General features: G+C 64.0%; 33 protein-coding genes and 1 pseudogene (1 of these 34 running past the window's edge). 9 read left to right on the top strand and 25 right to left on the bottom strand.

What is annotated here, in order from left to right; translation table 11 throughout:
* Positions 1-311: 311 nt before the first annotated feature.
* From ACCQ16_RS09625 to ACCQ16_RS09745, 25 genes and pseudogenes are all read right to left on the bottom strand, one after another.
* Entirely contained in the window at positions 312-794 is a 483-nt protein-coding gene (locus tag ACCQ16_RS09625) for a chemotaxis protein CheW (RefSeq protein ID WP_003486339.1), read from the bottom strand.
* A 134-nt stretch (positions 795-928) separates the two neighbouring features.
* Positions 929-1,714, bottom strand: coding sequence for a flagellar brake protein (locus tag ACCQ16_RS09630; RefSeq protein ID WP_372380326.1), 786 nt, complete (start codon positions 1,712-1,714; stop codon positions 929-931).
* Positions 1,715-2,337: 623 nt separating this feature from the next.
* A complete protein-coding gene (locus tag ACCQ16_RS09635; RefSeq protein ID WP_277573133.1) occupies positions 2,338-5,007 on the bottom strand; it encodes a methyl-accepting chemotaxis protein in 2,670 nt (889 codons plus the stop codon).
* A 649-nt stretch (positions 5,008-5,656) separates the two neighbouring features.
* Positions 5,657-7,918, bottom strand: a complete 2,262-nt coding sequence (locus tag ACCQ16_RS09640; RefSeq protein ID WP_372380327.1) for a methyl-accepting chemotaxis protein — start codon at positions 7,916-7,918, stop codon at positions 5,657-5,659.
* Between the two features lie 207 nt (positions 7,919-8,125).
* Positions 8,126-10,387 carry a methyl-accepting chemotaxis protein gene (locus ACCQ16_RS09645; protein ID WP_277573131.1) on the bottom strand — a complete coding sequence of 754 codons (2,262 nt, stop codon included), beginning with the start codon at positions 10,385-10,387 and terminating at the stop codon, positions 8,126-8,128.
* A 585-nt stretch (positions 10,388-10,972) separates the two neighbouring features.
* Positions 10,973-13,447 (bottom strand): methyl-accepting chemotaxis protein, encoded by a 2,475-nt coding sequence (locus ACCQ16_RS09650; protein WP_277573130.1) that lies wholly within the window; start codon positions 13,445-13,447, stop codon positions 10,973-10,975.
* A gap of 107 nt (positions 13,448-13,554) precedes the next feature.
* Positions 13,555-15,804 carry a methyl-accepting chemotaxis protein gene (locus tag ACCQ16_RS09655; protein WP_029819317.1) on the bottom strand — a complete coding sequence of 750 codons (2,250 nt, stop codon included), beginning with the start codon at positions 15,802-15,804 and terminating at the stop codon, positions 13,555-13,557.
* Positions 15,805-15,997: 193 nt separating this feature from the next.
* Positions 15,998-16,289: pseudogene (locus ACCQ16_RS09660) on the bottom strand (hypothetical protein).
* A 156-nt stretch (positions 16,290-16,445) separates the two neighbouring features.
* Entirely contained in the window at positions 16,446-18,557 is a 2,112-nt protein-coding gene (locus ACCQ16_RS09665) for a methyl-accepting chemotaxis protein (protein WP_277573129.1), read from the bottom strand.
* Positions 18,558-19,136: 579 nt separating this feature from the next.
* Positions 19,137-21,395, bottom strand: a complete 2,259-nt coding sequence (locus tag ACCQ16_RS09670; RefSeq protein WP_277573128.1) for a methyl-accepting chemotaxis protein — start codon at positions 21,393-21,395, stop codon at positions 19,137-19,139.
* Positions 21,396-21,894: 499 nt separating this feature from the next.
* Entirely contained in the window at positions 21,895-24,153 is a 2,259-nt protein-coding gene (locus ACCQ16_RS09675; protein WP_057680735.1) for a methyl-accepting chemotaxis protein, read from the bottom strand.
* A 221-nt stretch (positions 24,154-24,374) separates the two neighbouring features.
* A complete protein-coding gene (locus ACCQ16_RS09680; protein WP_277573127.1) occupies positions 24,375-26,747 on the bottom strand; it encodes a methyl-accepting chemotaxis protein in 2,373 nt (790 codons plus the stop codon).
* Between the two features lie 13 nt (positions 26,748-26,760).
* Positions 26,761-27,522, bottom strand: a complete 762-nt coding sequence (locus ACCQ16_RS09685; RefSeq protein ID WP_008577050.1) for a transporter — start codon at positions 27,520-27,522, stop codon at positions 26,761-26,763.
* 300 nt (positions 27,523-27,822) lie between these two features.
* Positions 27,823-30,612 carry a methyl-accepting chemotaxis protein gene (locus ACCQ16_RS09690; protein WP_218551228.1) on the bottom strand — a complete coding sequence of 930 codons (2,790 nt, stop codon included), beginning with the start codon at positions 30,610-30,612 and terminating at the stop codon, positions 27,823-27,825.
* A gap of 66 nt (positions 30,613-30,678) precedes the next feature.
* Positions 30,679-32,856 (bottom strand): methyl-accepting chemotaxis protein, encoded by a 2,178-nt coding sequence (locus tag ACCQ16_RS09695; RefSeq protein WP_277573126.1) that lies wholly within the window; start codon positions 32,854-32,856, stop codon positions 30,679-30,681.
* Positions 32,857-33,411: 555 nt separating this feature from the next.
* A complete protein-coding gene (locus ACCQ16_RS09700) occupies positions 33,412-33,945 on the bottom strand; it encodes a hypothetical protein (RefSeq protein WP_008577780.1) in 534 nt (177 codons plus the stop codon).
* 320 nt (positions 33,946-34,265) lie between these two features.
* Positions 34,266-36,539 (bottom strand): methyl-accepting chemotaxis protein, encoded by a 2,274-nt coding sequence (locus ACCQ16_RS09705; protein WP_277573125.1) that lies wholly within the window; start codon positions 36,537-36,539, stop codon positions 34,266-34,268.
* Between the two features lie 309 nt (positions 36,540-36,848).
* Positions 36,849-39,134 carry a methyl-accepting chemotaxis protein gene (locus tag ACCQ16_RS09710; protein WP_031422483.1) on the bottom strand — a complete coding sequence of 762 codons (2,286 nt, stop codon included), beginning with the start codon at positions 39,132-39,134 and terminating at the stop codon, positions 36,849-36,851.
* A gap of 243 nt (positions 39,135-39,377) precedes the next feature.
* Positions 39,378-41,387, bottom strand: a complete 2,010-nt coding sequence (locus tag ACCQ16_RS09715; protein ID WP_008577777.1) for a chemotaxis protein CheA — start codon at positions 41,385-41,387, stop codon at positions 39,378-39,380.
* Between the two features lie 33 nt (positions 41,388-41,420).
* Positions 41,421-41,786, bottom strand: coding sequence for a response regulator (locus ACCQ16_RS09720; RefSeq protein ID WP_002806565.1), 366 nt, complete (start codon positions 41,784-41,786; stop codon positions 41,421-41,423).
* A complete protein-coding gene (locus ACCQ16_RS09725; protein WP_003489692.1) occupies positions 41,783-42,091 on the bottom strand; it encodes an STAS domain-containing protein in 309 nt (102 codons plus the stop codon). Before ACCQ16_RS09725 ends, ACCQ16_RS09720 begins: the two co-directional genes overlap by 4 nt.
* Positions 42,092-42,193: 102 nt before the next feature.
* Positions 42,194-43,468, bottom strand: a complete 1,275-nt coding sequence (locus ACCQ16_RS09730; protein WP_372380328.1) for a chemotaxis protein CheW — start codon at positions 43,466-43,468, stop codon at positions 42,194-42,196.
* Complete coding sequence (locus tag ACCQ16_RS09735; protein WP_003489696.1) at positions 43,465-44,247, bottom strand: ParA family protein; 783 nt, start codon at positions 44,245-44,247, stop codon at positions 43,465-43,467. Before ACCQ16_RS09735 ends, ACCQ16_RS09730 begins: the two co-directional genes overlap by 4 nt.
* 1 nt (position 44,248) lies before the next feature.
* Positions 44,249-45,223: a flagellar motor protein MotD gene (gene motD / locus ACCQ16_RS09740; RefSeq protein ID WP_011347247.1), complete on the bottom strand. Its 975-nt coding sequence runs from the start codon at positions 45,221-45,223 to the stop codon at positions 44,249-44,251.
* Positions 45,224-45,229: 6 nt separating this feature from the next.
* Positions 45,230-45,970, bottom strand: a complete 741-nt coding sequence (locus ACCQ16_RS09745; protein WP_008576379.1) for a flagellar motor protein — start codon at positions 45,968-45,970, stop codon at positions 45,230-45,232.
* Between the two features lie 788 nt (positions 45,971-46,758).
* Here ACCQ16_RS09745 and ACCQ16_RS09750 point away from each other — a divergent pair.
* The 9 genes from ACCQ16_RS09750 to ACCQ16_RS09790 all read left to right on the top strand — a co-directional run.
* Positions 46,759-49,914, top strand: a complete 3,156-nt coding sequence (locus ACCQ16_RS09750; protein ID WP_277573123.1) for a TonB-dependent receptor — start codon at positions 46,759-46,761, stop codon at positions 49,912-49,914.
* A 105-nt stretch (positions 49,915-50,019) separates the two neighbouring features.
* A complete protein-coding gene (locus tag ACCQ16_RS09755) occupies positions 50,020-52,965 on the top strand; it encodes a DEAD/DEAH box helicase (RefSeq protein ID WP_075243704.1) in 2,946 nt (981 codons plus the stop codon).
* 471 nt (positions 52,966-53,436) lie between these two features.
* On the top strand, positions 53,437-53,712 hold the full coding sequence (locus ACCQ16_RS09760; RefSeq protein ID WP_277573122.1) for a hypothetical protein: 276 nt from the start codon (positions 53,437-53,439) through the stop codon (positions 53,710-53,712).
* Complete coding sequence (locus tag ACCQ16_RS09765) at positions 53,709-54,125, top strand: SymE family type I addiction module toxin (RefSeq protein WP_277573121.1); 417 nt, start codon at positions 53,709-53,711, stop codon at positions 54,123-54,125. Before ACCQ16_RS09760 ends, ACCQ16_RS09765 begins: the two co-directional genes overlap by 4 nt.
* A 35-nt stretch (positions 54,126-54,160) precedes the next feature.
* Positions 54,161-54,850: a hypothetical protein gene (locus ACCQ16_RS09770; RefSeq protein ID WP_343237588.1), complete on the top strand. Its 690-nt coding sequence runs from the start codon at positions 54,161-54,163 to the stop codon at positions 54,848-54,850.
* Between the two features lie 20 nt (positions 54,851-54,870).
* Entirely contained in the window at positions 54,871-55,032 is a 162-nt protein-coding gene (locus ACCQ16_RS09775) for a hypothetical protein (protein ID WP_372380329.1), read from the top strand.
* A gap of 14 nt (positions 55,033-55,046) precedes the next feature.
* Positions 55,047-55,550 (top strand): acyltransferase family protein, encoded by a 504-nt coding sequence (locus ACCQ16_RS09780; RefSeq protein WP_277573119.1) that lies wholly within the window; start codon positions 55,047-55,049, stop codon positions 55,548-55,550.
* Between the two features lie 282 nt (positions 55,551-55,832).
* On the top strand, positions 55,833-56,744 hold the full coding sequence (locus tag ACCQ16_RS09785; protein WP_277573118.1) for a CPBP family intramembrane glutamic endopeptidase: 912 nt from the start codon (positions 55,833-55,835) through the stop codon (positions 56,742-56,744).
* A 302-nt stretch (positions 56,745-57,046) separates the two neighbouring features.
* A protein-coding gene (locus ACCQ16_RS09790) for a hypothetical protein (RefSeq protein ID WP_277573117.1) crosses the window boundary here: on the top strand, positions 57,047-57,671 show its 5' portion. It continues 335 nt past the right edge of the window; only the first 625 of its 960 coding nucleotides appear in the window; its start codon is at positions 57,047-57,049; its stop codon lies off the right edge, out of view.

The following is a 57,671-nucleotide window of genomic DNA, read 5'->3' on the forward strand; positions in this document are numbered from 1 at the left end:
CGGGAGCTTCCTGACACGCGATCGTCGTAGATGCGATCGCACAAAAGCGTTGCGGCCGCCGGAGCGGTGCAGTGGGTGCACGGCGCCACCGCATACGCTGAAAAGCGGCTACCGAACGGAGCGAATCAGCCAACAGTGGCAAGGGGGCGCAGAAGCCGGAGTGCACATGTGCGACATCGGGATTCGGAGCGCCGACCACGCGTGTTCTGGCGGCCTGGCAGTCGTTTGGTAGCCGCTTGTCGTACATGGCGGCTCCTGCATTCCTCTACACCTCTCCGGCGACCGCAGGCGAGGCAACGCAGCCGTTTGAATCAGGCGGCTTCTTCCACCAGCTGCTGACCCAGCTCGGTGCTGTCCAGCAGCGTTTCGATATCCAGCAGGATCAACATGCGATCGTCCTGGGTGCCGATACCGGAGATGAAACGAGTGTCGACCGACGCACCGAATTCGGGGGTAGGACGGATCTGGTCGTCGTTGAGCGGAATCACGTCGGACACGCTGTCCACGACGATGCCGACCACGCGGTCCTCGACGTTGAGCACGATCATCACGGTGAAAGCGTCGTAGCGCGCTTCTTTCAGGCGCAGCTTCAGGCGCAGGTCGATCACCGGCACGATGGTGCCGCGCAGGTTGATCACGCCCTTGATGTAGTCCGGCGCGTCGGGCAGACGCGTGACCGAATCGTAGCCGCGGATTTCCTGCACCTTCAGGATATCCACGCCGTAGTGTTCTTCGCCCAAAGCGAAGCTGAGGAATTCACCACCTGTGCCGGTGGCAGTGCTTTTATCGTTCATGGAAACTCCGGGCGTTGCGGCTAAGTGTCGGGTTAGGCAGGACTGCGGCAGCAGAGACGGATGCGGGATGCCCTAGCAACATCGGCGGGGTAGGCGGCAACTTTAGGTGCCGGCCCCGCGTGGTACGCGAGGGTTCAGAACACGCCGCTCTTGCGCGCATTGCGCTGGCGGTCGACACGGAAAATGTAGCGCTGGATGGTTTCGTCGGCGCCGCGCGGCAGGTCGCTGAACTGCATGCCGATCCGGAAGCCTTCGCTGCCGTTGGGCAGGGCCTGCTTGTGCTGGCTGCACACGGTCAGCGGCAGCGTGATCGGGGCGGTGTCGGGCAATTGCAGGATGCAGTTGCGGTAGGTGCGTTGCAATTCGAGCAAGGGCATCCCGTCGGTGAGGGACACCGCCAGGCCGCCGCTGCTGATGTCGATCACGCGCAGCTGCAGGTTGAACTCGTTTCCCTGCGCCGCTTCCTGGCGGATGGTGCAGACGGGCGAATCGGTGATCGGCGTTTCCAGCCGGTACGATTCGCGCCGCTGCATGTGGTACATCGCGGCAGGCAGGTCGACGCGGAAGGCGACGTGGATGTCGCGCTCGATCCGTTCGGCCTTTTCCAGGCGGAAGCGGATGTTCACCCGTTCCAGTTGGGCGTAGCACAGCAGGTATTTGGCGCCTTCGATGGCGCGGTTGGAGGCATCGTTATGGCTGCCGTCCAGGATCACGCAGTCGTCGTCTTCGTCCACTTCCAGCACGGCGGTGGGCACGGCCATGTCGCGGCCAGCCACATGCATGGTCACGATGGCGTGTTGGTCGAGCAGCTGGCGCAGCAATCCACGGATCTGCCGCTTGTTGCGCAGCAGGTAGCGCTCGTCACCTTCGGCGAGGTGATCGGCGTCGTGGTCCAGCTCTGAGGTATCGCCTTGGGACATGGGCACAAGCACAGTAGAAGCGGGAAGGCGCCTGGCGGGTTGTCCCGGCGTCGCCTTGATATCGGCGGCAAAGCCAAATCTTTAAGGCGGCCGACCAAACTCTATGCCGATCGGTGGCCAGGCGCAGCCGCGATGGTCTGTGTGCAGCGCGTTCAGCCAAGCAAGCGTCAACGTCTGGCGCGAGGTCTTCGTTCTTCAATACGCCACCAGCGAACTAGCGGGTTAGGCTCCGCGTCTTCAATGTCTTTGTGCTGGCTGCAGGGTCCTTGCCCGCCCACCATCGCAGGACACGCTGCAAGTACGTCCTTGTAAGCTCCGTGGCGGCATCCATGCCGCCAAGGGTCCCGCGACGGTGGGCGGGCAAGGACCAGTCGCGTTGGTCGATGTGCAGGGTTTCAACACAGCAACCAGCAACCTCAAGCCGCGCGAAGCGGTGTCCTAAGCACTTCAGCAGCGCCAGCAGAAAACTGTCTGGCGCGGTGTCCTTGCCGGTTGCCGGACCGTTGGCGGCATGGATGCCGCCAACGGTCCGCCATGGATGGGTTCACGGCGTGTCCCGCGGGCGGTGAGGGTAGCGCGCCCTCGACGCTGTGATCTGGCTGCAATGAATCGTCGTTGCCGTCTCAGCTGTAGGCATGGCGTGCGTTGGCCAGCAGGGTGCTCAGGCGGTCCTGTGGCTCCAGGCGGAACACTGCCACCGCATCCACCAACTGTGCGGCCTGGTCTTCCATCGAGCGCGCGGCGGCAGTGGCTTCTTCCACCAGCGCGGCGTTCTGCTGGGTGGTTTCGTCCATCTGGGTGACGGTCTGGTTGACCTGGGTGATGCCTGCGGCCTGCTCGCGCGAAGCGCTGGTGATTTCGCCCATGATGTCGGTGACGCGCTGTACCGAGGTCACCACCTGCTGCATGGTGCTGCCGGCTTCGGAAGCCAGTGCCGCGCCGTTGCCGATGCGGGTGACCGAGTCTTCGATCAGGTGCTTGATCTCCTTGGCCGCGCCGGCCGAGCGCTGTGCCAACGTACGGACCTCCGAGGCCACCACAGCAAAGCCACGACCCTGCTCGCCGGCACGCGCCGCTTCCACCGCCGCGTTCAAGGCCAGGATATTGGTCTGGAAGGCGATGCCGTCGATCACGCTGATGATCTCGGCAATCTTTTTCGACGAGGCGTCGATATCGGCCATGGTGGTGACCACGCGGTTCACCACATCGCCGCCCTTTGCCGCCACACCGGCAGCATCCAGCACCAGGCGGTTGGCCTGGTCGGCGTTGTCGGCGTTCTGCTTGACGGTGGCGGTGAGCTCTTCCATGGAGGCTGCGGTTTCTTCCAGCGCGGCCGCTTGCTGTTCGGTGCGACGCGACAGGTCGCCGTTGCCGGTGGCGATTTCGGTGGCGGCCGAATTGATCGTCAGCGACGAGTCCTTGATGCGGCGCACGATACCGGCCAGCTGGTCGGCGGTGGCGTTGGCGTCGTCGCGGATGGTGGCGAAGACGCCCTGCAGCGCGCCGTCCATGCGTGCGGTCAGGTCGCCTTGCGACAGCGACGAGAGCAGGGCGGAGACGCGCGACAGACCGTCGGCGTTGTTGTCCAGCAGCGTGTTGAGCTGTTGGGCCAGCAGCAACAGGAAGCCCTGCTTGCCGCGCACGTCGATCCGCTCGCTGAGGTCGCCGGCCGCGGCGGCTTCCACCACGTGCGCGACTTCCTGTTCCACCTGCACTTCCTGGGTACGGTCGCTCCATTCGACCACATAGCCCATGCGCTCGCCGGTGGCAGCCACGACCGGGCTGACCACTTCCTGCACGATGCGGCCGCCGATTTCGACCTGTGCGGTGTGCGTACTCTTGAGTTGATCCAGCAGGCGTGCCTGCTCGGGATTGCGATGGAACTGGTCGATGCGGGTATTGCCCAGTGCAGCGGCATCGAAGTTGGGAAGATCGTGCCGCAGGACGTCCTGCATCTCCGACAGCATGCGCTGCAGCGGGCGATTGACGTAAATGATGCGGCGCTCGGCGTCGGCGATCATCACATTGGTGCTGACGTCGTCCAAGGCGGTGCGTACGCGCAGTGCTTCGCTGGCGATCAGGTGGTCGCGTTCCAGGCGCGCGCGCAGGTCATCGCGCATGGTGCGCGCGTTGAGCAGCAGGCGACCCAGTTCGTCATGCCGGTCGATGTCAATCGCGTTGTCCAGGCGGCCGGCCGCCACGTCGCCAAGCACGCGTTCCACTGCCAGCAGCGGGCGGGTGACCATCTTGCGCGCGGCAATGAACACCACCGCGATGCACAGTGCCAGCACCACCAGCGAGAACAGCAGCATGCTGCCCATCAGCGCGTCCAGCGGTCCGTCGATGGCACTGCGCGGCTGCGCGCCAATCACTGCCCACTGCCACGGCGCGTAGCGCTGTGCGGTGACTTCGAAGGCCTGGCTGGCGCCCTTGCCATCGCGCAGCTGCAGGTTGGCGCTGGGCTGCTTGCCGTCCAGCACTGCCTGCAACAGGGCCTGCTGTTGGGCCGGCACCAGTGCCGCCAATGTGGCCGGGGTGCCCGGCGGAGCCGCGATGATCTGGCCCTGGTGATCGCCCGGCGCCATGTCGGCAATGACGAAATAGCCGTCCTGGCCCAGTTTGGTGGTGCTGACCTGGGCCTTGAGCGCGGCCAGGCCTTGGCTGTAGTTGCGCCCGACGAACAGCGCGCCAATGACCTCGCCGGCGGCATCGCGCAGCGGCTGGTAATGGGTCATGTACTGCTCGCCGAACAGCTGCGCCTGGCCGGTGAAGCTCTTGCCTTGCGACAGGGCGGCGTAGGCCTTGCCCTTGCGATCGAGCAGGGTGCCGATGACGCGTTCGTTCTGCTTGTTACGCAGCGAGGTGGTGATACGCACGAAGTCGGCGTCGGTACGGGCGAAGATCGTGGCAACGCCGCCGGTTGCCTTGGCAAAGCGGTCCACGGCGTCGAAATTGAGATTCAATGCCTGCTTGCCGGCACGCAGCGAGGGGGTGTTCTGCTCGCCGATGGTGACCGTGCTGGCGCTATCGAGTTCGCGCGCGCCGGTGGGGAGCATGTCGTCGAACACGCTGCCCAGACGCTGGGTGCCTTCGCTGAGCGTGACGTCGTACATCGCCACCGACTGCTGCATCAGTCGGGTGCTGGAGCGCAGCTCGGCCTTGACCTGCGATTCGATATCGCCAGCGGACTGGCGATAGATGGTCAGGGCCAGCAGCCCCAGCGAAATGGCGATGACCAGCGTGAGCAGTGCGGAGAGCCGCGTACCGACCGAGAGGCGGTTGAAGGAATGCATGAGGAATCGACCTTGCCCCGGGGGAGGGCGTTACGAATGCGTGAGCTTGGTAGCGGCCGTTTATGCTCGAAATTGATTGTTCCCGTTGAAATCAGCACAAAATTAGGCATTCCATTCAGCATTCGCTGGCTGAAAGCGGTTTCACATCGTCCACCTTGTCACCGACGATTGTAAATTTTGGGTGAAACCAAAAGTGTCCTTGAGGGAGGCGACGGGCCGCATACGGCGGGCGAAATGGCGCCTTGCGGCCGCCTATCCGAGCAACATCCTGGGCAACCAATGCGATGGTGCGCAGTCGCCAGGCGGTTATGGCCGGAGCCGGAATTGGTTCACATCCTCGGTTGCTACGCACCGCTTCGCCTGAAGAGCGCTGGTGCGGTCTGTCGGTCTTACTCCGGGATGGCAGCAAAAAAAAAGGGCCGCTTCCCCTCGCAAGGGAAGCGGCCCACAAGATCTGCGGAGCGCGGATCAAAGGCTCTCGAAACGTCTGTGTTGCTGGACAACGGTGTTGCGTGAAACGCGCATCGGCAGCTGCGACCGGTTGACGATGAGTACGGCGGCCGAATGCACCACCGCGACTAAAAACGATCCCGCTGGCGGTGCCGGTCGCCCGCCACTGCCGGCGACCGGTGGGCTCCGGCGCCGTCGCTTAAAACTCCTGCCAATTGCCATCGCCAACGGTCGACGTGGTTGCACTCACTGCCACGCGCCGCGGTGTCGCCGCGGCCACGGCGGCACGTGCAGCCGGGCGCGTCGCCGGCCGCTGGTGGCTCACAGCGCTGGCTATGGCTGACAACTTGCGTGCCACCGGTGCGTTCGCATCGACCTTGAAGACCGCCACCGCTTCGGTGAGTTGCTGTGCCTGTTCTTCCATCGCGCGCGCGGCGGCAGTGGCTTCTTCCACCAGGGCAGCGTTCTGTTGGGTGGCCTCATCCATCTGCGTGACGGTGAGGTTGACCTGTTCGATGCCGGCCGATTGCTCCTGCGAGGCAGCGGAAATTTCGCCCATGATGTCGGTGACGCGCTGCACCGATGAGACGATTTCGGCCATGGTGCGCCCAGCCTGGTCCACCAGCTGCGAGCCGTCGGTGACGCGCTGCACCGAGTCGCCGATCAGGTCCTTGATCTCCTTGGCGGCGGCTGAGGAACGCTGCGCCAGCGTACGCACTTCACTGGCCACCACGGCAAAGCCGCGGCCCTGCTCGCCGGCACGTGCCGCTTCCACCGCCGCATTCAAGGCCAGGATATTGGTCTGGAACGCGATGCCGTCGATGACGGAGATGATGTCGGCGATCTTCTTCGACGAGGCCTGGATGCCCGCCATGGTATCGACGACCTTGCCGACGACCTCGCCGCCTTGCGACGCCACGCTGGCCGCACCGATCGCCAGTTGATTGGCCTGGCGTGCGCCTTCGGCATTCTGCTTGACGGTAGAGGTGAGTTCTTCCATCGAGGCAGCGGTTTCTTCCAGGTTGGCGGCCTGCTGTTCGGTACGTTGTGACAGGTCGTTGTTGCCGGCGGCAATTTCGCTGGCCGCCGCATTGATCGAGACCGCCGAGGTCTGGATATGCCCGACGATACCGGCCAGTTGCGTGACCGTGGCATTGGCATCGTCGCGCATCTGCGCAAACACACCCTGGAATTGGCCATCCATGCGCGCAGTGAGATCGCCCGCAGCAATGGCCTGCAACATGCCCGACAACGCTTGCAGGCTGCCATCGGCAGTGGCCATCAGCTGGTTGAGGCTCTCGACCATGATGCGGAAGTCGTACTGGAACCGCGCTGCGTCGCCACGCGCACTGAAGTCGCCGGCCGCAGCGGCTTGCGCCAGCTGCTTGATCTGCCGATTCATCGCGGCCAGGTTGTGTTTGACCTGCGCCATGGTCTCGGTGAGTTTGGCCTGTTCGCCGGGCAGGGCGTCCATGTCGTCGCTGAGGTCGCCGATCGCATAGCGGCCCATGATCTGCGCCAGGCGCGCGGTGACCTGGATGTGGCTGTCGACCAGCGCATTGGTGTCGCCGGCCATGCGGCCGTAGTCGCCGGGGAACACGCCGGCATCCATGCGGAAGCTCACCTGGCCGGCATCGTGGCGCTTGGCCATGTCCAGCTGGGCGGTAATGAGGTTGCGCACCTTCGACTGCATCTTGTCCATGGCCTGGAGCAGACGGCCGATTTCGTCGCTGGCATCGCTATGCACGGCGTTATCGAGCTTGCCCTCGGCGATCGCTTCGGCAGCGCGGGTGGCGCGGCTCAGCGGCCGGGTGAGGCTGCGGGTGATCAGCAAGCCCAGAGTGCCGCTCAGCAATACCACCATCAGCGAACCGCCGATCAGCAACTTGCGCGAATCGTCCATGGACTGCAATGCCACTTCGGCTGCTTCGGAGGCGAGCTTGTCCTGGAGGGCGATGTTCTCGCCGATCTTGTCCTGCCATTTCTGCATCGCCGGTGCGGCCTGGGTAAGCATCAGCGGCAATGCTTGATCGCTGTGGCCAGACATCACCAGGTCGACGACCTGGTTGTTCAAGTCACGCACCGGCTGCCCGAGGCGGTCGATCTCGGTACGGATGCCGATGCCCTGCGGCGAAGACGGGATGGCGTACAGCGCATCGTGCGCCTTCGCGTAGTCGGCGCGCGCCTGCTTGATGGATTCGATGAATTTCAGATTGTCTTCGTTGCTGGTCGGCAACACGACATTGCGTAGCTCCGCGGCGATGACGTAGTTGGCATTCATCATGTCGTTGGAGAGGCGGATCTTGGTCATGTTCTGGTGCACCAGGGCATCCACCAGCGCACGTGCAGAGGTCAGCCCGCGATAGCCGATGAAGGCGATGAACCCGGACAGCAGGATCAGCACGGTGAAGGCGGCAGCCAGGCGCGGCCCGACATTGAAACGCAGCAGAAGAGAGTTCATGGAATCGCTCGGCTCTAAAAGGTGGAATGCGGTTGCGCTGACAGGCTGGAAAAACGCATTGCGCTCACGTTGCTTGTCGCCAAAGCAGCGTTATCGGCGCTGCCTGCAATCGATTGAGTGAGCTCGGACGCTTGATACAGCTGGTTCTCAGGAATAAACACGGCAGTCGTTCGCAACCGACTGCCGTGCGTGACGCTGCCTTTGCGATCAGAACTCCTGCCAATCGCCCAACTCTGCGGCCGATGTGGCGTTGCCCGCAGGAGTGCGACGTGGCGATGCGGCCGCCGGGGTGACGCGTGCTGCCGGGCGCGGCGCGAAGCGGGCATTGGCCGGTGCGCTGGCAATGGCCGACAACCGACGTGCCACCGGTGCATGCGCAGCCACCTTGAAGACCGCCACCGCTTCTGTCAGCTGCTGCGCCTGTTCTTCCATTGCGCGTGCGGCGGCGGTGGCTTCTTCCACCAATGCGGCGTTCTGCTGGGTGGTTTCGTCCATCTGGGTCACGGTCTGGTTGACCTGCTCGATACCTGCATACTGTTCCTGCGAAGCCGAGGAGATCTCGCCCATGATGTTGGTGACGCGCTGCACGCTGGCGACGATCTCGGCCATGGTGGTACCGGCCTGATCGACCAGGGTTGCGCCTTGCGTGACCTTTTCGACCGAGTCGTCGATCAGGTGCTTGATCTCCTTGGCAGCACCGGCCGAACGCTGCGCCAGCGTGCGCACCTCGGAGGCGACCACGGCGAAGCCGCGGCCCTGTTCGCCGGCGCGCGCCGCTTCCACCGCCGCATTCAAGGCCAGGATATTGGTCTGGAATGCGATGCCGTCGATGACGCTGATGATCTCGGCGATCTTCCTGGACGAGCCCTGGATGTCGGACATGGTGGTGACCACCTTGGCCACCACATCGCCGCCTTGCGAGGCCACCGCAGCGGCGCCGATGGCGAGCTGGTTGGCCTGGCTGGCGTGCTCGGCGTTCTGCTTGACGGTGGAGGTGAGCTCTTCCATCGAGGCGGCGGTTTCTTCCAGGTTGGCGGCCTGCTGTTCGGTACGCTGCGACAGATCCTGGTTACCGGAAGCGATTTCGCCCGAGGCCAGGCCGATCGCGTCGGCTGCGATCTGGATGCGGCCGACGATGCTGGCGAGTTGTTCTGCGGTGGCATTGGCATCGTCGCGCATCTGCGCGAACACGCCCTGGTATTGGCCACTCATGCGGGCGGTGAGGTCGCCGGCAGCGATCGACTGCAACAAGCCAGAAAGCGATTGCAGGTTGCCGTCGGCGGTGGCCATCAAGGTGTTGAGGCTTTCCACCATGATGCGGAAATCGAACTGGAACTGCTCGGCATTGCCACGCGCGGTGAAGTCGCCGTTGGCCGCAGCCTGCGCCAGCTGCTTGATTTCGGTGTTCATGGTCGACAGGTTGTGCTTGACCTGGTTCATTGCCGCGGTGATGGCCGCCTTCTCGCCGGGCAACTGCTGCATGTCTTCGGACAGGTCGCCGATGGCATAACGCTCGATCAGGTGGATGGTCTGCATCTTCACCTTGATGTGCGCGGCCACCAATTCGTTGGTGTCATTGGCCATGCGGCCGAAATCGCCCGGGAATGCGCCGGCATCCATGCGGAAGCTGATCTGGCCTTCTTCATGGCGCTTGGCCATGCCCAGCTGTGCGGCAATCAGATTGCGCAGCTGGCCCTGCATGTTGTCCATGGCATGCAACAGGCGACCGGTCTCGTCGTTGGAGTTCGCGCTGACGTCGTTGTCCAGGTTGCCTTGGGCAATGGCTTCGGCCGCGCGCGTGGCGCGCGTCAGCGGAACCACCAGGCTGCGGGTGATCAGCCATGCCAGCAAGCCGCTGATCAGCACCACCGCCAGGCCGCCACCAATCAACATGGCTCGCCCGCGGGCCATCGCCGTGGTGGCCAGCGCATTGGCTTCCTGGGCACGTTGGCGCTGCAGCGCCGAATACTCCAGCAGCGCGTCCTGCCATGCCTGCGTGGCCGGTGCGGCACGCTGCAACAGCAAGGGCATCGCTTCGTCGGTTTTGCCGGCCAGGTCCAGGTCGATCACCTGCTGGTTGAGCGCGCGGGCGGCCTGGTTGTTGGCATCGATCCTCTCACGTAGCGCCTGAGCTACAGGCGTTGCCGAGAAGGTGTAGAGCTTGTCGTGTGCTTGCTTGTAGATGCGGCGCTGCTCTTGGATGATCGCCACGAAGTGTTGATTTTCTTCGTCTGGCGTCGGCAATACGATGTTGCGCAGCTGCACGGCAATGACCGACACCGCGTTGTTCATTTCCTGCAGCCGCTGGACGATCACCATGTTGCGATTAGCGAGCGTATCCAGGCTTTGGCGCGCCTGCGCCAGCGTATACAGGCCAGCGACGACCAGGGCGCAGGACAGCAGGATCAGCGTGCCGAAGGCGAAGCCCAGGCGCTTGCCGACGTTGTAGCGTTGAAGAAGAGCAATCATGTTGGGATCTCGAGGGCGATGGGCAGGAAAGGGGCAGTGCGCAGGGCGGGGAGGCGTACTGGGTACGCTGGTGGCGCCGATGCGGGCATGCGTCGAACCGATCCATCGAGCGTTGCGACATCAAAAGGTCGCAACGCCAGCGATTGCAGGGCAGGTACACGTGCTTGAGGTTGGTAACGGCGCCCTGTCGGTGCTGCTGAACTCGCTAGCCCGGACGCGTATGGGTTGGCGTCACCGAGGTGAGCCTGGTGTGCACAACCGCCTGGAAATGCCTGTCAAACGGGGCATCCCTGGGGCTCTGGAAGATCGCGCCTTCACTTCCTGCTCACAGGCCTGACAGCCCATCAGGTGTCTGGGTCCAGGGCGGTTTGGCATGTGTGGCTTGGATCTGCGCCCGCGCAGGGCCGCTCGACGCCGGCGCGCTGGCAATAGCGCTCTGCCGATCGCACTGGGCGAAGCGCGTGCACGTTGAGGATGTGCGGCCGTTGCGCCGTGCCTGACCGATGCAGGCAGCGGGCAGTGACCAAGGTGGGACGCAGGCGTGCGCGCAGCGTCCCAGGGGCCGATCGACCGCCAGGCGTTGCCTCAGGCAGCGTGGCCCAGGCGGCGATGCGCAGACCCGGCCTGCAACTGGAACACCGAGACCGCATCGCGCAATTGCTGCGCCTGTTCTTCCATCGACCGGGCGGCGGCGGTGGCTTCTTCCACCAGCGCGGCGTTCTGCTGGGTGGCCTGGTCCATCTGCGCGACGGTCTGGCCAACCTGTTCGATGCCTTGCGACTGCTGCTGCGAGGCCTCGCTGATCTCATGCATGATGGTGGTGACGTTCTGCACCGAATCGACGATGTCCTGCATGGTGCGACCGGCCTGGCCCACCAGCTGGCTGCCGTGTTCGACCCGGCTGACCGAGTCCTCGATCAGGTGCTTGATCTCTTTTGCCGCGCCGGCCGAGCGTTGCGCCAGCGTGCGCACTTCACTGGCCACCACGGCAAAGCCACGACCCTGCTCGCCGGCGCGTGCCGCTTCCACCGCCGCGTTCAAGGCCAGGATATTGGTCTGGAAGGCGATGCCGTCGATGACGCTGATGATGTCGGCGATCTTCTTGGATGCAGTCTGGATGCCGGCCATGGTGCCCACCACCTCACCCACCACCGCACCGCCTTGCGAGGCGACCGTGGCCGCACCGACCACCAGCTGGTTTGCGCGGCGCGCATGCTCGGCGTTGTTGCGTACGGTGGAGGTGAGTTCTTCCATCGAGGCAGCGGTTTCCTCCAGATTGGCCGCTTGCTGTTCGGTGCGCTGCGACAGGTCCTGATTGCCGGTGGCAATTTCGCTGGCGGCATCGTTGATGGCATTGGTGGACTGCTGGATGCGCCCGACGATATTGGCCAGCTGGGTCACGGTGGTATTGGCGTCATCGCGCATGCGCGCGAACACGCCATGGAAATCGCCGTGCATGCGGGCGGTGAGGTCGCCCGCCGCAATCGCCTGCAACACCGTCGAGAGCGCGTGCAGATTCGAATCGGCGGTAGCCATCAAGTGATTGAGGCTGTCCACCATCGCGCGGAAATCGTACTGGAAGCGCTGTGCGTCGCCGCGCACGCTGAAATCGCCATTGGCTGCGGCCTGCGCAAGCAGCTTGATCTGGCTGTTCATCGCCGACAGGTTGGCCTTGACGGTATCCATGGTGTCGGTGAGCACGGCCTTTTCGCCAGGCAGGCGCTCCATGTCCTGGCTCAGGTCGCCGATGGCATAGCGCGACATGATCTGCGCAAGCTTCATCTTGACGGCAATGTGCGAGCCCACCAGCGCGTTGGTGTCGTGCACCATGGTGGCGTAGGCACCGGGGAAACTGTCTGCCTGCATGCGGTAGCTGATCTGGCCGGCATCGTGGCGCTGCGCCATTTCGCTTTGCGCGCTGAGCACGCGCTGCAGTTGCCCTTGCATCTGGCGCATGGTGTCGAGCAATTGACCGGTTTCGTCGCGGCCGGCGGCACTGACCTGATCGTCCAGCCGACCCTGCGCGATATTGGCGGCCACCGTCGCGGCGCGGCGCACATTGCGGGTCAGGCGCGACAAGGTGTACCAGCACAGCGCGGCGATCAGCAGCGCCAGCACCGATAGGCCGGCGATCGCTTGCCACATCGCGTTGCGTGCGTCGACCAGGTGACGTTCGGATTGCCGCTGCAGCGCTTGCAGGGACACGTTGCTGAGGTCCCGCATGGTCTGGCCCAGCGCATCGAGTGCGGCATTCCACTGTGCGTCTGCCTTGGCATCGCTGCCGTCCAGGGCGGACCCCAGTGCAGCCAGTGCGGCGCTTGCCTGGGTCGCTTCGGCCTTGGCGGCATCGGCCAGCGCAGGGTCGGGCTGTTCCAACAAGCCCATCGCCTTGTCCAGTTCATGGCGGAAACGCACATGGTTTCGGTCAAGTTGATCGAGCTGCTCGCGCAGCATGGCGCGGCTGTCGCCCGCCTGCGAGGGGTCGCTGGCGGCGTCCAGACGGGTCAGCGATTCGGTGGTCTCGGGGCTGTAGATCAGCGTGGACACCACCAGGTGGTAGCTCTCGATGTACGGGGTGTAGACCAGCTGGCTGTCGTCGCGCAATGCATCGAGCGCGGCGAAGGCCTGCTCGCTCACGGCGGCGTAGCCTTCTGCGGCGGCACCGGCAACATGGCGCTGCTGCAAGGCCAGCAATTGCTTCTGGCTGCGTTCGAAGCCGGGCATGCCGGCCGTGGTGGCGAGCAGCTGGGCGAGATCGCGCTCGGCGCGCTGCGCGGCGTCTTTGGCGGCGCTGCCGCTATCCACATGGGCTGCGTGCAGGTCGGTGATCAGGCCCAGCATTTGGCCAAGCGGCGCGTAGCTGCGCAATTCGTTGCTACTGATGGCGACGCTTTCATTGAGCTTGCCGCTATAGAGCAGCACCGGAATGACCAGCCCCACCAACGCAAGCACGCCGATGATGCCGAGTTTCCTGGCGATGGCCAGGTCGTCCCAACGGCTGGTCCAGCGGCGTGGCGAAGCGGGAATGGTCTGCGGCGACAGCGTGGGTGAGGTGGTCATTGATGCGTCTCATGGATGTAAGCAGGCTATCGGCTAACGACGTGTACGCCTTTAACGGGTCGGCAGCGCTGCCGACCCGTCCGGTTCAGTCAGTGCTGGCGATCTGTTCAGAACTCCTGCCAGCTGCTGTCGTTGCTGGGCGCAGCGACGACGGCGCGCAGCGTGGCGGCAGGAGCGCGGCCGGCTGCCGCCGCCCTGGCCGAAAGCGCGGGCGCTGCTGCCGGGCGTCGTGAGGCTGCACGCGATGCCTGCGATGCATCACTGCTGTCGGTCTTGAAGACCGCCACGGCCTCGGTCAATCCGAGCGCCTGTTCTTCCAGCGCGCGTGCGGCGGCAGTGGCTTCTTCCACCAGCGCGGCGTTCTGCTGGGTGGTTTCGTCCATCTGGGTGACCGTCTGGTTGACCTGCTCGATGCCCGACGACTGCTCCTGCGAGGCCGCGGAGATCTCGCCCATGATGTCGGTGACGCGCTGCACGCTGGTCACGATTTCGGCCATGGTGGTGCCGGCGCTGTGCACCAGCAGCGAGCCTTCGGCCACGCGCTGCACCGAATCGTCGATCAGGCTCTTGATCTCCTTGGCCGCTGCGGTGGAGCGCTGCGCAAGCGTACGCACTTCGCTGGCCACCACGGCAAAGCCGCGGCCTTGTTCGCCGGCGCGCGCCGCCTCCACCGCGGCGTTGAGCGCCAGGATGTTGGTCTGGAACGAGATGCCATCGATGACGCTGATGATGTCGGCGATCTTCCTGGACGAAGACTCGATTCCGCTCATCGTCTCGACCACCTTGCTGGCGATCTGCCCGCCTTGCGCTGCAACGCGGGCGGCGCCGATGGCAAGCTGGTTGGCCTGGCGTGCGCTTTCGGCATTCTGCTTGACGGTGGAGGTGAGCTCTTCCATCGAGGCAGCGGTTTCTTCCAGGTTGGCGGCCTGTTGTTCGGTGCGCTGGGACAGGTCCTGGTTGCCGGCGGCGATTTCGCCGGTGGCTGCGCTGATGTTGCCGGCCGCGCCCTGGATCCGCACCACGATGCGCGTGAGCTGCTCGGTGGTGGCGTTGGCGTCGTCGCGCATCTTGGCGAATACACCGTGGAAGTTGCCGTGCATGCGGGCGGTGAGATCGCCGGCGGCGATCGACTGCAACACCGACGACAAGGTGACCAGGCTGGTGTCGCTGACCTCCATCATCGCGTTGAGGTCCTGCACCATGCGCAGGAAATCGTGCTCGAACCGCTGCGCATCGCCGCGTGCGCTGAAGTCGCCGGCCGCAGCCGCGCTGGCCAGGCGCTTGATCTCGGTATTGATCGCCAGCAGGCTGGCCTTGGCAGCATCCATCGATTCGTGCAGCACCGCGCGGCTGCCCGGCAGGCGCCGTGCATCGCGGCGCAGATCGCCGCGGGCGTATTCGTTGAGCACTTCGATGGCATCGACGATGGCGTCCAGGTGCTCGAACATCATCGTGTTGATGCCCTTGCTCAGCTCGCCGTACACGCCGGGGAAGTCCTGCGGCATGCGGTGCGTCATGTCCTTGTCGGCGTGCAGCGCGATCATCCGCGTGGTTTCGCCGGAGAAACGCTGCAACTGCGTCTGCATCCTGGCCATGGCGCTGAGCAGCCGGCCGGGCTCGTCGGTGGCGGTGGTGTGCACGTCGCTGTCCAGGCGACCTTCGGCGATGGCCTCGGCGGCACGGGTGGCACGGCTCAACGGCTGGGTCAGGCTGCGGGTGATCCACCAGGCCAGCAGGCTGCTGACCAAGATCACCGCAAGGCCGCCGGCGATCAGCAATGCCCGGCCACGATCCATCGCGGTGTTTGCATCGGCATAGGCCGCCGCGCCACGGCTGCGCTGGCGTGCGGCATATGCATTGAGCGCGTCCTGCCATTGCTGGTTTGCCGGTGCGGCCTGCTGCATCAGCGCCCTGAGCGCCTGGTCGGGCTTGCCGTTCATGCCTAGGTCCAGCACCTGCTGATTGGCGACACGCGCCTTTTCGCGGGCAAGATCGATTTGCCGACGCATTGCCGCACCATTGGCGTCGGACGGCGGGATGGCGTACAGCTTGTCGTGGATGTCGCTGTAGTACTGCCGCTGCTGCTCGACGATTTTTGCGAAGCCGATGTTCTCTTCCTGCGTGGTCGGCAGCACGATGTTGCGCAGGTTGACTGCAATGTCCGCACTGGCGCTGCGCATCTCGCCGACATATTCCAGGATCGTCATGTTGCGCTTGACGATCGAATCCATGCGCCCGCGCGCTTGCGCCAAGGTCATCAGGCCCGCGACCACCAGGCCGCAGGACAACAGGATCAGAAAGCCGAACGCTGCGGAAAGGCGGGTACCGACGTTATAGCGTTGGAGAAAGCCGATCATGAAACATACCTGCCGGGAAGGAGGAGAGGGAGGCGCTTGGAGGCAACGGCGGCGGCCTCGCGATCACGGTCGGCACCCGCTGCAAGCTAGGTCGGCCGCACGACGCCTGGCGCTGGCGCTGCTGGCGCGCGTCGGCTCCGTCCCGATTGCAGGGCAGGTAGCGGCGACCTGGTCGTATACTTGAGCTCGCTATTTAGCGTTTGTTATAGCTGGCATCGTTCACGGAAGCGGGCAGCGACGCTTGCCGATGCAAGGCCTGCCGGGCGAGGTGCAGCGGCGATGAACGCGCGCGAAGGGAAGGGCGCTCGACATGCACGCCGGTCGGGGCGCCAATGCCACCTTGCGGCTGATGTTCCAGTGGGTCTTTGGGAAGCGACCGATCAGAAAGGGTCAAATCAGCCGACGCGTGCCGGCTGCAGGCGCGTGTCGCCCTGGCGGTTCGCGCTGGCAGTCGACGCCCTCCAGGGCGCAGCAGTCTGGCCCATCGCCAGCGGCGCCCATCAATGCAATGAGGGCCCGAGCCAGCGCATGCGGGTTGCATATGCTGGCTCGGGCCCTGCGTGTTGCAACGACTGATGTGTGGAGCGGCTGCCTGGCGCACGGCATCAGTGAGCACTCCCACCGACGCCAGTGCGTGCTGATCAGAACTCCTGCCAGCTGGTGTCGACGGTCGTCGATGCAGCAACTGCGCGCGGCTTGGCGGCAGCGCTGCCGCCGATCGAGGTCAGCTTGGCGCGCACGGCCGGCGCCGCCTTGGCGACGGATGCCGTGCGGACCGTGCTGGTGGTGCCTTGCTCGGTCTTGAAGACCGCCACGGCCTCGGTCAATCCGACCGCCTGTTCTTCCAGCGAGCGCGCGGCGGCAGTGGCTTCTTCCACCAGCGCGGCGTTCTGTTGGGTGGTTTCGTCCATCTGGGTGACGGTCTGGTTGACCTGTTCGATGCCGGCCGACTGTTCCTGCGAGGCGGCAGAGATCTCGCCCATGATGTCGGTGACCCGCTGCACGCTGGTCACCAGCTCGCCCATGGTCCTGCCAGCGGTATTGACCAGCACCGAACCGGCGGCCACACGTTCGACCGAGTCGGCGATCAGGTCCTTGATCTCCTTGGCGGCGCCGGAAGAGCGCTGCGCCAGCGTGCGCACTTCGGAAGCCACCACGGCGAAGCCGCGGCCTTGCTCGCCGGCACGTGCCGCTTCCACCGCCGCGTTCAAGGCCAGGATATTGGTCTGGAAGGCGATGCCGTCGATGACGGAGATGATATCGGCGATCTTCTTGGACGAGGCCTCGATGCCGGCCATGGTTTCGACCACCTGGCCGGCGATCTCACCGCCCTGGGTGGCCACGCTGGCCGCGCCGATGGCGAGCTGGTTGGCCTGGCGTGCGCTTTCGGCGTTCTGCTTGACGGTGGAGGTGAGCTCTTCCATCGAGGCGGCCGTTTCTTCCAGGCTGGCAGCCTGCTGTTCGGTACGCTGCGACAGGTCGCTGTTGCCGGCAGCGATCTCGCTGGCAGCGGCCTTGATCGAGATGGCCGACGCCTTGATGCCGGTGACGATTTCGGCCAGCTGCACGGCGGTGGCATTGGCATCGTCGCGCATCTGTGCAAACACGCCATGGAACTCGCCGCTCATGCGGGCGGTGAGGTCACCGGCAGCGATCGACTGCAACAAGCCCGAGAGGGATTGCAGGTTGCCGTCGGCAGTGGCCATCAAGGTGTTGAGGCTTTCCACCATCACCCGGAAGTCGTGCTGGAAATTCTCGGCATCGCCGCGGGCGCTGAAGTCGCCATTGGCGGCGCATTGGGAAAGGTGCTTGATGGCGTGATTGACCGAAGACAGGTTGCCCTTGACCTTGGCCATGGTGTCGCTGAGCACGGCCTTGTCGCCGGGCAGGGCTTCCATGTCTTCGCGCAGGTCGCCGACAGCGTATTGGCCCATGATCTGCGCCAACCGCATCATCACGGCCACATGCGAGGCGGCCAGGTCGTTGTTGCCGCGCACGATGGTGGCGTAGTCGCCAGGAAACGCTGCTTCGTCCAGGCGGAAGTTCAGCTCGCCCTGATCGTGCCGGCGCTTCATTTCCTGCTGGCCGTGCAAGACCTTCTGCAACTGCTGCTGCATCTTGCTCATGCTGGCGAGCAGGCGACCAGTCTCGTCGGTGCCGCTGCTGTCCACGCTGATGGACACGTTGCCGGCGGCAATCGAATCGGCCACGTGCGAGGCCTCACCCAGGCGATTGATCAGGCGACGACGGATCAGCCAGCCGCTGGCCAGCGCCACCAGCACCGCGACGCCGCTGCCGATGATCATCGACCAACGGCTGCTGGCCTTGGCGGCCTTCAAGGTTGCGCTGCGCTTGACCAGCAATTCGTTTTCCTGCGCTTCGAAGTCGACCAGCAGCTGACGGATCTGCCCCATCGCCACGCGCTCATGGCCGGCCTTGAATTGCGTCAGCAATGCGGACAGCTCTGTATCGCTGCTTTTGCCACGCAGCGCGATCAGGTTGTCCTCAAAGCCCATGAACTGCTCATACGCCGCATGCAGGCGCTGCAGGCGTTCCTGCTGAACCGGGTTGTCGGCGGTCAAGGTCTTGGCGTTGGTGAATTCCTGTTCGAACTGCACCTTGCCGTTGTTGTACGGCGTGAGATGCGTTTCCTGCCCGGACAGCAAAAAGCCGCGCGCGCCCGTCTCGATGTTGACCGTGGCAATGGACATGGCGCGGCCGGTGCCGATGACCTGATAGGTGTGGTCGTTCATGGCCACCGCGTCCGACAGCTGGGACTGCCCACGTAGCCCTACCGTTGCGACGATCAAGAGCACAAGAACAACTGTGCCGAACCCAGTGCCAGTTGTGTCGAAAGACTTAGCTGTTTCATCGAATGTGCCTTGAGCTGGTGACAATCTGAGTAGTGGGGAGCCATCCGTTCGGCCCCCCGCGATCGGCCGTGTGGTGGCATAGTGCAGTGAGGCGTTTTCGCGCTCGCAGGCGTGCCTCGTTGCTGACATAGCTAGCGGCGCAACCACGCTCGACTGAAGGGCGTCGTCACAAATTAATCACACGGTTTCGATGGCATTTATGTTCGAAAAAACCGGGACTCTGCCGATGCGGGCTGTTGGCGATGGCACCCCGGTCTGATCAAGCGCATGCAAAGCCGGGACGGGGCGTCAGTGCAGGCGCCACCGGAGGTTTTTTTGCGTGTGCGCAAGACCCATGCGGCCGTGCTGCCGCGACGCATGTGATGCCCGGCAATGCGCCTGGCGCCAGAAACACTGCCCATAAAAAAACACCGCGCTCGCCAGCGAGCGCGGTGTCCAGGTGCAGCCCCTGGGCCAGTATTAGAACTCGGCCCAATTGGACGCGTCGTTTGCGACCGACGCGACGGCGGCGCGTGCCGTCGGGCGTGCGACAGGCGGCTTGATTGCAGGCTTGCTCACCGCAACCGGACGCTTGGCGGCAATCTGGCGCACCGCCGGCGCGGTGCGGGTTACCGTTTCCATGTCCGCCGACAGACGGAACAGTGCCACCGCTTCGGTCAGTTGCTGGGCTTGTTCTTCCATTGCGCGTGCTGCAGCGGTGGCTTCTTCCACCAGCGCGGCGTTCTGCTGGGTGGTTTCGTCCATGCTGGTCACGGTCTGGTTGACCTGCTCGATCCCGGCCGACTGCTCCTGCGAGGCCGCGGAAATCTCGCCCATGATGTCGGTGACGCGCTGCACGCTGGCCACGATCTCGCCCATGGTGGTGCCGGCGCTGTGTACCAGTACCGAGCCTTCGGCCACCCGCTGCACGGAGTCGTCGATCAGGTCCTTGATCTCCTTCGCCGCGCCCGAAGAGCGCTGCGCCAGGGTGCGCACTTCCGAAGCCACGACCGCAAAGCCACGGCCCTGTTCGCCGGCGCGTGCGGCTTCCACTGCCGCGTTCAAGGCCAGGATATTGGTCTGGAACGCGATGCCGTCGATGACGGAAATGATGTCGGCGATCTTCTTGGACGAGGCTTCGATCCCGCTCATGGTGCCGACCACCTTGCTGACGATCTCGCCGCCCTGCGAGGCCACGCTGGCCGCGCCGATGGCGAGCTGGTTGGCCTGGCGTGCGCTTTCGGCGTTCTGCTTGACGGTGGAGGTGAGCTCTTCCATCGAGGCAGCGGTTTCTTCCAGGTTGGCAGCCTGCTGCTCGGTGCGCTGCGACAGGTCCTGATTGCCGGCGGCGATTTCGCTTGCCGCACCCCTGATCGACGTGGCCGAGGCCTTGATGCCGCTGACGATCTCGGCCAGCTGCGTGGCGGTGGCATTGGCATCGTCGCGCATCTGCGCGAACACGCCGTGGAATTCACCGCTCATGCGGGCGGTGAGGTCGCCGGCAGCGATCGACTGCAACAAGCCAGAGAGCGATTGCAGGTTGCCGTCGGCGGTAGCCATCAAGGTGTTGAGGCTGTCCACCATCACGCGGAAGTCGTACTGGAACCGCTCTGCATCGCCGCGGGCACTGAAGTCGCCATTGGCCGCCGATGTCGCCAGGTGCTTGATTTCATGGTTCATCGCCGACAGGTTGGATTTGACCTGCGCCATGGTGTCGGTGAGCACGGCCTTTTCGCCGGGCAGCTTGTCCATGTCCTCGCTGAGATCGCCGATCGCGTAGCGGCCCATGATCTGCGCAAGCTTCAACTTCACCGCGATATGCGATGCGACCAGATTGTTGGTATCGCTGGCCATGCGTCCGTATTCGCCTGGGAACGCCTCGGCATCGATGCGGAAGCTGATCTGGCCTTCATCATGGCGACGGGCCATGTCGGTCTGCGCGCTGAGCAGATTGCGCAACTGCTGTTGCATCTTGCTCATCGCCTTGAGCAGGCGCCCGGCCTCGTCGTTGAACTGGGTGTCCACGTCGTTGTCCAGCTGGCCGCCGGCGATGGATTCGGCGGCGCGGGTCGCGCGGCTCAGCGGCTGGGTCAGGCTACGGGTGATCAGCACGCCCAGCGCGCCGCTCAGCAGCACGACCAGCAGCGAGCCGCCGATCAGCAGCTTGCGCGAGTCGTCCATGGACTTGAATGCGACAGCCGATGCATCGGCTGCCTGCTTTTCCTGCAGGGCAATGTTTTCGGCAATTTTGTCCTGCCAGACCTGCATGGCGGGCGCCGCCTTGTTCAGCAGAAAGGGAAGTGCTTCGTCGCTGTGACCGGTCATCACCAGATCCATGACCTTGTCATTCAAACCCTTGACTTCGGCGCGGCGGGCGTCGATCTCCGTACGCAGGATCTTGCCTTGCTCCGAGGCCGGCATGGCATACAACGCTTCGCGCGCCTTGGTGTAGTCGGCACGCGCAGACTGGATCTTGGCAACGAACTGGCGATTCTCTTCATCGCTGGTAGGCAATACCAGATTGCGCAGCTGCGTGCCGATAATGAAATTGGCGTTCATCATGTCGTTGGACAGGCGAATCTTCGCCATGTTCTGGTTCACGATGCCGTCGACCAAAGCACGTGCTGACGTCAATCCGCGATAACCGATCAAGGCGATCAGGCCCGACAGCACAATCAGCACAGCGAAGGCGGCCGCTAGACGTGGGCCGACGTTGTAACGTTGAAGAAGTGAGGTCATGACAAGGTTCCTGGCAAGCGTTGCGCGATAAAAGCGAGCGATGCAGAAACGCCAGTCGAGTGCAATCTGACGTCTCGCTATGCCCAATAACGGCGCCTGAGGGTATCTACTGAATACCTCGATATCAAAAAAAATATAACTCAAGTTAGGCTTGTGAAATAAATTTTTATTCTGTCGGAGTTTTCCCGTGGATTATGGTCGGCAATGCGGGCTCTACAGTATAAATTTAATTCAAATATAAAATTTATCTAAAATTATATTGAATCGTACTGAAGAGTCTGTTTTCGAGTGTGCGCCAAAATGAAAGCCGCGCTTTTTGAGGGCGCGGCTTCGATAACAGTTACCTTTCCAAGGCCATGCGGCTGATTGAATGGCCGTACAACATGGCGAATAGTCCTGCGCTCGGAGACAGACTTCAGGATCCGCATACCTACGTGGTACTTGCCAAACCCGGCACCGGTCGCGCCCACCTGGCGGTGAGCGCAGCCGTCTCGCGCGCTTAGAACTCGGACCAGTCGGATTCGTTGGACGGTGCCATTGCCACTGCGGCGCGGCCTGTCGGGCGCGCGGCGTGCGGCTTGGTGGCAGGCGTGCTGGCCGCCACCGGGCGCTTGGCGGCGATCTGGCGTACCACCGGCGTTGCGCGGGTGACCGCTTCCAGTTCGGCCGAGAGGCGGAACAGCGCTACCGCTTCGGTGAGTTGCTGCGCCTGCTCTTCCATCGAGCGTGCAGCGGCGGTGGCTTCTTCCACCAACGCGGCGTTTTGCTGGGTGGCCTCGTCCATGTGGGTGACGGTTTGGTTGACCTGCTCGATGCCGGCCGACTGCTCCTGCGAGGCGGCAGAGATTTCGCTCATGATGTCGGTGACACGCTGCACCGAAGAAACGATCTCGGCCATGGTGCTGCCGGCCTGATTCACCAGTGCCGAGCCTTCGGCCACCTTGCTGACCGAGTCGTCGATCAGGCCCTTGATCTCCTTCGCTGCACCGGCCGAACGCTGCGCCAGCGTGCGTACTTCCGAGGCCACCACGGCAAAGCCACGGCCCTGCTCGCCGGCACGCGCCGCTTCCACCGCGGCATTCAAGGCCAGGATGTTGGTCTGGAACGCGATGCCGTCGATGACGCTGATGATTTCGGCAATCTTCTTGGACGAGGTTTCGATGCCGGACATGGTGGTGACCACCTGGCCGACCACGTTGCCGCCGTGCGATGCCACGCCTGCCGCGCCGATGGCCAGCTGGTTGGCCTGACGCGCGTGCTCGGCGTTCTGCTTGACGGTGGAGGTGAGCTCTTCCATCGAAGCGGCGGTTTCTTCCAGGTTGGCCGCCTGCTGCTCGGTGCGTTGCGACAGGTCGTTGTTGCCGGCGGCAATCTCGCCGGCGGCCGTGTTGATCGCCAGGGTGGAGTGCTTGATGCGGCCCACGATGTCGGTCAGGCGCTGGGTGGTCGCGTTGGCGTCGTCGCGCAGCCGTGCGAACACGCCGTGGAATTGCCCGTCCATGCGCGCGGTCAGGTCGCCCTCGGCCACGGCGCCGAGCAGCTGCGACAGCTTGCCCAGGTTGCGGTCGCTGACTTCCATCATCGAGTTCAGATCCGACACCATCACGGCGAAGTCGTACTTGAAGCGCTGCGCATCGCCACGCGCACTGAAATCGCCGGAGGCGGCCGCCTGCGCCAGGTGCTTGATCTCGGTGTTGATCGACAACAAGCTGGCCTTGGCCGCATCCATCGCTTCATGCAGCACCGCGCGGCTGGCCGGCAGGCGACGCGCATCTTCGCTCAGGTCGCCCTGGGCATATTGATTGAGGATGCGCACCGCATCGATGATGGCGTCGAGATGCTCGAAGATCATCGTGTTGATGCCGGTGGCAAGGTTGCCGTACACGCCGGGGAAATCTTCCGGCATGCGGTGGGTGATGTCTTCGGCAGCATGCAGGTGCGACATGCGCGCGGTTTCGTCGGAGAAACGGCGCAGCATCTGGGTCATGCCACCGGTGGCTTCCAGCATCTGGCCGATCTCGTCCTTGCTGGTCTTGCCGACCTGCACGCCCAGATCGCCGCGCGAGACCGCCTGGATGGCGCCCAGCGCCTTGGCAAGCGGGCTGGTGATGCTGCGCGCGATCAACCAACCGAAGGTCACCGACAGGGCGGCCATCAGCAAGGTGCCGATCAGCAGCACGGCGCTGGTCAGCTTGAACGAGCTGGCGCTGGCAGTCACCATGTCGCCCAGCGCCTTGGACTGCTGTGCATACAGCTTGTCCACCGAGGCGAACAGTTCCTTGCGGATCTCGCCCGATTGCTTGCGCGAGAACTCCATCGCAGCGGCGCGGTCGGGCTCTGCATAGAGCTTGCGCAGCTGCTGGTTGGCGGCGAAATAGCGGGCGCTGGCATCGGTGAGCCTGGCGTACTCGGCCTTCAACGGCGAGGCCGCATCGATCTTGGCGTCCAGCTGCTTCTGGGTGTCGGCGTACTTGGCCTGGATTTCATCCATGCGCTTGAAGAAATACGCGTAGCGCTCCGGGTCTTCCAGGTTGAGGAACTGGCCCACTTCGTAGACGCGGAATTCGCCGGCAAAACCGCGCAACTCGGACAGGCGGCTCAACACCGGCACCACGTCCTGGTTGATCAAGGTGGTTTCGCTCTGCATCTGCTTCATGCGCGAAAAGCCCAAACCGCCCAGTAATGCGGTGAGCACGGCACTCAGACAGAAGGCAAACATGAGTTTGCGGCGGATTGGCCAGTCGTTGAACTTATTCATCACTTGCTCCGGAACATTGCCTAGTGGCGTTATCCAGCAAGCTAACGGCTGAAACCCCAACTTCTTTAGTTGTGAAGTATTAACGGGCAGGCAAGCGCCTGCCGATTACGCGAAAACGCCGCAATACAGCAGTCGCGGCGATGTGGCCGAGTCGCAGGGCCGCTAAACAGCGCTCTGCGTCACGGCGCCAGATCCGGGCCGCCGTCGCGCACCGGTCTTGCTCAGAAGTCCTGCCACTGGCTCTCGTTGCCGGCGGTGGCGGCGGACGCGTTCACTGCCGGCTTGCGAGCGCTCGGCGCACGCGTGCTGGGCTTGCTTGCCCGGGCAACGGCGACCACGGTGGGCGTTGTGGCCAGAGGCATTGCAGCCTGCGCCTGCGGCGCATCGGCCAGGGTAAAGCGCGACACTGCGTGCGCCAGCTGGCTGGCCTGGTCCTCCATGGTGCGCGCAGCGGCAGTGGCTTCTTCCACCAATGCGGCGTTCTGCTGGGTCGCCTCATCCATCTGGGTGATGGTGAGATTGACCTGCTCGATGCCCGACGACTGTTCCTGCGACGCGGCAGCGATCTCGCCCATGATGTCGGTGACGCGCTGCACGCTGGCGACGATATCGGCCATGGTGGTGCCGGCCTGATGGACCAGCTGCGAGCCCTCGGCGACCTTGCTCACCGAATCGTCGATCAGATGTTTGATCTCTTTCGCGGCACCGGCCGACCGCTGCGCCAGCGTGCGCACCTCGGAGGCGACCACTGCGAAACCGCGGCCCTGCTCGCCGGCGCGCGCCGCTTCCACGGCGGCGTTGAGCGCCAGGATGTTGGTCTGGAACGCGATGCCGTCGATCACGCTGATGATCTCGGCAATCTTTTTCGATGAGACTTCGATGCCGGACATGGTGGTGACCACCTGGGCCACCACCGCGCCGCCCTGCGAAGCCACACCAGCCGCACCGATCGCCAACTGGTTGGCCTGGCGTGCGCTTTCAGCATTCTGTTTGACGGTGGAGGTGAGCTCTTCCATCGAGGCGGCAGTCTCTTCCAGATTGGCCGCTTGTTGTTCGGTGCGCTGCGACAGGTCGTTGTTGCCGGCGGCAATTTCGCTGGAGGCGGTATGAATGCTGCCGGCGGCCTGCTGGATACGCCCGATCACCAGCGCCAGTTGCTCGGCGGTGGTATTGGCGTCGTCGCGCATCGTGGCGAAAACGCCATGGAACTGGCCCTGCATGCGCGCACTCAGGTCGCCGTCGGCCAGCGCGCTGAGCAGGCGCGACACTTCGGCGATGCTGACCGCGTTGGCATCGAGCAAGGCATTGAGCTGTTGCGCCAGTTGCAGGAAAAAGCCTTGTTTCCCGGTACTGTCGATGCGCTTGGATAGATCGCCGGCAGCGGCGCTACGCACCACGTCGGCAACGTCGATTTCCACGCGCGCCTCGGCCGTGCGGTCGCGCCACTCGCAGACAAAGCCCAGATGCGCGCCGGCCTCGTCGCGAATTGCCGAAACGTTCTGAGCGATGCAGGCGCTGCGGTACTGCACCTCGCGCTGGGCAGCGCCCTGGCGGTCCAGGCGCTGATAGATCTCCGCGTCCTGTGCGTTGCCCACTTCCAGCAGCGAGACCGGTTGGCCGACCAGGTTGGCGGTGCGATTGAACGCGGGCGCGCAGGCCTGGATATCGTCTGCGTAGGTGTGCAGCAGGTTTTGCAGCGCACTATTGGCGTAGATGATGGTGAGGTCCGGGTCGGCGATGTACATGCCGGTGGAAGCGTTATCCAGTGCGGTGCGGATGCGCAGGTTTTCGGCTGCGATGCTACGCTCGCGCTCCAGGCGCTCGCGCAGGTCGCGCTGCATGCGCGCCAATGCGGCCATCAGGCTGCGCGAGTGCTTTGCGGCGACCGGGATCGGTTGGTCCAGGCGGCCTTCGGCGATGTGTTGCGCGGCCGCCATGGCCAGTTGCGGCTCGCCGCCAAGCAGGCCGAATACCGAGCGCAGAATCCAGCCGGCCGCCAGCGCCAGGCACACCAATGCCAGCACCACGGCGCTACCCTGCTGCCACATCACGCGGTGGCTGTATTGCTCGGCCTGGCGGCGACTGGCCTCGTTCAAGGCCAGGATGCGCTCGCTGATGGTGCCCATGCGGGTTTCAAGCTGGCCGAACTTGTCGTTGAAATCCGCGTAGGGCGCTGCGCTGTCCGCATGCGTTTCGGCCATCTTCACCACCTGGTCGGCGGATGCGATATAGGCCTGCAGTGCCGGCGTCACCGCGTCCAGATCGGCGCGCAATGCGGGGGCCAGCGGCAGTTTGCGGTTGGCTGCCAGCGACTGGCGGAATTCGCCGGCGTGTTCGCCCAATGCGCTGCGCGCGGCCGACACGGCTTTATCGTCTTTCGTGGAGGCAGCAAGCAACGCTGCGGTGACATCGCCGCGCAGGGCGTCGTGCATCATGTCCGCCTGCATATGGTTGCGCAGCGCATCGGAGGAGATGACCTGTGCGGCAATCGCATCGAGCAGGCCGCGTTGGCCGTTATAGCCCACGCCACCCAAGGCGAGCAGGGCCAATGCGGCCACCAGCACCAGGACGCCCAGCATGTGCATGATCTTCATGGTGCAACCCGTGTCAGAAGCGGAAAGACAGGCCCACGCCGAGCGCGTGATCCGGTGAGCGGTCGTTGAGTCCGCGGCTGTAGACAGCGTCCAGTTGGACGTCGTTGCTCAGCAGCCAGGCCGAGCCGACATCGAGCAGGGCCACGGTGCCGCCATCGTCGCTGTTGGCGATCTGCGGCAACGCCACTTCGACGAACGAGCGCACGCGGTCGTTCCAGGCCTTGCCCAGAACGGCACCGAAGATGCCGGCGGTATATCGATTGCCCTGGCCATCGTCGTCCCAGATCACTCCGGGCATCATGCCGGCGGAAATGCTGTCGCTGAGCTCCCATTCGGCCACCAGCCGGAACGAGGGGCGCGCACCATGGCCGCGCAACGCCTGCGCGCCGCTGGGCAGATCCACATGCAGCAACCAGGCCAGCGAAGTCTTGCCATCGTCGGAGCTGGCCAGGTGGTGCTTGATGCCGAGCGAGACGTCGGACATGCCGCTCACCTGCGCATCGCCGGGCAGGTCGATGCGCTGCCAGCCATCGGTTTCCAGCCGCAGTTCCCAGGTCTGGCCCAGGCCGTAGCGCAGTAGGGTGGGTGTGGAATACGCATCCACCGCGTCATCGCGTTCCCACGCGACGCTGGTTTCCACCTGCACGCGGCGGTCGCCGACGGTGAGGCTGGATTCCACGAAATCGGGGCGGTCGGTCGCGATCGGGTCTTCAGCGCGGGCATGACCCATCACACCCAACAGCACAAAACAGCTGGCGATAACAGACGGCTTCATGGCATCCCTTGCGTGGCGACCTGCGGAAACAACTATCCGGATGCATGCGCTGGCTGCGTTGGTCGCGACAGCACGCATGCACTGCTGGACCGGCTGCTGCGGTGTGGCGCAGGCAGTCGATGTCATCCACACTAACGGCAACGCTGCATGATTCTTGATGCGCGTCGGACGATCGGAAGGGGCAGGGCATGCACAGCGCGCCGATGACGCGCCGTGCGGGATGCAGTTGTGGAATGCAAGTAACGCTGCGTGCGTGCGATTACGCTTGTGTTCGCTTGCAATCCACTGCGCGCAGGGCGGTTAGAAATCCTGCCACTGGCTGTCGTGACCGGCAGTGCCGGAGGACTTGCCCACGGAGTGAGGCAGCAGTGTCGCCACGCGCTTGCCGCGGGCGGCTGCCGGCTTGGTGGTGACCACCGCGCGCACCGCTGGTTTGACAGTGGACGCAGCCAGCACGGGCTTGACCGCATGATTGAGCTTGAAGACCGCCACCGCCTCGGTCAGCTGGCCGGCCTGTTCTTCCATCGCACGCGCTGCGGCAGTGGCTTCTTCCACCAGCGCGGCATTCTGCTGCGTGGCTTCATCCATCTGCGTCACGGTGAGGTTGACCTGCTCGATGCCCGACGACTGCTCCTGCGAGGCGGCGGAGATTTCGCCCATGATGTCGGTGACGCGCTGCACGCTGGCGACGATCTCGCTCATGGTGGTGCCGGCCTGATGCACCAGCGACGAGCCCTGTTCCACCTTGCTCACCGAATCGTCGATCAGGTGCTTGATCTCTTTGGCAGCACCGGCCGAACGCTGCGCCAGCGTGCGCACCTCGGAGGCGACCACGGCAAATCCGCGGCCCTGTTCGCCGGCACGCGCCGCTTCCACGGCGGCATTCAAGGCCAGGATATTGGTCTGGAACGCGATCCCGTCGATGACGCTGATGATCTCGGCGATCTTCTTGGACGAGGTCTCGATGCCCGACATGGTGGTGACGACCTGCGCCACCACCGAACCGCCATGCGATGCCACGTCGGCTGCGCCGATGGCCAGCTGGTTGGCCTGACGCGCATGCTCGGCATTCTGTTTGACGGTGGAGGTGAGTTCCTCCATCGAGGCCGCGGTTTCTTCCAGATTGGCGGCCTGTTGTTCGGTGCGCTGGGAAAGATCGTTGTTGCCGGCAGCAATTTCGCTGGCGGCTGCGCTGATCTGCGTGGCCGAGGTCTGAATGCCGGAGACAATGCCGGTGAGCTGCGCCACCGTGGCGTTGGCATCGTCGCGCATGCGGGCGAAGACGCCCTGGAAGTCGCCGTCCATGCGCACGGTGAGGTCGCCTTCGGCCAGCGCACTGAGCAGGCTGGAAATCCGCTCCAGGCTCAGCGAAGTGGTTTCCAGCAGGCCATTGAGCTGGCGGCCGAATTCCAGATAGAACCCATGCTTGTCGTCCAGCGCCAGGCGCTGGCCGAAATCGCCCATCAAGGCGGACTGCACCAGCTCGGCCACTTCCTGTTGGGTGCTGACTTCGGCACTGATATTGCGCCACAGCAGCATGCTGCCGCTACGACGGCCATCGGGGGCATACAGCGGGGTCATGGTCAGATCCAGCGTCACCGGCCCGAAGCGGTAGCGCTCGGTGGTGGTGGACTGCAGCTGCCGCAGACGCTGCGTGCGCGCGGTGCCTTCGCCATCGTTGCCGAACACGTAGTCCATCGGCTTGCCGACCACCGCATCGGCACTGAAGCCGGTCTGGCCCTTGGCATGGAAGGCGGGCTCGCCCTGCTTGAACGAGGTGTGCAGCGCCTGGGTGATGAACACCGCGTTGTGCTGTTCGTCGGCCAGCAGTACTTCCATTTCCGAGTGTTCCAGCGCGGTGCGGATGCGCAGGTTTTCGTTGGCCACCTGTGCATCGCGCTCGATGCGCTCGCGCAGGTCGCTCTGCATGCGTTGCATGGCGCCCATCAGGCGGCCCACTTCGTCCTGGCGCTGCACGGCGATCTGGTTGTCGAGCTTGCCCGAGGCGATCGCATCGGCCACGTGCGCGGCGGCCTCCAGCGGCCGCACCACCTGGCGACGCAGCAGCGCAAACAGCGCCACGCTGAGCACCAGCGCCGAGCCAAGGCCAACGGCAAGGATGGTCCACAGCAAGTGATGCGCCTGCTGCATGATCGTGGCATACGGCACCACCACGCCCAGCGCGAAGCGCTCTTGCGCCTTGCCGATCTGCAGCGGAACGTAGGCGCTGACTGCGCCGTCTGCATCGGGGGTGAAATCCAACGCGTCCTTGCCGGCCTTGATCGCCTCCAGCATGGTGCGGTGGCGTGCGTCGGTGACCTGCTTGCCGATGCGCGTGGTGTCGTGCGATGCCAGCACCACGCCGGCAGGCGAGAGCAGTTCGACATAACCGTCCTGCATCGGGCGCAAGGCGCCAAGGCGCTGCTGCAATGCCGCCAGTGCCACGTCCACGGTGACCGCGCCCAGATACTTGCCGTCCTGCAGGATCGGCGTGGACAAGGTGGTCATCAGCACGGTCTTGCCGCCGATCTTGTAATCGTAGGGTTCGGCCACGGTCTGCCGCAGCAGTGCACGCGGTTTCAGGTTCCAGTCGCCCAGGCCGGGGGTTTCGTAATCGGTGAGCGGCTCGCGGACCAGTGTCTGCTCACTGCGTCCCCAGTAGGTCATGAAGCGGCCGGTGGCGTCGTGGCCCTTGGCATTGGCAAATGCGCTGTCCTTGCCATCGAAGGCCTGCGGCTCCCACAAGGTGCCCATGCCGACCCACTCGGGGTGGTCCAGCAATTGGTCGTGCACCACTGCCGCGGCGCTGTCGCGGCTGATGCCGCCATTGGCGCGTTGCACCAGCAAGGTGGTGGCCAGCGATTGGCCGGTCGTCAACGCCTGGCCAAGCTCGCTGCCGATCTGCTCGGCCTGGTAGCGCGCGGCATTTTGCATCGTGGCCTGCGCAGAGGCGCTCAATGCGCGACTGCTTTGCCAATAGGTGATGGCTGCGGTCAAACCGAAGCACAGCGACGCAATGACTGCCGTACCGAACATCAGGCGGTACGCCAGGCGTCCGCTGAAACGTGAGTGGGTGGAAGGCGAGGTCATGGGCGTAGCCGCGGAAGGAAAAAGGAAAGGGGAGAAGACAACCCCGCCGGAGCGGGGCATGTGCGGTCAGTAGGCGGCCAGCGCAACCCGCGCCGGCGCGCGTGTGCCGGCGTGGCCGAACGTCTTGGAGGTGGCAGCGACGATCCGGAAGCTGGACACCGCCTCATCCAGCTGCTGCGCCTGCTGCTGCATGGCATTGGCCGCTGCGGTGGCTTCTTCCACCAGCGCCGCGTTCTGCTGCGTGCTCTCGTCCATCTGGGTGACGGTGAGGTTGACCTGTTCGATCCCGGCCGACTGTTCCTGCGAGGCGGCAGAAATTTCGCTCATGATGTCGGTGACGCGCTGCACCGAAGAGACGATCTCGGCCATGGTCTTGCCGGCCTGATCCACCAGCAGCGAGCCCTCGGAAACCTTGCCCACCGAATCGTCGATGAGGTGCTTGATCTCTTTGGCCGCGTTGGCCGAGCGCTGGGCCAGCGTGCGTACTTCCGAGGCGACCACCGCAAATCCGCGGCCTTGTTCGCCGGCACGTGCGGCTTCCACCGCGGCATTCAGTGCCAGGATATTGGTCTGGAAGGCGATGCCGTCGATGACGCTGATGATCTCGGCGATCTTCTTGGACGAGGTCTGGATACCGGACATGGTGTCCACCACCTGGCTCACCACCTGGCCGCCCTGCGTGGCCACGCTGGCGGCGCCGATCGCCAACTGGTTGGCCTGGCGTGCGCTTTCGGCATTCTGCTTGACGGTGGAAGTGAGCTCCTCCATCGAGGCGGCGGTTTCTTCCAGATTGGCGGCCTGCTGTTCGGTGCGCTGGGACAGATCGTTGTTGCCTGCGGCGATTTCGCTGGCCGAGCCGGTGATGGAACTGGCGGCCTGCTGGATGCGCCCGACGATGCCGGCCAGTTGGGTGGCCGTGGTGTTGGCGTCGTCGCGCATGCGCGCGAACACGCCATGGTACTGGCCATCCAGGCGCGCAGTGAGGTCGCCTTCGGCCAGGGATGCCAGCAGCTCGGACAGCTTGCCCAGGTTGCGGTCGCTGACCTCCATCATCGCGTTGAGGTCGGTGATCATGCGCGCCGAGTCGTGCTTGAAGCGCGTGGCATCGCCGCGTTGACTGAAGTCGCCGTTAGCCGCGGCCTGGGCCAGGCGTTTGATCTCGGTGTTGATCGCCAGCAGGCTGGCCTTGGCCGCGTCCATCGCTTCGTGCAGCACCGCACGCGTGCCGGGCAGGCGCGCGGCATTGCGCGACAGGTCGCCTTGCGCATACTCGTTGAGGATGCCGATCGCATCGACGATGGCATCCAGGTGCTCGAAGATCATCGTGTTGATGCCGGTGGCCAGTTCGCCGTAGACGCCCGGGAAATTGGTCGGCATGCGGTGGGTGACATCGTCGCCGGCATGCATGTGCACCATCACCTTGGTCTGCGCGGAGAAGCGCTCCAAGGTGTGGACCATCTCGTCGGTGGCCTTGAGCATCTGGCCGATTTCATCGGTGCCGTGTTCGGCTGTACGCACGCTCAGGTCGCCGCGCGCCACGCCCTTGATGGCCGCCAGGGCACGCGACACCGGCTCCAGGATGGAGTTCCCGATCAGCCAGCCCACCAGCAGGTTGATCAGCACCAGGGCGCCACCGGCGAGCGCAACGATGCCGGTGAAAACCAGCGCCTGCGATTGGGTGTCGTCCAGGTACACGCCGGTGCCGATCACCCAGCCCCACGGCTTGTACAGCGCCGCGTACGAGGTTTTTTGCACCGGATCCTTCTGCCCTGGCTTGGCCCAGGTGTAGTCGACATAGCCGCCGCCGGCCTGCGCTGCGGTGACGAATGCTGGAAACACGCGCTTGCCGTCCGGGCTGAGCACATCGCTCAACGGCTTGCCGACCAGGTCCGGGCGGGTGGGGTGCATCAGCATCGTCGGCGTCTGGTCGGTGACGTAGATGTAATCCACACCGCCACGTGCGCGCATGGTCGAAAGGGTATGCAGCGCACTCTTCTTTGCGGTCTCCACGTCGATCTCGCCCTTTTCGGCGCGCTCGGCATAGCCATTGACCACCGCAATCGCCATCTCGATCTGGCTCTTGAGCCCATCGCGGCGCGTATCGGTCAGATCGACGTACTGCATGCGTGCGGCGATCACTGCCAACGCAACGATGCCCAGCGCAACCAGGGCAGTCTGGGCGAAGAACTTGCGCTTGAGCGGTACATTGGCCAGTGTTTTCGCAACCGTGGTCTTCAGCGTCATGGCAGATATCCAGCAAAGGAATGTGACCGGTGTAAGTCGGATAGCGACCTGATTCCGAAAATGTTGAGCCGGACACAACGCAGGTGGCGGCCGATTCGTGGCGGAGTCGACCTGCGAATGGTGTGGCTCTGCTCAGTGCGTTAACGCGCTGGCACGGCGCGTTGCGTGCTCGGCGCGTTGCGTGCTCGGCGCAGTGGCAGCGCGCTGGGCATGACAGCGAACCAGACAGTGCCTGAAAGACATGCTGTCACGCGATCGCCGACGGCGTGGGCACGGTGGCGGTTTGCACTTTCGGCGACCATTGAACGGCTCACAGCTGCCCGGCGAATTCATCAGGCAATGCGGTGACGGCGCTCAGCGTCCTGGCGCAGGCGCTGCGCATGCAGCACCGGGCAGCGCGCACGGTGTGAACGGCACCGGCGGGCGGGCCGGGCGTTTGTGCAGTCGCCGCGCCGATGAACTCAGCCGCACAAGGCGTGATGGTTCAGCGTGAACTGGCGCGTGCTACGCGTGATGTTGCCCGGGCGCTGCGTGGCAAGGTTTGCCTGCAGCGGCTCAGTTGCGCTGCGCAACGTTCACGCTGGCGACCGATTGCTGCAGGCTCTGCAGTTCGGTCCACAAGACGTGGCGGGTATCGCCGCTATGGCCCAGCGACAAGGCTTGTGCGTATTGCAGGTCGCCTTCGTGCAGGGCGCGATTGGCCTGACGGTGCTGTGCCAGGTACTTGCCCAGCTGCTGCTGCACCAGCGCGAATTTGCGTGCCTGTTCGCCCTGCGGCGCGGTGGCCTGGAAGTAGCCGGCATGCCGTGCGATCCGCTGGTGCAGATTGCCCAGACGCTCGTCGTAGGCTTCGATACGCGCCGCATCGTGCCTGGCGGCAAGCTGTGCACGTTGATCGTCGCGCAACTGCGCCAGATCCACCGCCAGCGCCTGCAATGCAGTAACCGGCACATTGTCCAGAAGCACCGAGACCGGCGCTGCCGGGGCGGCGAAGGAGGGCGGCAACGAGACGCCCGCAGCCAGCAGCGCGACGGTGAACACACAGCCCAGCACGGTGCGGGCAGAGCGGTTGGAGTTGGCGGTGTGCATGCGGACGTCCTTCGATCTAGCGCGGGCAATGCGGCCCTCAGTGCTTGTTGTATCGGCCGCACGAGCCTGCGCTTGACCGATTTTCGACCAGCGGCACGCTTGCATGGTCGTCGCAATGACTTCCTTCTCCTGCGGGGAAAGCCGGTGCGCAGCGCCGGATGAAGGCACGCGCACAGCCTCATGCGCCCACCGCAAGCTGTCGACAACGAACGCGACACTGCCTCGGCAGGGTTTCCCCGCCAAAAAAAAGCCCCGACATTGCTGCCGGGGCCTGGGGACCACCTGCCGTCTGATCCGGCGGCCGTGTATCTGCAGTGGGCTCAGAACTCCTGCCAGTTCGACTCGCTGTTGCCGGCCGCGGCAGCCAGCCGGCGTTGCGCTGGGGCGGGGGTGGCGCTGGGTTTTGTAACAGCCGAGCCGGTCACCCGTTTGGCAGCGCTGGCCGACGTGGCGGCGGCCAGGCGCAGCGGCGCAGGGCGCTTGGCCGCAGGTGCCACACCGGCGACCTGCTGCACCTTGAAGATCGATACCGCATCGGACAACTGACCGGCTTGCTCTTCCATTGCACGTGCCGCGGCCGTGGCTTCTTCCACCAGCGCCGCGTTCTGCTGGGTGGTCTCGTCCATCTGCGTCACGGTGAGGTTGACCTGCTCGATCCCGGCCGACTGTTCCTGCGAGGCGGCAGAAATCTCGCCCATGATGTCGGTGACGCGCTGCACGCTGGCGACGATGTCGGCCATGGTCTTGCCGGCCTGGTCCACCAGGACGGAGCCTTCGGCGACCTTGCCCACCGAGTCGTCGATGAGGTGCTTGATCTCCTTGGCTGCGCCGGCCGAGCGCTGGGCGAGCGTGCGCACTTCGCTGGCCACCACCGCGAATCCGCGGCCCTGGTCGCCCGCGCGTGCCGCTTCCACTGCGGCGTTCAACGCCAGGATGTTGGTCTGGAAGGCAATGCCGTCGATGACGGAGATGATATCGGCGATCTTCTTCGACGAGACTTCGATGTCGGCCATGGTGGACACCACCTTGCCGACCACGTCGCCGCCTTGCGACGCCACAGCCGCCGCGCCGATCGCAAGCTGGTTGGCCTGGCGTGCGCCTTCGGCGTTCTGCCTGACGGTGGAGGTGAGCTCCTCCATCGAGGCCGCGGTTTCTTCCAGGTTGGCGGCCTGCTGCTCGGTGCGCTGCGACAGATCGTTGTTGCCGGCGGCGATCTCGCTGGCCGCGGTATTGATCGACACCGTGGCGTGCTGGATGCGCCCGACAATGCTGGAGAGCTGTTCGGTGGTGGCGTTGGCATCGTCGCGCATCTGCGCGAACACGCCGTTGAACTCGCCCTGCATGCGCTGGGTGAGATCACCTGCAGCAATGGCCTGCAGCACCTTCGACAGCGCGCCCAAATTACCGTCGGCGGTGGCCATCAGCCGGTTGAGGCTTTCCACCATTGCCAGGAAATCGTGCTGGAAACGCGCCGTATCGCCGCGTACGCTGAAGTCGCCATCGGCCGCAGCCTGGGCCAGCAGTTTGATCTCGCTGTTCATCGCCGTCAGGTTGGATTTGACGGTGTCCATGGTCTCGCTCAACACGGCTTCTTCGCCCGGCAGGCGGTCCATGTCCTGGCTCAGGTCGCCGATGGCGTAGCGCGACATGATCTGCGCGAGCTTGAGCTTGACCGCGATATGCGCATCTACCAGAGCATTGGTATCGCGCACCATGCTGCCGTATTGCCCGGGAAACGCATCCTGGTCCATGCGGAAGCTGATCTTGCCGCTGTCGTGCTGGCGGGCCATCTCCTGCTGCGCGGCGGCAACGGCCTTGAGCTGCTCCTGCATGCCGCGCATGCTGGTCAACAACTGGCCGGGCTCATCGCCCGGCTGCGGGCCGATCGGGTGATCCAGATCGCCGTGGGCGATCGCATCGGCGACCTGCGTGGCCTGCTTCAGCGGCCGCACCAGGCTGGCCGAGATCAGCCACGCCAACGCGGCGGCCAGGCCGGCCGCGAGCAGGCCGAAGGCGATCAAGGCACGGTTTGCCAGCGCCACGCTGCCCAGGATGGTGGCCGCGCCGGCGGCATTCTGCTGATTCTGCAATTCCACCGCGGCAGCAATCGCCTTGGAGCGGCGCTCCAGCAACGGCTGCGCCTGCCCACTGAGCAGCTGCTTTGCGCCCTCCAGGTGGCCTTCGCGTACCAGGCCCAGCAGCCGGTTGTTGGTGGTGCGGGCAGCGGTGAGGCTGTCTTCGATGGCCTGCCGTGCACGCAGGCCGTCGCTATTGGTCGGCAGCTGTTTCAACGCGGTCCACAGTTGTGCGTAATGTTCGCGATTGGCCTTGAGCTGCGCATCGACAGCGGGCCGCTGCTGCGGGCTCGCCAGCATGAAGTCGCGGATGTAGCGCTCGCCGAGCATGTTGCTCTCGCGCATCTGACTGAGCAGCGCTGCCTTGCGGTTATTGACCTCGACGATGATCGCGACCTGATGTTGGACGGTCTTGAACTGGGACAGCGCCAGGGCGGTGGAGCCGGCAAGCAACGCGATCAGCAACGCGAATGCCACCGCCAGGCGTCGCCCGACGGTCATGGAATGCAGGAATTTCATGGTGTTTCTCTCTGGGGAGGGTGGAAAAGAGATACACCGGTAGCGTTCGCCACCCGGAATTCTGAAGTCGCATGTTGCATTGCAGCATGCTGGCGTTCATGGTGCTCGGTGGGGCCAGCGCGAGGCATGGCCAAGCGATGCATCGCGCAGGCATCCCGGCTGCGAGAATCTGCTGCCGTATTGGATGCAGGGATGCGTGCGCGTGAGCGTTGCTACAACCCGCACGCGCCAAAAAAAAAGCCCCGACATCGCTGCCGGGGCTTGCTCATGCTTGGTCGCCTTATCGCCTGCTCCACGCAGAGGTGGCGCTCAGAACTCCTGCCAACTCGACTCGCCGTTGGCGGCTGCGGCAATCACCGGGCGTGGCGTTGCTGTGGCCGTGGCCGCGACACCGGCCGATGCAGGGGCGCGCTTGGTCGTGGCCGATCTGGCAGCGCCTGGCTTGGCGGCGGCCAGGCGCGGCGGAGCAGGGCGCTTGGCTGCAGTGGCCACGGCAGCGACCTGCTGCACCTTGAAGATCGACACCGCATCGGACAGCTGACCGGCCTGCTCTTCCATCGCACGCGCCGCGGCCGTGGCTTCTTCCACCAGCGCTGCGTTCTGCTGGGTGGCTTCGTCCATCTGCGTCACGGTGAGGTTGACCTGCTCGATCCCGGCCGACTGTTCCTGCGAGGCGGCAGAAATCTCGCCCATGATGTCGGTGACGCGCTGCACGCTGGCGACGATGTCGGCCATGGTCTTGCCGGCCTGGTCCACCAGGACGGAGCCTTCGGCGACCTTGCTCACCGAGTCGTCGATGAGGTGCTTGATCTCCTTTGCCGCGCCGGCCGAACGCTGCGCCAGCGTGCGCACTTCCGAGGCGACCACGGCAAAACCACGGCCCTGCTCGCCGGCACGCGCTGCTTCCACGGCGGCATTCAAGGCCAGGATATTGGTCTGGAAGGCGATGCCGTCGATCACGCTGATGATGTCGGCGATCTTCTTCGAGGACACTTCGATGCCGGACATGGTGGTCACCACCTGCGCCACTACGCTGCCGCCTTGCGAGGCCACCGTGGCCGCACCGATGGCGAGCTGGTTGGCCTGGCGCGCATGCTCGGCGTTCTGGCGCACGGTGGAGGTGAGTTCCTCCATCGAGGCAGCGGTTTCTTCCAGGTTGGCCGCCTGCTGCTCGGTGCGCTGCGACAGATCGTTGTTGCCGGCGGCAATCTCGCTGGCCGCGGTATTGATCGACAAGGTGGCGTGCTGGATGCGCCCAACGATATCGGCAAGTTGCGCGGTGGTGGTATTGGCATCGTCGCGCATCCGGGCGAACACGCCATTGAACTGGCCTTGCATGCGCTCGGTGAGATCGCCCGCGGCAATGGACTGCAACAGCTTCGACAGCGCGCTCAGGTTGGCATCGGCGGTCGCCATCAACTGGTTGAGGCTCTCCACCATCGCCTGGAAATCGTACTGAAAACGTGCGGTGTCGCCGCGCACGCTGAAGTCGCCGTTGGCAGCGGCCTGCGCCAGCAGCTTGATCTCGCCGTTCATCGCCGACAGGTTGGCCTTGACGGTATCCATGGTGGAACTGAGCACGGCCTTCTCGCCGGGCAGGCGGTCCATGTCCTGGCTGAAGTCGCCGATGGCGTAGCACGACATGATCTGCGCGAGTTTCATCTTGACCGCGATATGCGAGCCGACCAGGCTGTTGGTGTCGCGCACCATGGTGCCGTAGTCGCCTGGAAACGCATCGTGTTCCATGCGGTAGCTGATCTGGCCGGCTTCGTGGCGCTTGGCCATTTCCGACTGCGCTGCGAGCACGGCCTGCAATTGCCGCTGCATGCCTTCCATGCTGTGTAGCAGTTGCCCGGCTTCGTCGCGGCTGTCGACGTGGATGGCGTTATCCAGTTTGCCCTGTGCGATGGCACTGGCCACCCGCGTGGCGCGAGCGAGCGGGCCGGCGATGCTGCGGGCGATGAACCAACCGGCAAATGCAGCCAGCAGCACGACCAGCACCATCGCCACGAGCATGACCTGCACCGAGCGTTGATAGGTCGCCTCGGCCTGCGCGATCTCGCTGTCCATGTGGGCGACGTTGAACTTGGTCAGCTCGACCAATTTCGCGAACAGGTCGCGCCGCGCCGGGCGCGATTGCTCATCGGAAACGCGATTGGCAGTGACCAGATCGCCGGCACGCACCGCGGCGCTGAGTGCGGCGTTGGCCTTGTAGTACGCGTCCAGTTTCAGTTTGACCTCGTCGTACAACTCGGTCTCTCTGCCGGCCGTGGTGGTCTTGGCGTAGGCGTCCTGCGCCGTCGCGACGTCGGCGCGCGCCTTGTCCATGCGTTCGAAATAATTCTGCACCGCCTTCGGATCGTCGGCGTGTGCCAGCTGGGCAAGTTCGTAGGTGCGGAATTCGCCGAGCAATGCGCGCATTTCGCTCAGTTGCTGCACGGCCGGTGCCCACACGGTGCCGATCTCGCGCAACAGATGTGCGCTGGACTGCATGCGCACGAGCGCAAACCCGCCCAGGCTCAAGGTGATCAACGCGGTAAAGGAAAACGCCACGGCCAACTTGCGGGCAACGGCAAGATTGCGGAACCAGTTCATAGCGGTCTTCTCGTATTGCAGAGAACGACTGGCCTCGTGGGCGCCCGTCAGTGGTTGGGCGAATGACGATGGCAGCGTCGAAAGATCCGGACAAAGGGCCAGAATCTCCGCCGGTCGTGTCGGGCCGGACGGGTGTTGCTAATGCCGGCAGTCCCCATACTGCCGGCGATCGCTCCAGCACCCATCGTGCATCGATGGCGTGGTGGAGCCTTGCGCCGCGGCATCCACGCCGCGGCGAGTGCATTACGCGGCTTGCGGTACCTTGAGCGAGCGCACCAGTCCACCGATGTCCACGATCAGCGAGACCCGCCCATCGCCGAGGATGGTGGCGCCGGAAACGCCCGGGATGCGGCGGTAATTGTTCTCGATGTTCTTGACCACCACCTGCTGCTGGCCGAGCAACTCGTCCACTTCCAGCGCGATCTTCTGGCCGTCGCCTTCGACCACCACCACCAGCGATTCCTTGGAGGACTGTTGCCCGCCGAAGCCGTAGTAATTGGTGAGCGAGAGGATCGGCAGATATTCGCCACGCACCCGCAATACCCGACCGTCGCCGGCCATCGCGCGGACGTCTTCCGGTGCCGGCTGCAGGGCTTCAAGCACGTAGGACAGCGGCAGGATCAGGGTTTCGCCGGCGACCGAAACGGTCATGCCGTCCAGAATGGCCAGGGTCAGCGGCAGGCGGATCAACACGCGGGTACCGCTGCCGGCGTTGCTTTCCAGCTGCACTTCGCCACCCAGGCCCTGGATGTTGCGGCGGACCACGTCCATGCCCACGCCACGACCGGACAGGTCGGTCACCGCATCGGCGGTGGAGAAGCCCGGTGCGAAGATCAAGTCCCACACCTGCGCATCGGTCGGGTTGTCCGGCACGGCGATGCCGCGTTCGGCCGCTTTTTCCAGGATCTTGGCGCGATTGAGACCGCGGCCGTCGTCGCTGACTTCGATCACGATGTGGCCACCCTGGTGCGATGCCGCCAGGGTAATCGTGCCGGTTTCGTCCTTGCCGGAGGCGCGGCGCGCATCGGGCATTTCCAGGCCGTGGTCGATCGAGTTGCGCACCAGGTGCACCAACGGATCGGCGATCTTTTCGATCAGGCCCTTGTCCAGCTCGGTGCTTTCGCCAATGGTGCGCAGGCGCACTTGCTTGCCGAGGCGGCTGGAGAGGTCGCGTACCAGGCGCGGGAAGCGGCGGAACACCGCATCCACCGGCAGCATGCGCACGCCGATGACCGCTTCCTGCAGATCGCGGGTATTGCGCTCGAGCAGATCCAGGCCGGCGAACAGCTGTTCGGCATGCGCCGGGTCCAGGCCGGTGGAGACCTGCTTGAGCATGGCCTGGGTGATCACCAGTTCGCCGACCAGATTGATCAATGCATCGACCTTGTCGACGCTGACGCGGATCGAGCTTTCGGCTTCGGCAGCGGCGGCCTTGGCCGGTGTCGCCGCGGCGGCAGCAGGTTCGGCAGCGGCGCCCGGTGCAGCGGCAACGGCTGCAACCGGTGCGGCCGCCGGAGCGTCCACGGCCAGGCTCGGCGGCGGGCCGGGCACGGCCATCGGGCGGATGTCCAGTTCGCAGTCGTCCACCACCCAGGCAAAGGTGTCTTCGATCTTGCTGCGCGGAATCTTGCCGATCAGGCCCAGGTCCCACGCCAGATACGCTTCCAGCGGATCGATGTTTTCAAAACCCGGCATGCGCTCCAGACGCGCGGCGATCTGCAGCGGGCCCAGGTGTTCGAGCTCGCGGATGATGCGCAGCGGGTCGTTGCCGCTCATGAACAGCGACGGCGCCGGCGTGAAACCGATGTGCCAGGCTTCGGGTTCTTCTTCCTTGGGCTTGGCGACCGCCGCGGCGGCCGGCGCTTCGCCAGCGAGCACGGCATTCAACCGGGTGTGCACGGCCTTGACCGCAGCCGGATCGGCCGGGGTGCCGTGTTCGGCTTCGCGCAACAGGGCGCGCAGCACATCGACCGAGCCAAGCATGGCATCGACCGCATTGGGTTCGAGCTGGCGCTTGTTGGAGCGCAGCTCGTCCAGCAGCGTCTCCAGCACGTGGGTCAGCCCTGCGACGGCGTCGAAACCGAAGGTGGCAGCGCCGCCCTTGATCGAGTGCGCGGCGCGAAACACCGAGTTGATGATTTCCGGGTCGCGGTTGCCTTCTTCAAGCGACAGCAGCCCGGCCTCCATCGCGTCGAGCCCTTCACGGCTTTCCTCGAAAAAGGTGGCGTGGAAACGTTGCAGGTCCATGCTCATGGGCGTGAAATCCGAAGCTGAAGCGAGGAGGGTTTAACCGAGAACTTTCTGCACGGTGGCGATCAGCTGTTCTGGGTTGAACGGCTTGACCAGCCAACCGGTGGCGCCGGCTGCCTTGCCTTCGGATTTCTTGTCGGCCGCCGACTCGGTGGTGAGCATGAGCATCGGGGTGAACTTGTAGTCCGGCAGCTGGCGCAGCTCGCGGATCAGCGAGATGCCGTCCATGTTGGGCATGTTCACGTCGGTGACCACCGCATTGAAGCGCTGGCCCTTCGCGCGGCCCAGCGCAACGGCGCCGTCTTCGGCTTCTTCGACGGCAAAGCCGGCAGAGGTGAGGGCGAAAGAGACCATCTGGCGCATCGACGCCGAATCGTCCACCACCAAGATACGTGCGCTCATGCGGCGTTCTCCACAGATTTCAGGTTGTCATTGGATGCGGGGAGTCCGAGCGCGTCGGTGACGCCGAGCAGACGCGCTGCATCCCTAAAAGTGTCGTTGCAGCCATCGAATTCGGTGTGCAGGCCGGCCTGGCGGCGGCTCTGCACAAAGGCGCAGAGCAACTGCACGCTGGCGGTGTGGATGCGTCGGACTTCACCGGCATCAAGCACCAGGTCGCCGTCCTGGGTGAGGAATCCGGCAAGCTTTTGCTTGAGGTCGGCGCTGGTCTCGATGCCGAGATCCTCACCCAATGTCACTGTGCTCATTGTTGCTCCGAACGGATGGTTCTATGCGTACTAACGGCGGGGGGCGGAAAAGCTTTAACGGTGAATCGTTGTGCGTGCAGGTGCGAGCAAGCTAGGCGCGCATCAATGCAGCAGATGGGTGGCATCGAGCAGGATCATCGGCTGATGGCCCAGACGTGCGACACCGCGGAACAGGTTGTTGTAGATGCGGCACAGCCGGGCGTTGTCCGGCGGCTCGATCTGCTGATCGGTGAGGCTGGTGACGTCTTCCACGGCCGACACGCGCAGGCCCATGGTTTCGCCGTTTTCTTCCAGCACCACCACGCGGGTCTGCAGGTCCATGTCCACCGGCGAAGAGCCCAGGTGGATGCCCAGATCGATCACCGGGACCACCTGGCCCCGCAGGTTCATGATGCCCAGCATGGCGCTGGGCGTGCCGCGCAGCGGCAGCAGCGGCACCGGCAGCACCACTTCCTGCACCTTGAGCAATTCCAGTGCATAGGTCTGCTCGCCGCAGCGCAGACGCAGCCAGCGGGTGCTGCGTTCGCTGGCGCGGCGTTCGGCGTGAATCTTGTCGGCCTGGCCGGGCGCCAGCAGTGCCTGCAGCCCGGTCGGTGCCGGCGCGCGTGCCGGCGCCGGTGCCGCACGGGGGGCCGGGGCGGGCGCCGGTGCCGGGGCGGGTGCAGGCACCGCGACCGGTGCGGCCTCCAGCCCGAAGGCCGGGTCGGCATCCATTTCTGCCAGCAGATCGGCGGTGATCAGGTCCACTGCAGTGGGCGCGGTTCCGAACGCCGGATCGGCATCCATTTCGGCCAGGAAGTCGGCGGCGATGTCGGCGGCGCTGGGCGCGGCGTTGACCGGCGGGGCGAAGGCCGGGTCGGCGTCCATTTCGGCCAGGAAGTCGGCGGCAATGTCGGCGGCGCTGGGCGCGGCGTTGACCGGCGGGGCGAAGGCCGGGTCGGCGTCCATTTCGGCCAGGAAGTCGGCGGCGATGTCGGCAGCGCTGGGCGCGGCCTTGACCGGCGGTGCGAAGGCCGGGTCGGCATCCATTTCGGCCAGGAAGTCGGCGGCGATGTCGGCGGCGCTGGGCGTGGCCTTGACCGGCGGTGCGAAGGCCGGGTCGGCATCCATTTCGGCCAGGAAATCGGCGGCGATCGCATCGGCGCTGCGCGCTGCGGCAATCGCGTTGGAGGTGGCAGCTTCGGAGACGGTAGCGGCTTCGGGAAGTGCGGCCGTCTCGACCGGCGGCTCGGCCAGCGCAAGATCTGCATGCGCAAGTGCCGGCGTTTCGACCGTGGCTGCGGTGGCCGCAGGTGGGGCAACGCTCTCCACGCCCGCATCGTGCAGCAGGCCTTCCAGATAATCGTCCAATTCACCGTTGGCGGTGGGGTTGCTCATGCGGCTTGCTCCATACGCATCGCGTCATCGGCCAGCACCCATTCCAGCGCGCGGCGATACGCGGACAGGCCGCGGCCCTGATAGTCGCCGCCAACGGCGGGCACGGTCAGGGCGGCGGCGTTGCAGATTCGGGTGTCCACCGGCACCGCGTCTTCCCAGACGACCGGGCCGTAGGTGGCCTGCATTTCCTTCAGCGTTTCGGTGCCGGCGCGGGTGCGGCGGTCGAACAGCGTAGGCAGGATCGACACCGGCAGCTCGCGCCGGCGCGAGCGCTGCACCATGTCGGCGGTGCGCACCATGCTGGCCAGGCCATGCAGGGCAAGCGGCTCGGCCTGGGTCGGCACCACCACGCGGTCGCAGGCGGCCAGTGCGTTGATCATCAGCAGGCCCAGGGTTGGCGGGCAGTCCAGCAGGATGTAGTCGTGCTGGCCGGCATGCCGGGTCATGGCGTTCTGCAGCGCCAGGCCCAGGCCGGGCTGGTTGGCGCTGCGGCGTTCCAGCGTGGCCAATGCGGCTTGCGCGCACACATACGACAGGCCCGGAATGCTGCTTTCATGCGCCAGGCTGGCCAGGTCGCTTGGCGGAGTGCCGAACAGGTCCAGCACCCCGCGCGGCGGCGGGTCGATCGCCACGCCGAAGGCGCGGGTGAGCGAGGAGTGCGGATCGAGGTCGATCAACAAGACGCGGTGGCCGAGCGCGGCCAGGCCGCGACCCAATGCCAGCGTCGTGGTGGTCTTGCCGACGCCGCCCTTTTGGTTGGCGATTGCCCAGATACGCATGTCACTGCACTCCTTGAATTACGGCGGGGACGGAACTTGTGCCGCTTTCGGTGGTGACGGCCGTTTGGCCGCCGTCAGACTTGGGAAGCTTGGGCGCCCCGGCGGCGGTCGCATTTAATTGCGATGGCGGATCGGGTGCGAGTGAGCCAGCCGAGTCAGCGAGGATGATCAACACCACACGCCGGTTCGCATTCCGTCCCGCCTCAGTGCTGTTATCGGCACGTGCGCGGAATTCTCCATAGCCCACCATCGCCAATCGTTGCGGGGCGATGCCGTCGTCGGCGAACAGGTGCACCACGCTGGCCGCACGCGCCGCCGACAGCTCCCAGTTGGAGGGGAACTGCGCCGTGGCGATGGGCTGGTTATCGGTATAGCCCTCCACGCGCACGCCATTGGGCGCATCGCGCAGCACCGAGGCCAGCGTGGACAACGTCCCGCGGGCGCCGCCGGCCAGGGTGGCCGAGCCGGTGCCGAACAGGATGTCGCTGTTGATCTCCACCTCGATCCACAGATCGTTGCGGCGGATGGTGATCAGTTGCTTGTCGATCAGCGGGGCCAGCGTCTTGCTCAGCTGTTGCTCCACTGCATCCATCTGCCGCTGTGCGCGCGCCAGTTGCGCCTGGTTGCGCAGCGACACCGGCATGCGCATCTGCGCGGCCATCGACGGCAGCAGGGTGGGGTCGGTCGGGCCATTGGAGGCCGCCATCGGCGCGCCGGCCTTTATCACGGATGGGCGGTCGTAATCGGCGCCCAGGGTCTGGGTCTTGCCCAGCTGCACCGGGCTGGCCTTGTTCGACGAGCCACCGAAGGCGCTGGTCAGCGCTTGCGCCATGACCTTGTATTTGCCTTCGTTGAGCGAAGAGATGGCGTACATCACCACGAAGAACGCCAGCAGCAGCGTCATCAGATCGGCATACGGAATCGCCCACGCTTCGTGGTTGCCATGTTCTTCGTGGTGTTTGCGACGACGGGCCATAACGCGCTAATGCAAGTAGCCTGCCAATTTCGACTCGATGTTGCGCGGGTTCTCGCCCTGGGCGATGGCGATCAGGCCTTCGATCGCCATTTCGCGCTCATTGGTGCTGCAATGGATCACGCTCTTGAGCTTGGCGGCGACCGGCAGGAACAGCAGGTTGGCCGAGGCGATGCCGTAGATGGTGGCGGTGAAGGCTGCGGCGATGCCATGCCCGAGCATGGCCGGGTCGGCCAGGTTCTTCATCACCGCCATCAGGCCCAGTACCGCGCCGATGATGCCCAGGGTGGGCGCATAGATGCCCATGCCCTCGAATACCTTGGCCGCGGCAAGATCCTGACGCTCCTGGTTGTCCACTTCGATTTCCAGCATGTGGCGCATGGATTCGGGCTCCACGCCATCGACCAGCATCTGCAGGCCTTTGCGCAGAAAGGCATCGTCCTGACGCGGCAACTGGTCTTCCAGGCCCAGCAGGCCCTGGCGACGGGCGATATTGCTCCACTCGACGATACGCGCCACCAACTGCGGGCGATCGCTGGCCGGCGGCTGGATCACCCAGCGCAGGATCTTGAACGCGCGCCGGAAAACCGCCGGCGAGGTATGCAGCAGGATCGCCGCCACCGTGCCGACGATGACGATCACGAAGGCAGCCGGCGACCACAGCGACGAAATGCCGGCACCTTTCAACACGCTGCCGCCCACGATCGCCACGATCGCCAGCACCAGTCCGATTACGCTGAGTCTGTCCATGCATGCGGTATCGGCCCAGGCCCGGCGGACTTGATAGATGCGCCCGGTTGGCGCGCCAGAAAGTTGTCGTTCCGGGGGATGGGTCTGCGAATTGCCGACGTCGTTGCGGGCAATCGCGCGGGCGGGGACCGGTTCCCCGGTCGTAGAAGGTCTCGGTGAACTCAGTGGTGCCTCAGGTCAGCCCATGCGTTACCGAGGCGGACACAGGAAGACACGACCGACGCGGCACTAAAGCCCCTCTCCCGCCGGGAGAGGGGTTGGGGTGAGGGTACGTCCATGCGCAGCTTCTGGTCCCCGGCTTAGGTGAGGGCGCGAGCGCGGCCGGGAACCGTCTCTTCGACTCTGCAACATTCTTGATAACTCGCCATCACCGCACGTCCCTGTAATGGCGATAGCCGGCAAGCGACGTGCTGTGGCCATGGGCAAGAGGTGCCGACACGCAGTTCGACCCTGCTTCTCGCTGAGCTCGGTGGGTGATGGAACGCGCGCAGGCGCCACGGTAAACCGCTTGCGCCTGGTTGCAGGCGAGGGCGCTTTGCGGGCCGTGATCCAGCGGTTGCTGCAGCAGGCAAGCTGTAGCGTGTCGCGTGCAAGCGTGGCGCTTGCAACGCCGCCGGCCTGCTGCGCGGCAGAATGCGTTGGCGCATGGGCTGTGCTACTTAGGTTTGCACGGCATTAGAACGATCTAATCGCATCCGCGCAGAAAAGGGGAGAGGACCAGTAAAACCGGGCGCCGCAACGGTGCTGGATGTTTTTGCGTTACTTCGCGCGGCGTTGTTGTCCGGTCGTTGGATCGATACAAAGCCGCCGAGGCCGATCACCATTGGGAGAGCACGACCGAAATGAACTGCACGCCATTCGCACGCAACCGCAGCACGCTGTACGCCGGTATCGCCATCGCCTTGTTCGCGAGCGCCGCCTCCACCACTGTCTCCGCCCAGCAGGCCGACGGCACGCCGGCGCCCACGGGCCAGGCCGCGATGCAGGCCACGGACCTGGACGCAGTGACGGTGACCGGCTACCGCTACGCGATCGAAAAAAGTCTGGAGCAAAAGCGCAACGCCAACGCCGTGGTCGATGTCATCACCGCCGAGGACGTGGGCAAGTTCCCCGACAAGAACGTGGCCGATGCGCTGCAGCGCGTGCCCGGCGTGGTCATCAGCCGCGACGGTGGCGAGGGCAAGAACGTCAGCGTGCGCGGTTTGTCCTCGGAGCTGGTGCTGACCGAATTGAACGGCAACTACATCGCCACCGCCGAATCCAACGGCGACCCGACGCGCTCGTTCAACTACACGCTGCTGCCGTCGAACCTGCTGGGCAGCGCGGAGCTGTACAAGACGCCGGAAGCGCGCATCGACGAAGGCGGCATCGGCGGCACGGTGATCCTGCAGACGCGGCGCCCGCTGGAACTGGAGCCACATTCCGGCTTCGTCTCCGCCGAGGGCACCTGGTCCGATACAAGCAAAAAGACCGACGGCCAGTTCTCCGGTTCGTACTCCTGGCATGACAAGGACAACCGCTTCGGTGTCTTCGTTGGCTACACGCAGCAAAAGCGCACCGCACGCACGCTCGATGCCAGTACCGAGAGCTGGCAGTGGTACGGCCGCGACGAAGGCGGCCCGGCGGTCGACGTCAACGGCAATCCGTCGGACTTCAACGCCAACTGGTGGGGCGGCACCGGTTTCTGGAACCAGGACGGCAATTACTCCACCGGTTTCATGATGCCGACGGCGGTCAGCCTGGACGCCAAGCGCGAGGAGCGCGAGCGCAAGGGCGGGCAACTGACCCTGCAGTTCAAGCCCACCGACGACCTGACCCTGACCGCGAACTACTTCCGCTTTGACCTGTCGCAGAATTCGCAGACCAATACCATCAAGATTCCCGAGTGGAACATTGCCCGCTATTACGGCGACGGCAACTGGCGCGGCGGCCGCCTGCTCGACGGGCTGCAGTTCGATCCCAGCGGCACCATTGTCACTGGCGCCGCCTACAGCCTGCGGCCGGGCAAGACCTACTATTGCAGCGAGGCGCAGGCCGCGGCGGCCGGCCTACCGCCGGGCGGCTGGGGCTCGGACGACTGCACCGTGCCGACGCCGCAGATCACCGGCAGCTACAACATCGAAAAATCGCAGTCGCAGACAGTGGACCTGGGCGGCGAATGGCGTGGCGAGCAGGTGGACGTAGCGTTCAAGGCCGGCCGCACCTGGGCCAAGGGCGGGCCGGAGCTGCAGTTTTCCCTGCCGATCAAGCCGCGCCTGCAGAACGCCGACGGCAGCTGGACCAATGGCAATTTCGCCAGCGCCTGGGACCTGACCGGCACCCCAAGCATGACCTTCTCGCCGGAGCTGATGCAAAACCTGCGCGACGGCATCCTGCAGGTCGACCTGGGCTCGACCGGCTCGTCCTGGACCCGCAACACCAACCAGCAGCAGTACGCGCAGATCGATACCACCTGGCATTTCGATGGCGAGGTCTTCGACTCGCTGCAGTTCGGCATCAAACGGCGCGACGGCGGCATCCACCGCAATACCGGCAACAACTACTGGGTGTGCCCGGGCACCGACCCGGGCGACTACGACAACCGCTACTGGAACGGGCGCTGCAATGCCATCGCCACGCAGTTCTCGCCGGGCCTGCTGTTCGCGCAGGACAACCTGGCCGGTGGATTCAACGCCAGCGCGTTCCCGTCGATCAACTTCCCCGGCTACATCGGCTATTTGAACCAGACCTACGGCGCGATGCAGACCCGCAGCGAAGACAACTTCGTCTACAACGTCGACGAGGAGATCTATTCCACCTACCTGCAACTCAACTTCCACACCGAGCGGCTGCGTGGCAACGTCGGCGTGCGGGTGGCGCGCACCGGCCAGCGTGCCGATTCCACCGACAAGGTGACCGCCTACAACGACTACTTCTTCGATGGCGCCGATGGCAATCCGCTGGCCTGCCAGCAGGGCGCCGCCATGCCCGGCGGCGCCCCGGCCGACACCTATTGCGGCACCGAAGGCTACTGGCGTTTGTCCGACAGCGTGCAACGCACCGAGTCGTTCGTGGTCAGCGGGCTGGACCGCAACTACACCGACGTGCTGCCGAGTTTCAACCTGGCCTACGACCTGACCGAGAACCTGCTGCTGCGCGCGGCAGCGTCGAAGGTGATCGCACGCCCCAGCTACAACGACATCGCCGCGCCTGGCAGCCTGGAGTTCTACAGCCCCGAGTACGTGGCCGACCGGCGCCTGACCGGCGGTGCCAGCGAGCAGGGCTGGTACGGCTCGGGCAGCAACAAGAACCTGGAGCCGTACAAGGCCAACCAGTTCGACCTGGGGCTGGAATGGTATTTCCACCCGGGCTCGGTGGCGGGCGTGGGACTGTTCCGCAAGAACGTGGAGAACTTCGCGGTCGACGTGATCAGCGACGTGAACATGATGGTCGACGGGCAACCGGTCACCGTGCAGAACTACAGCACCCAGGCCGGTGGCCAGGACGCGGTCTCGCAGGGTGTGGAGCTCTACGCGCAGCACACGCTGCCATTCGGTCTTGGTGTGCAGTTCAACTACACCTACAACGATGCCAGCAAGGCGGCGGTGCGGCTGGAGGACGGCACCGAGGCCGGCGAGACCGCCATGCCGGGCAGCGCCAGAAACCAGACCAACCTCACCGTGTTCTACGAGACCGACAGCCTGCTGCTGCGCGCCTCGTACAACCGTCGCGGTGAGCTGGTGCAAGGCCTGGTCAACGGGTTGAACGTCTTTGAGGAGCCGTACTACCAGATCGATCTGAACGCCGCGTACAACATCACCCCGGCGCTCAGCCTCACCGCCTCGGTGCTGAACCTGACCAAGCAGGAGTCCCGCTCGCACCTGGGCGAGGACACCCGCGCCCGTTTCTACACCGGCGGATACGCAGGCCGGCTGGCGTACCTGGGGCTGACCTATAAGTTCTAGTTCCCAGCGTGTCGCGCCCATGCCTGCCGCGTGGCGGTGTGGGCGCGATGGTAAAGAAGTGAATCTGGAGCCGTTATTTGAAGTCGACTTGTCAGGGGTAGATCAATGGATGTTGATGTCGAGTTTTACCGCGAGAACGTGGTTTACCGCAGTTGGGCCGACCACAACCTGAATTTCGCTATCATGGGGCCAGCCAATGGGTTCGCTGGATTTCGGAAGCCCCAACGCGCTGCTGCGTTTGCTGTTTTTTCCCATCTCGATTCCGATCCCGGAGTGCCAGGGACCGTTGTTATGCCTACCGGCACGGGAAAAACGGACACGATCTTCGCAATCATCATAGCGGGTCGGTTCCGACGCACACTGCTGATCGTGCCATCTGATGCGCTTCGCACCCAGATAGGCGATCGATTAACCAGCTTGCAACGCCTACGGACCATCAATGCGATTTCCGACGACATTCTTTCACCGATAGTCCATCGCATTGATGGTCGCGGTGCTGCAGTCGACGTGCAAGCCATCGAAGCCTCCAACGTCACCATCGCGACGCCTGCCGCGTTGGCCCAACTGGGTGACAACGAACTGGAAGCCTTTGCAGCGCACTTCAGTCACCTCATCTTTGACGAGGCTCACCATGTTGCCGCCGTGACGTGGGGACGCATTCGAAATGCTTTCGGCTCCAAACCGGCAATCTACTTCACTGCGACGCCGTTCCGCCTCGACCAGCAACGGTTGGAAGGCAAGATCATCTTCAACTATAGCCTGAGCCAAGCGCAGCGAGACAACTACTTCCAGAAGATTGATTTCTTCCCTGTTCGTGAATATGTAACCAGCGAGATTGATCGGACCATCGCAGCCAAAGCCGTTGAGCTGCTAACCAATGACCTGGAAGCGGGTTTCGATCACATTCTCATGGCGCGATGCGCCAAGATATCCAAGGCTAACCGGATAATTGAGCTGTACAGTGAATTGGGACCGGAATTTGAGCCAGTTGTCATCCACAGTAAGAGCAATCGAACGAAGGAGCGGGATCTAGAGCGCATACGAACCCGGCAAAGTCGTATCGTGGTCTGCGTCGACATGTTCGGCGAGGGTTTTGACTTGCCTGAGCTAAAGATCGCCGCAATCCACGATCAGCATCAAAGCCCAGCGGTCACACTGCAATTTATTGGTCGCCTGACCCGAACGGACACGCGACTGGGAACCGCAAAGTTCGTCGCCAACATCGCTAACCAGCGTGCGGATAGCCCCATGAAGCGTCTCTTTGAAGAGAACGCGGACTGGAGTTTGATCATTCGTGAAGTCAGCACTGAGCGTATCGGACGAGAGCTGCAGCGCCAGGAATTTGAATCAAGGTTCGAAGGCGATTCTGAGGGAGCGAAGATCGCGGCTCTCAATCCAGCACCTAACATCAGCTGCCTCGCCTACCGCCTGACGAAATCGAACTGGCGTCCCCGTGCCGTAAAAAGCCTAGGCTCGCCGAGCGAGACGCTTCAGTTGCACTCAGTGAGCGACGACGAATCGATTGTAATGGCTGTTTCCCATGAGACCGCTCCGGTTGCCTGGGCGAGAAGCGAGTCTATCTATGGCTCGACTTGGCACCTATATCTCGCCTACTACCGGCAAAGCGATTCAACCCTTTTCATCTCATGCACCGGGGACGAGCGGCAGACCTCTCGTTTTCAGGCTCTTGTTGCACCGTCGGCACGTCGCATCAACGGCGACGACGTCTTTCGCATCATGTATGGGATTAACCGACTGAAGCTACAGAACGTTGGCCTTAGCAGATCTGGTCGTGACGTACGGTTTACCATGCACGTTGGGCAAGACGTCAACCGGGTCATGGACGACCTTGAGAGTGGCCGGTCTATCAAGTCCAACATTTTTGGCGTTGGACACGCAGACGGGGAGAGCACTACCGCAGGATGTTCGGCCAAGGGCAAGCTCTGGAAGATGGATTCCGGCGCCGTTGACGATTGGGTGCGTTGGTGCGACGTCGTCGCCTCGAAGATCAACAACTCCGCAATCGATACAGCCGCCATCCTTCGAAACGTCATGCGAGCTGAGAAGCTAAGCGGCCGTTGGCCGGACGGAATCTTCTTCGCCGACTGGCCGGATGCGCTAGGTGTCGAAACCGAAGGGCGCTGCGCGATCACCGTCAATGGGGAATCCTACCCATTGCTCAACACCAAACTGGGACAGCCGGTCAAGGAGAGTGATGACACCCTAGCCATTGCATTGTCGGCCATTTCGCCCAACGGCGACGAGCGGGCTCTGACAACCATTCGGATACACCTTCAGAGTGATGGCTACCGATACTCGAGTGATCGCGCCACTCTGCTTATCGGCAGTAAAGAACACGATCTCAATGACTACCTGGATCGCGAGCGCATGCGATTACTACAGGCCGACGGGTCCATCCTCATTGGCGACTATCGCTATTTCACCCACGCCACGCTTAATGTCCCGCTGCCGGCCACTCTTCTATCGACTTGGAACTGGGGAAGCACCAACATCCATAGGGAGTCGATGGCTCATCCCGCGGACTTCGATTCGGTCCAAGGCTTCACACTTCAAAAGATTGTCGATAGCTACGACATCATCTTCAACGATGACGGCGCCGGTGAGATTGCCGACCTTGTCGCGATCCGGGAAGCACCCGATCACATCGCGGTGGATCTCTACCACTGCAAATACTGCGGTAGCGGTCAACGACCGGGAGCGCGTGTGGACGACGCGTATGTGGTGGCTGGGCAGGCAAGCAGGTCTGCGAAATGGCTTCATAAGGGCCCCGCGCTCTTCCAGCGCCTGCTAGATCGTTACAGCGCGGGCGAAGTCAGTGGTACCCAACGACTACTGAAGGGCACGCCGCCGCAGATCGACGTCTTGAGGCTCAAAGCGCGGGATATTGAAATGCGGATGGGGTTCTTCATTGTGCAGCCTGCTTTTTCTGCCGCTAGTGTTACCGACAGTGTAATGACTGTGCTTGGTACTAGTTACATGTATCTGCGTGATATTGCGAACGTCGACCTGCGCGTGATCGCTAGCCCTTGAGGCCGAGAAATAACTGTTCCAAGAAATAACTGTTCCAGGTGTACTTCCACGCAGCATGGCCGTCGCCAAACCATTAGCGCCCATGCCTGCCACGCGTCTGGACCGTAACGGGGGGAGGTGCACTTATCAGGCGACGGCGTTCGGCTTGCGTGGCCCTTATGGAACTGCGCCAGCGGCGCACACAGCCGCGCGAGACTCGCCAGCGTGTATTGACACGCCAGACCGTGTACTTGCAATCTAGTCCCAAGGAGCGTCGAAACTCCTCTAGTAGCGGTACCCACCTCCGTCAAACCGGTGGGTTTTTTGTGCCTGCATCCTGCAGGTGCAAGCCGACGCAATGCCTGTGTCGGGAGGGCGGCTAATACAACACCCGCAAGGGGAATACGCCCGCCGGCTACTAGCGGTTTCGAACCTCCCGACATCCCGTCGCCGTTGGCGGCGGTTCTTGGGTTGTTCCAGGAGGGCATTGCCATGTCTACCGCACCATCCATGCCGGCATCTGTGCCGGTTGATCTGTTGCCAGCTTTCGCCCACAGCTTGCTGAGCGAGGTAGGCGAAGTGCTGCGCCGACTGGCCGCACGCGCGGCCGTTGAGCAGGCCAGCGACGATCTTGCGCAGCAGTTGCTCAACCAGCCCGGCGTGTTGTCGCAGGCCTTGCATCGCCTTTCTGCACGCATCGACGTGGCGTTGCAGCAGTGCGTCGCTGCACCTAGTAGCGCTACCCGCAGCCAATCGGAGGCGCCATGACACGCCACCGCTCACCCACCACATCTGCCAGCGCACGGCCCACCCGCACGCGTACGCGCCCCACGCCGACCAAACGGGTGCAGTGGGTCGTTGTGGAGCCCGACCGCACCAAGCTGCCACCGATGCTGCCGCCCGACCCGGACGCCTCCCCGCAAGGCCCCGGCACGCTGCGCGCACCCCGCCGCGCCCGCCGCCCGCGCCAATGCACGGTCAGCTACACCCATTACCCCGGCGCCCACGACCACGCCGGCGACCAGCACGTGCCCCACGTCCGCCTCAGCGGCCTATGGCTGGAACAACTGGGCTTTGCCATCGGCACCAAGCTGCGCATCACCGCCAGCGAAGGGCAGCTGCTGATGGAGGTGTTGCCGCCGGTGGAGATGCCGGCCAAGCCACGCAGCGTGCGGCGATGATGGTGCGGCTGCCAGAGACCTTGCGATTGACCTGAGTGCCGGAGGCCACTAGCGTCGCAGCCATACCAGCGCACAACGGACGCTTCATGCTCGCGCGCCCCCTCTACGCCTTGCTCGCCGCCTTCGCCCTGGGCGCATGCGCCCACACGGCGGCCACGCCAGCCCCGGCAACCGTCACCGAGACATCTCCCATGCGTTCCTCATCTGATTCCGCACTCACTCCCGCTGGCAGCGAGCCTAGCGGGCCGATACGAACGGGAGAAGATGCACTCACGCGCATGCTTGCGTTGATTCAAGCTATTGACGGACTGGACGATCTGACACCTGACTATCTGCAGTCCAAAATGGGGGTCCCGGTGACGCGTGCGGCAGCTGATCCCAAGCGTTATGGCGGCAGTGCTCCGCTTACCGGTGAGTGGGGTTACAGCTTTGGCATGGACCAGACGCCTACTGCAGGGCGCTGGTTCGAGTTCACTTTTATTCCAGCGCAAGCGGGTGCTTCCCCATCCATGACGGAGATCTGCGGGATCGATTTCGATGCATTTACCAAGAAACTGGAAAACATCGGGTTTGTACGTCAACGCAACATGGTGGAAGACGGGCGATGGATGAGTGATTTCTTCAGCCGCCCAGGCATGCGCGTGGAGGTGTTTCCACGAGGTGAGGCTGATGCAACGCAGGAGCGGGTGGAGCACCACTGCGTTGAATGGATCTACATTCGTTAATCCAAGGGACGGTCATACCATTGAGTCCACAGGCGCAAGCGATTGTTGACGACTTCGGGCGCCAGCTAGGCGTTTATCTTCGCGCCATGCAGCAGGTTGGATTGATTGGCTTCGAGGAATCGTCATTCGAGACGATAGTGGATGCCGTGCATCAATACGGCATGCGTACCATTACGGCTTAAATAGGAAGTCAGCCATGAACTGTGACATCCCGCTGCACTTGGCCAATGGGAAAACATACTTAAGTATTTTTGGCCCATTCGTGTTCGCTCTGGCTTTCGTTGCGTTTCTGTACTTTGCTGGCAAAACCCCGACATCGCTGAAGAAGGGGGCTCTTGTGATCGTTGTCTTGGCCAATGTAGCGATAGCCGGTTTCTTGGTCTGGCAAGCTAGGAGCGCACGCGTGAGCATCAGTGGGAATGCCCTCATGCTGCGGGCCGGGACGGATAGTGTCGTTGTGCCATTGGGCGCCTTGCGTTGGGACGAAGCAGCAGACGCTAGCGCTATGCGCTTTCCCTTCCGTAAGGCGGGGACCGGCCTTCCCGGGATGCACGTCGGTTGGTTCCGTCGAGAGGGAGGCGGCGATGCCTTCCTGCTGCGCTCTTCGGAGCCCGCTACGCTTATCCCAACCACTAAGCAATTCGCTGTGGTCATTCCTGCCACCGCTTACGAACAAGCGCGCAAATGCGTTTATAAATAACGGTTCCAGGTGCACTTCTTTCGTCATCCGCACCTAAAGGGAACTGTGCGTCCATCGCCGGTGTGCGCAAGGGCCGCGGGGCCGGCTACGGCGTTCTACGAAACCTTCTTTCAATCGAACCATCCGGCGATGCGGTCTGGAGCCGGAACTTGCTGAAGAAGTGAACCTGGAAGCGTTATTTGTCGATTCATCGGCGGCTTCTGTGGCTTGGTCGCAAACGGGTTGCCACGCCCCCGCGCGGATGGCAACTTGCAGCGGCGATCACGTCGACCTAGAGCCCCCATGACCCCCGTTGCCCTGTATTCGCCCGATCCGGCCCGCGGCTGGCTGCCCTGGGCCTGGCTGACGCCGATCCTGATGATCCTGCTCAACGCGGTACCGGTGATCGCGCTGGACGAGTGGATGCAGTCGCAGCATTGGTCGACTCCTCGCGGCGATCCGATCGGCCTAGCTGGCTTGTATGCGCTGCTGTGGATCGGCTTCGCGCCGACGCTGGCGGCCGTACTCGCCTGGGTACGCTTCGTCGAAGGGCGCTCGCTTGCGAGTATCGGGCTGACCGGTCCGGCGCCGCTGAAGACTTTCCTGCGCGGACTGGCCGTTGGATTCGGCACGATCGCGCTGGTCGCAGTCGCGATCTGGATGGCTGGCGGCATGCAGGCGGCGGGCTTGGGGCAGGCCTGGCGTTCGCCCATCAGTCTGCTGCACATCGGTCTGCTGCTATTGAGTTTCATGTTCCAGGCGAGCGTGGAGGAAGTCATCTTCCGCGGCTGGATGCTGTCGGTGGTGGCGCGCAAGACCAATGTCGCGGTGGCAGTGCTGCTGGTGTCGCTTGTTTTCTGCTTCCTGCATTTCAGTCCGCACCAGCCGCCCCGGGTCATGCTCGGCAAGTTCCTGTTCTCGCTGTTCGCCTGCGCCTGGGCGCTGCGGACCGGCAATATCTGGGGCGTGATGGGCTGGCACGCGGGGTGGAACTGGTTGCTCGCGACCGGCTTCGAACTGCCCGTCACCGGCATCAATGTGCACTTGCCGGCGCTGCTGGTGGCGCTGCGCCCGCAAGGCCTCGACACCCTGACCGGTGGCGCGGAAGGGCCGGAAGGCAGTTACCTGTGCAGCGTCTTCTTCGTCGCCGCGATCGCGTGGATCCAGTGGCGAACGACGCGCGGAGCTCAGAACTTCTCGCAGACCAGCAGATAACGCCACTGCCCGGGCGGCATCGCCCCGTCCGGGCCCTTGCCGATCGGATGCTGGTTCGCGCCGTACCGGCGACGACCACGCAATGGAGCGTCTGCTAGCGCTCGGTGGGCCGATCGACGCTCCGCTACGGGGCTTGTCGGTAGGGTAGGGGAACTGCTATCCAATATTAGAATTAGGGGTGTTTATCGAAGCTACGAGAAATTGAGTTCCTCGGTGAAGGTCGATGGCAAACTGGCCATGCCGGCGCTCGCGCCGATAGGTAATACTGAGGCTTGCTTTAAACGAAACCTAAGGAGGTACCAATGTCATCGTTTCCAGCAAGAGCAGTCGAGATATGGAGGTCATCACAAGCGGAAGTAATCGCCCCAATACACGGAGTTTTCTCCTTCGAAGTCCTCCAAACTTTGATGGTTCCACAGACTTTGCAGTTCCTAGCCGAATGCGCAAATCACCCGCTAAGTGGCGTGGGCGAAATCTCATCCGCGTTCCTGAAGGGCATGCGCCACTTCGATCAGGGTAGGCCTGCGCTCCTTTTCTGGAAGCAATTCCGAGATCATGAAGAGTTGTTCTCGTCCGATCCCGAGGTCCTTTCCGAGGCGATTCGGCAACTTGAAGTCCATACGGACATCAATCTCACCTTTGGCCGAGTCACCTACTTAGCCGATATCGGGCGCGGCCCGGAATTGCCATTGTGGATATTGTCGAGACTTCCATTCACCAGGGGAGTTGCGTTCGAAATCGACGAGCGTGGTGCCACCGCAGCATCACTAGGGGACGGCGATTTCGAAATGTCGGATAAAGCCAAGGTGGCGCAACAGCATTACTCCACCGGCATGTCCCTGCTCGCAGGAGAGGACTCAATCTCAGGTCTCGTTGATGCTGCTTTTATGCAGTTCTATCTCGCAACAGAGGCGATTCTTGAACGGC

It is taken from the genome of Xanthomonas sp. NCPPB 1062 (assembly GCF_041481705.2).
Lineage (GTDB): Bacteria > Pseudomonadota > Gammaproteobacteria > Xanthomonadales > Xanthomonadaceae > Xanthomonas > Xanthomonas euvesicatoria.

Coding starts and splice junctions, on each gene's coding strand:
- ACCQ16_RS09635 (WP_277573133.1), bottom strand. CDS start 5,007: ATGCATTCCTTCAACCGCCTCTCGGTCGGTACGCGGCTCTCCGCACTG.
- ACCQ16_RS09645 (WP_277573131.1), bottom strand. CDS start 10,387: ATGATTGCTCTTCTTCAACGCTACAACGTCGGCAAGCGCCTGGGCTTC.
- ACCQ16_RS09625 (WP_003486339.1), bottom strand. CDS start 794: ATGAACGATAAAAGCACTGCCACCGGCACAGGTGGTGAATTCCTCAGC.
- ACCQ16_RS09760 (WP_277573122.1), top strand. CDS start 53,437: ATGTCTACCGCACCATCCATGCCGGCATCTGTGCCGGTTGATCTGTTG.
- ACCQ16_RS09735 (WP_003489696.1), bottom strand. CDS start 44,247: ATGCGTATCTGGGCAATCGCCAACCAAAAGGGCGGCGTCGGCAAGACC.
- ACCQ16_RS09780 (WP_277573119.1), top strand. CDS start 55,047: ATGAACTGTGACATCCCGCTGCACTTGGCCAATGGGAAAACATACTTA.
- ACCQ16_RS09675 (WP_057680735.1), bottom strand. CDS start 24,153: ATGAATAAGTTCAACGACTGGCCAATCCGCCGCAAACTCATGTTTGCC.
- ACCQ16_RS09665 (WP_277573129.1), bottom strand. CDS start 18,557: ATGAACGACCACACCTATCAGGTCATCGGCACCGGCCGCGCCATGTCC.
- ACCQ16_RS09650 (WP_277573130.1), bottom strand. CDS start 13,447: ATGACCACCTCACCCACGCTGTCGCCGCAGACCATTCCCGCTTCGCCA.
- ACCQ16_RS09685 (WP_008577050.1), bottom strand. CDS start 27,522: ATGAAGCCGTCTGTTATCGCCAGCTGTTTTGTGCTGTTGGGTGTGATG.
- ACCQ16_RS09630 (WP_372380326.1), bottom strand. CDS start 1,714: ATGTCCCAAGGCGATACCTCAGAGCTGGACCACGACGCCGATCACCTC.
- ACCQ16_RS09715 (WP_008577777.1), bottom strand. CDS start 41,387: ATGAGCATGGACCTGCAACGTTTCCACGCCACCTTTTTCGAGGAAAGC.
- ACCQ16_RS09640 (WP_372380327.1), bottom strand. CDS start 7,918: ATGAACTCTCTTCTGCTGCGTTTCAATGTCGGGCCGCGCCTGGCTGCC.
- ACCQ16_RS09700 (WP_008577780.1), bottom strand. CDS start 33,945: ATGCACACCGCCAACTCCAACCGCTCTGCCCGCACCGTGCTGGGCTGT.
- ACCQ16_RS09695 (WP_277573126.1), bottom strand. CDS start 32,856: ATGACGCTGAAGACCACGGTTGCGAAAACACTGGCCAATGTACCGCTC.
- ACCQ16_RS09710 (WP_031422483.1), bottom strand. CDS start 39,134: ATGAACTGGTTCCGCAATCTTGCCGTTGCCCGCAAGTTGGCCGTGGCG.
- ACCQ16_RS09755 (WP_075243704.1), top strand. CDS start 50,020: ATGGATGTTGATGTCGAGTTTTACCGCGAGAACGTGGTTTACCGCAGT.
- ACCQ16_RS09690 (WP_218551228.1), bottom strand. CDS start 30,612: ATGACCTCGCCTTCCACCCACTCACGTTTCAGCGGACGCCTGGCGTAC.
- ACCQ16_RS09720 (WP_002806565.1), bottom strand. CDS start 41,786: ATGAGCGCACGTATCTTGGTGGTGGACGATTCGGCGTCGATGCGCCAG.
- ACCQ16_RS09655 (WP_029819317.1), bottom strand. CDS start 15,804: ATGATCGGCTTTCTCCAACGCTATAACGTCGGTACCCGCCTTTCCGCA.
- ACCQ16_RS09725 (WP_003489692.1), bottom strand. CDS start 42,091: ATGAGCACAGTGACATTGGGTGAGGATCTCGGCATCGAGACCAGCGCC.
- ACCQ16_RS09680 (WP_277573127.1), bottom strand. CDS start 26,747: ATGAAGATCATGCACATGCTGGGCGTCCTGGTGCTGGTGGCCGCATTG.
- ACCQ16_RS09765 (WP_277573121.1), top strand. CDS start 53,709: ATGACACGCCACCGCTCACCCACCACATCTGCCAGCGCACGGCCCACC.
- ACCQ16_RS09745 (WP_008576379.1), bottom strand. CDS start 45,970: ATGGACAGACTCAGCGTAATCGGACTGGTGCTGGCGATCGTGGCGATC.
- motD (WP_011347247.1), bottom strand. CDS start 45,223: ATGGCCCGTCGTCGCAAACACCACGAAGAACATGGCAACCACGAAGCG.
- ACCQ16_RS09785 (WP_277573118.1), top strand. CDS start 55,833: ATGACCCCCGTTGCCCTGTATTCGCCCGATCCGGCCCGCGGCTGGCTG.
- ACCQ16_RS09670 (WP_277573128.1), bottom strand. CDS start 21,395: ATGACCTCACTTCTTCAACGTTACAACGTCGGCCCACGTCTAGCGGCC.
- ACCQ16_RS09705 (WP_277573125.1), bottom strand. CDS start 36,539: ATGAAATTCCTGCATTCCATGACCGTCGGGCGACGCCTGGCGGTGGCA.
- ACCQ16_RS09730 (WP_372380328.1), bottom strand. CDS start 43,468: ATGAGCAACCCCACCGCCAACGGTGAATTGGACGATTATCTGGAAGGC.